This window comes from Aurantiacibacter flavus, from assembly GCF_039710615.1.
In the GTDB taxonomy this organism is placed as follows: Bacteria; Pseudomonadota; Alphaproteobacteria; order Sphingomonadales; family Sphingomonadaceae; genus Alteraurantiacibacter; species Alteraurantiacibacter flavus.
Window position 1 is genome coordinate 169,502 of sequence record NZ_JBDLBR010000005.1, and the last position, 55,652, is coordinate 225,153.

Below are 55,652 nucleotides of genomic sequence, written 5' to 3' on the forward strand. Positions count from 1 at the left end.
CTCGGCGAACTTCGCGGCACTGGTATCCTCGGCATAGACCTCGGCAATGGCGCGCAGCTGCGAGTTCGAGCCGAACACGAGATCGGTACGCGTGGCGTGCCACTTTGCCGCACCGGTCGCCCGGTCCCTGCCGACGTATTCCTCGTCGCCGCTGTCATCGACGACTTCCCACTTCGTGCCCATGTCGAGCAGGTTCACGAAGAAGTCGTTGCTGAGCACGCCGGGGCGCTCGGTCAGCACGCCGACGCTGTTGCCATGCGTCGGATGAGGGGGGACCGCACCCAGCGCGCGCATCCCTGCCACCAGCACCGCCATCTCGGGCACCGACAGGCCGAGCAGCTGTGCGCGGTCGATCAGCATGTCCTCGGTCTTCACGTCGGCCTTGGTCTTCAGGTAGTTCCTGAAGCCGTCGGCGAAGGGCTCGAGTGGCTCGAAGCTTTCGGCGTCGGTCTGCTCTTCGCTCGCGTCGCCGCGCCCGGTGCTGAGCGTGACGCTGACCGCATGGCCGCCATCCTTAGCCGCCTTCTCGACCGCCGCTGCGCCTGCCAGCACGATGGCATCGGCCATCGACAGGCTGCCGCGGAGTTCGTCGAGCTTGGCAAGGACCTTGGCCAGCTCTTCCGGCTCGTTCACCGCCCAGTCCTTCTGCGGAGCAAGGCGGACATGCGCGCCATTGGCACCGCCGCGGTTGTCTGACTGGCGGAACGTCGAAGCCGAGGCCCAGGCCGCCTTGACCAGTTCGCTCACCGAGAGTCCCGAGCCGAGCACCTTCTCCTTGAACTCGGCAACATCGGCCTCGCTGGCGGGCGTTCCGGCGGGGACCGGGTCCTGCCAGAGCAGGTCTTCTGCGGGCACGTCCGGCCCGAGGTAGCGGACCTTGGGCCCCATGTCGCGGTGGGTCAGCTTGAACCAGGCGCGGGCGAAAGCGTCGTCGAGCGCGGCCTGATCGTCGCGGAAGCGTTCGGAAATCTTGCGATAGTCCGGGTCCATCTTCAGCGCCATGTCGGCCGTGGTCATCATCGTCGGTACCTTCTTCGAAGGATCGCGCGCATCGGGCGCCATGTCCTCTTCCGACTGGCCGATCGGCTGCCACTGCTTGGCTCCGGCTGGGCTCGTCACCAGCTCGTAGTCATATTTGAACAATAGGCGGAAGTAGTCTCCGCCCCACTTGGTGGGGTTGTTCGACCAGGCGCCTTCGAGGCCCGAGGTGGTGATATGACCCTTGGCAATATCCTCGGCGCTGGTGCTCCAGCCGAAGCCTTGCATTTCGAGCGCACCGCCTTCTGGTGCGCCTGAAAGCTGATCGGGCGGCACCATGCCGTGGGTCTTGCCGAAAGCGTGGCCGCCTGCGGTGAGGGCAACGGTTTCCTCGTCGTTCATCGCCATGCGGGCGAAGGTCTCGCGCATGTCGCGCGCCGATTGCAGCGGATCGGGATTGCCGCCGGGGCCTTCGGGATTGACGTAAATCAGGCCCATCTGGATCGCGGCGAGCGGGTTTTCGAGCGCCTTGCCCTCATCGGGCACGATGCGCGTTTCTGCACCCTGATCGACCCACTTCTCCTCGCTGCCCCAATAGACATGCTCGGGCTCGAACACGTCCTTGCGACCGCCGCCATAGCCGAACACCGGGCCGCCCATGCTCTCGATGGCCATATTGCCGGTGAGGATGAACAGGTCGGCCCAGCTGATGTGCTTGCCGTACTTCTTCTTGATCGGCCACAGCAGGCGGCGCGCCTTGTCGAGGTTGCCGTTATCGGGCCACGAGTTGAGCGGGGCGAAGCGCTGCTGGCCGCTGGAGGAACCGCCGCGACCGTCGCCGGTGCGATAGGTGCCCGCAGCATGCCAGGCCATGCGGATGAAGAACGGGCCATAGTGGCCATAGTCGGCGGGCCACCAGTCCTGGCTGTCGGTCATCAGCGCCTTGAGATCGTTCTTAAGCGCGTTGTAGTCGAGCGCGTTGAAGGCCTCGCAATAGTCGAAGTCGGCACCCATCGGGTCGGGCGACTTGCCATCTTGCGTGAGGATTTCGAGGTCGAGCGCATCGGGCCACCAGTCCTTGTTGGTGCGGCCCAGCAGGCTGCGCATTCCTCCATTGTGCATCGGGCAACCACCCAGCGAACCGGTCTCAGCATCCATGTCAAAATCTCCTGTTGCGACTCATGGAACGAGCCGCCTCATGACAAGAGAATGCGCAAAGATGTCTCATTGGTCCAACCGATTGATTGGGCTTTAGTGATCGGATTTGTCGATTGAATCGGGATGACATGGCATGCGGGGCGCATAGCCCTTCCCTGTGGGGAAGGGTTGGGATGGGGGTTCCACACCAGCGTCGAGCCCCCACCCCCCGACCCCTCCCCGAGGGGAGGGGAGTAAGGTCGATCAGGACAATGTCATTAGACTTCAAAAAGCGATCTCGGCCTCAAACGAAAAACCCGCGCCAGTCGAGTGACAGGCGCGGGTTCATGTTAGGGCCGCCAAGGTCAGCGTCAGGCGGCCTGCGCGATCTCTTCCGGGTTCGCGTTGCGGATCAGGAAGTCGAACGCGGAGAGCGCCGCCTTGCTGCCTTCGCCCATGGCAATGACGATCTGCTTGTAGGGGACCGTGGTGCAGTCGCCCGCCGCGAAGATGCCAGGCAGGTTGGTGGCGGCATGCCCGTCGATCTCGATCTCGCCGAACTTGCTCAGGGCAATGCCTGAGTCCTTCAGCCACTCGGTGTTAGGCACGAGGCCGATCTGTACGAACACGCCTTCAAGCTCGACCTTGTGCTCCTCGCCGCTCTCGCGATCCTTGTAGACGAGGCCGTCGACCCGCTCGCCGTCGCCCGTCACCTCGGTGGTCTGGGCGTTCACGAGGATGTCGACGTTTGTCATCGAGCGCAGCTTGTCCTGCAGCACCTGGTCGGCACGCAGCTTGGTGTCGAATTCTACCAGCGTGACATGGCCGACAATACCCGCAAGGTCGATCGCCGCCTCGACGCCCGAGTTGCCGCCGCCGATCACCGCCACACGCTTGCCCTTGAACAGCGGGCCGTCGCAGTGCGGGCAATAGGCCACGCCGCGGTTGCGGTATTCGAACTCGCCCGGCACGCCGAGGTTGCGCCAGCGCGCACCGGTCGAGAGGATCAGCGTGCGCGCCTTCAGCTCGGCGCCGTTTTCCAGCTCGATGGTGTGATAGCCGCCGGTTTGCGAGGCCGGGACCAGCTTCACCGCCTTTTGCAGGTTCATCACGTCGATATCGTACTCTGCAACGTGCGCTTCGAGCTGGCGGGCGAGCTTGGGCCCTTCGGTGTAGGGCACCGAGATGAAGTTCTCGATCCCCATCGTGTCGAGCACCTGTCCGCCGAAGCGTTCGGCCGCGATGCCCGTGCTGAAGCCCTTGCGTGCGGTGTAAACTGAGGCCGCTGCGCCAGCAGGGCCGCCACCGACCACCAGCACCTCGAACGGTGCCTTGTCAGCGATCTTGGCCGCTGCGCGGTCGTTGGCACCGCTGTCGAGCTTGGCGAGGATTTCCTCGACGCTCATCTTGCCGCTGGCGAACATCTCGCCATTGAGGAAGGTGGCAGGCACGGCCATCACGCCGCGCTCGTCGACCTCGTCCTGAAACGCGCCGCCTTCGATCAGCGTGGCGGTGATCTTCGGGTTGTAGAGCGCCATCAGCGTCAGCGCCTGCACCACGTCGGGGCAGTTGTGGCACGAGAGCGAGAAATACATCTCGAAATCGTGTTCGCCCTCAAGCTCGGCGATCTGCTCGAGTACCTCGTCCTCAACCTTGGGCGGGTGGCCGCCGGCCCACAGCAGTGCGAGCACCAGCGAGGTGAACTCGTGGCCCATCGGTAGCCCGGCAAAGCGGACCCACTTGGAGGCGTCGGACGAGCGGCGGATGATGAAGCTGGGCTTGCGGGCGTCGTCGCCGTCGAAGCTTGCGCTGACCATATCGTGCAGCGCGGCAATCTCTTCGAGCAGTTCGCGTGTTTGCGCCGACTTCGGGTCATCGCCGAGCGAGGCGACCAGTTCGATCGGTTCGCGCAGATTGGCAAGATAGGTGCCGAGCTGCTGGGTCATGGTGGCGTCAAGCATGCCTGATCTCCTTCAGAGCGGGGCGATGGGAATGGGGGAAAACGCGTTGAAGGCCCGGGGCGAGGGGTAGGGGGGCAGCCCCGGGCCTTCGTGCGACCCGAGCCCCAAGGGGGCCGGGATGTGCGCGGCGGGCCTTGCGCCCGCCTGCGCCGCATTGGGTGGTCGGCTCTAGCCGACCGCCCGATAATGTCGATTGCTTAAATCTTGCCGACGAGGTCGAGCGACGGGGCCAGGGTATCCGAACCCTCTTCCCATGCCGCCGGGCAGACCTGACCGGGGTTGTTGCGGACGTACTGCGCGGCCTTGATCTTGCGGGTCAGCTCGGTGGCGTTGCGGCCCACACCCTCGCAGGTGATTTCCATGATCTGGATCACGCCATCGGGGTCGACCACGAAGGTCGCACGGTCGGCCAGGCCCATTTCCTCACGCAGGACGCCGAAGTTCTTGCTCAGCGTGTGCAGCTGGTCGCCAAGGAAGGCATACTTCAGCTTGCCGATCTTCTCCGAGGTGTCGTGCCAGGCCTTGTGGCTGAAGTGCGTGTCGGTCGAAACGCCGAACACTTCCACGCCCATCGACTGCAGTTCGTCATACTTGGCGCCGAGGTCTTCCAGCTCGGTCGGGCAGACGAAGGTGAAGTCGGCCGGGTAGAAGAAGAACACCGCCCACTTGCCCGCGATGTCGGCTTCGGTGACGTCGAAGAAATCCTTGCCGGCCTGGAAAGCGGTGGCCTTGAACGGTTTGATGGTGCTTCCGATGATACCCAAGTGTCTTCTCCTGTTTAGACTGCTGGTGTTGAACTCGTGCAGCCCAGATAGCGATGGATTGCCGCCAGAGAAGCGGGTTGTTGCGATTTGCTTGATCGAGAAACTCGATCATATACGATTTGTATGAGAGGTTGCGGCGATTTTTGCCGCGTGGGGCCTGCGAGGCTGGATTTCGTTCGCCGCTGCGCTAGACATTGGGCAGGCTTGGATCAGGGGAGAGGTCGGCCATGGCATCAGGTGCGCAAGAGGCGGGCAGCAGCGTCGCGCCGGGACGGCAGAGCCGGTTCCGGCCCAGCTTCCACTTCTGGCTGGTGCTGGCGATGTGCTTCTTCGTCTTCGGCGGGTTCGGGCTGCATTCCGCACTGCCAGCACTGCAAGGCCGCTTCCCGCCTGCGCCGCCGGTCGTTCATCTGCACGGGCTGGTGTTCGTCGCGTGGATGCTGCTGCTTCTGGCGCAGACGAGCCTTGTATGCGCGGGCAATTTGAAGCTGCACCGCTCGCTCGGCCTATGGGGCATTGCTCATGCCATGGCGATCCTGCTCATCGGGTTGACGATCCAGCTGGTCGCCTCGCGCGCGGGGATGGACGCGGGGCGCGACCCGGGGACGGACGGGCTCTATCTCGGGATGCTGGCGGTGATCGCCTTCGGCATCCTGTTCACCGCCGCGACCCGCAACCGTAAGCGGCCCATGGTCCACCGGCAGGCGATATGTTTTGCGATGCTGCCGATTCTGCCACCGGGGGTGAACCGCTTCTGGTTCAATGTGCTGGCGCTCGACGATCCGATCCCGACCTTCTGGCTATACCTCACCTTGTGGAGCATGGCGGGCGCGCTGCTGATCTACGAGTGGCGTAGCAGCGGGAGGATCAACGGCTGGTCGCTATTCGGCGCGGGCTGGATTTTCGTGCAGGGCATGGTGCACGAAGCGGTGGTGGGCACCGCTTGGTTCAGCGAGTTCTCGCGTGCGCTGCTGGAACTGTCGCGCTATCGGTGAGCCGATTGGTGCGCAATAGCAGGCTAGGGTAACCTCAGCCCACCTGCCCCCGGTGCAGCAACTTCTGGTCTGCCAGCACCAGCGCCATCATTGCCTCGACCACCGGCGCGCCGCGAATGCCGACGCAGGGGTCATGGCGGCCCTTGGTGCGCACCTCGGTCGCCGCGCCATCGCTGGTGATGCTTTGGCGCGGGGTGAGGATCGAGCTGGTCGGCTTGAACGCCACCCGGCAGACCACCGGCTGGCCGGTCGAAATGCCGCCCGCGATGCCGCCAGCGTGGTTGGCGAGGAACTCCGGGCCATTATCGCCCCCGTTCTTACCAGGACGCATTTCGTCTGCGTTCTCCTCGCCGGTGAGGCGCGCTGCCGCGAATCCGTCGCCGATCTCGACCGCTTTCACTGCATTGATGCTCATCATCGCGGCGGCCAGTTCGCTGTCGAGCTTGGCATAGAGCGGCGCGCCCCAGCCTGCCGGAACGCCCAAGGCCACGCACTCGACCACCGCGCCAAGCGACGAGCCGGCCTTGCGCGCATCGTCGACCAGCGCCTCCCAGCGTTTGGCGGCCTCAGCGTCGGGACAGAAAAACGGGTTATTGCCGATCTCATCGAAGTCGATGTTCGCCCGGTCAATCGCGTCGCCACCGATCTCGCAGACGTAGGCGACGATCCGCACTTCGGGTACCACCAGCCGCGCAACCGCGCCCGCCGCCACCCGCGCCGCCGTCTCGCGCGCGGACGAACGCCCGCCGCCGCGATAGTCGCGCAAGCCATACTTCGCGTCATAGGCATAGTCGGCGTGACCGGGGCGATAGGCCTTGGCGATCTCGCCATAGTCCTTGCTGCGTTGATCGGTGTTCTCGATCATCAGGCTGATCGGCGTGCCGGTGGTCTTGCCTTCGAACTCGCCGCTGAGGATCTTGACCTGATCGGGCTCCTGCCGCTGGGTGGTGAAGCGGCTCTGGCCCGGACGGCGCGCGTCGAGGAACGGCTGGATCGCCTCGGCGGAAAGGTCCAACCCCGGCGGGCACCCGTCGACCACGGCGCCCAGCGCCGGGCCATGGCTTTCGCCCCAGGTGGTGAAGCGGAACAGGCGGCCAAAAGTGTTGAAGCTCATAGGCGGCAGCCTATTGGACCAAATCGCGCAAATGTCCACTTTCCTACACAGGCAGGAGCGGGGCATGGTGGCGGCGCAATGCTGCGCTACTCTCGCTCAACCCTTTCGATTTCCGTCCTGTTCCGCGGGACTGTCAACTTTGCGCGCATGGCCCAAGTCTATGGTTTACAAAGTGAAATAGGCCGTTTGAAAAGGCGGGGAAGTGTCAACTTCGTAAACCTGGCGCGGCCGATGGCGGCGACGTCAGGCTTTCTCTGGTCAAAGCGCCGCCTTGGCGATAGGAACAAATCATGATCGCGAAACTGACAGGGCGGCTGGACGAAACCGGCGAGGATTGGGCGGTGATCGACGTGAACGGCGTCGGCTACCTCGTGTTCTGTTCGGCGCGCACCTTGTCGTCGCTCGGCAATGTGGGGGATACTGCCCGCGTATTTACGCAGATGCAGGTGAGCGAGAACGACATGCGCCTGCTCGGTTTTGCGGCAGGGGAGGAGCGCGACTGGTTCCGCCTGCTCACCGGGGTGCAGGGTGTGGGCAGCAAGGTAGCGCTGGCGATACTTTCTGCCCTGTCGACCGCCGAGCTGCGCGAAGCCTGCGCGCGGGTCGATGCGGCGAGTGTTGCGCGGGCGAACGGCGTCGGGCCGAAACTCGCGGGCCGGATCGTCAACGAGCTGAAGGATAAAGCAGGCGCGATGCCGGGCACGGCGGGTGCCGCTGCCAGCAGCGGGGCTGCCGCGCCTGTGGCCGGGGCGAGCGCCGATGCGGTGTCGGCCTTGGAAAATCTTGGGTTCAGGCCGGGTGTGGCAGCGCAGGCTGTGGCCCGCGCGCTTGACGAATTGGGCGAAGGCGCGGGCGAGGGCGAACTTATTCGCGTGGCGCTGAAGAAGGCGTCTGGATAGGAGACGGACTATGCGTAATCCCCTTATTGTTCTTGCGGCGGCGCTGATGCTGGTGGCCGCCCCTGCCATGGCGAAGGATGACCTCGAGCTGCGATATGGCCCCGTGTTCATCGAGTTTGGTGCCTGGCGACAGGTCGGAACCGGTCAGCAGCTTGACCCGTCGCAGCAGTTCAGGGCGATTTTCGATACTGTGCGCGGTGGTGCTGCTGGCGAGCCGAACGCCCGCTTCGAGAGCGCGGCGCGCTATATGAATCTGCTCGTCGCCAATGGCGTGCCGCGCCAGAATGTGCATGTTGCGGTGGTTGTTCACGGACCCGCTATCTGGGACGTGACCAACGACGAGGCCTACCACCGCAAGTCGCACGGCGAGGGCAACCCGAGCCGCGAGATCGTGCGGGCGATGCTGGCGCAGGGCGTGCAGTTCATCGTTTGCGGACAGTCGGCGCTGGGGCAGGACATTGGGAGCGAAGACCTGATGCCGGGCGTGACCATGGCGCTCTCACAGACGGTGGCGACCAGCGTGCTCCACCAGCAGGGCTTTACGAACATCCCGTGAGCGACCCTGCGATCCCCCAGTTCGACGAGAAGGAGGCCGTGCCGGCTATCACCCACGGGCGCGATCTGGTGGTGACCGAGTTCGGCTGGGAGCAGGACTACAACTTCCTCGACTACGACTTTGCGCCGCACCCGTTCTGGGCGAGGCACTATCTCGATGAGGACGGCGTGGTGATCCTCCATGCCCACGAGGAGGACGATGGCGCGCTAGACCGGGTGCCGGAGGCTGTGCTGGCCTATTTGAAGTACCGGTTCGAGCGGATCGACACGCTGGGTGCGACAACGGCGCGAACACGGCTATGGGAGCGGCCAGAGGCAACATGACCGACAACTCTCCTATCCATTCCCCTGAGCGCCAGCCCGAAGACCCGGACGCGGCGCTGCGCCCCAAGTCGCTCGGCGAGTTTGTCGGGCAGGCGGCCGCGCGCGAAAACCTGCGCGTGTTCATCGAGGCCGCCAAGGGCCGCGGCGAGGCGATGGATCATGTGTTGTTCTTCGGCCCGCCCGGCCTCGGCAAGACCACGCTCGCGCAGATCGTCGCCAAGGAACTGGGCGTGGGATTTCGCTCCACCAGCGGCCCGGTCATCGCCAAGGCGGGTGACCTCGCCGCGCTGCTGACCAATCTCGAACCCCACGATGTCCTGTTCATCGACGAGATCCACCGGCTCAATCCGGTGGTGGAGGAAGTGCTCTATCCGGCGATGGAAGACCGCGCGCTTGACATCATCATTGGCGAGGGGCCTTCGGCGCGTTCGGTGCGGATCGATCTGCCGCCGTTCACGCTCGTTGGCGCGACGACCCGGCAAGGCTTGCTCACCACGCCCTTGCGCGACCGCTTCGGCATCCCTGTCCGCCTGATCTTCTACACCGAGGACGAGCTGCTCAGCGTGGTCGCGCGCGGGGCTCGGCTGCTCGGCATGGAGATTGACGAATCGGGCGCACGCGAGATCGCCCGGCGCAGCCGTGGCACGCCGCGTGTGGCGGGGCGGCTGATGCGCCGCGTGCGCGACTTTGCTCAGGTGAAGGGCGCGGGCACCGTCAGTGCTGCGGTTGCTGATGAAGCGCTGACCCGGCTGGAGATCGACAGGCTCGGGCTCGATGCCATGGACCGGCGCTATCTCACCATGATCGCAACAACCTACAAGGGCGGTCCCGTCGGCGTCGAAACGCTCGCGGCGGGCCTTGCCGAGCCGCGCGACACTGTCGAGGAGGTGGTCGAGCCCTACCTGATCCAGCTCGGCCTGATCGCCCGCACAGCACGCGGGCGCTGCCTCAACGATGGCGGTTGGCAGCACTTGGGAATCACCCCTCCGGCACCATTCCAAGGCGGTTCACAGGCGGCGCTGTTCGACGACGACAAATGACCGTTGCGCGCCATTTGCCTTAAGGCCTGCGGTGGTAAGCGTTTCATATCGGGACAAACCGGGTTGGCAGGCCACATTAGCGCCAGAAAAATGCTTCTGATGCGGCGGAAATTTGGTTAATTCAATTGCCGGTAAACATTTGTGCGTCTCTGTGGAAGCGACCGGAAGATGCGACGACCGCAATCGTGCGCGGCAGCCGCTCCCAACACGCAGGAAGAGATTGTTCATGTCGGTACGTTTGGCCATTGCAAAGCTCACCGCGGCAGCCGCAGGCGGCGCGGTTATTGCCGGGGGCGCGGTGCATGTCGCCGAGCCGCAGTCGGCCCAGGTGGACTACAAGTCGAAGGGCGGCGAGCCTCAACTGATCGACGTGAAAGAGCGTCATGTGGCGCGCCGCGAATTGCCGCGTCGGCCCGAACGTACGCAGCGCCGCCTGCGTCGTACGATCGAGCGCGTGTGCGACGTGGGCGAGATGGGGCCTGACGGCTACTGCCACGAAACGCAGATCGCGATGGCGGCGGTGCCGATGCCCCTGCCGCAATTGCCGAGCGCGCCCATGAGCGGCGGTGGCGGTGGCCAGTCAGTGATCGTCGGCGGATCGGGCGGCTATGGCGGCGGTTTCGGTGGCGGTTTCTTCGGAGGCTTCTTCGGCGGTAGTAGCGGCGGATCCTCGGGCGTGAGCACCACCACCACGACCACCGGCGGGAATACCACCACCACCGGTGGAGCGACGACCACTACCACCACCGGCGGGGTGACCACATCGACGGGTGCCGTGAGCACCAGCACCGGCGCAGTGAGCACCAGTACCGGCTCTGTGAGCACGTCGACCGGCTCGGTGTCGACGAGTACGGGCTCGTCCAGCTCCAGCTCGAGCTCAAGTTCCTCAAGTTCCTCCAGTTCGTCGTCGTCCTCGTCTTCTTCGTCTTCCAGCGGCGGTGACGATGGCTCGACCTCGTCATCGGGCTCTTCCGGCAGTTCATCGTCGACCAGCTCCTCGTCGAGCAGTTCGTCTTCATCGAGCAGTTCATCGTCGACCAGCTCTTCGTCCGGCAGCACATCCACCAGCACATCTTCGGGCACTGAAGTGCCGGAGCCAGGCATGCTGGTGCTGTTCGGTGCGGGCGCGGGCGCGCTCTTCATGAGCCGCCGTCGCAAGGGAAAGCGCAAGGCTCTCGCCGCGGCCTGATCGCCAGCTGGCAGCAATTTAAGGGGGGGAGGGGCGGCTGTAACGGCCGCCCTTTTTCGTTGCCCGTTCGCGGGGCTCGGCGCAGATCAGCTCAGGTGGAGCGTCCAGGGGTCCTGTCGATACCACTGGGTGATGACATATTTCACGCCCTTCACCACCGGGGTTCCGGCGTGCAGCGTGTTGCGGTTGGGCGTGCCGTCGCGCGCCATGTTGTTCCATGCCAGCAAGGCGCCTGCCTCCGGCTTTACCGAGAGGCCCAGCTCGGGCCAGTCTGTCTCTCCACCTTCCTCGACATCGTTGAGGAACAGCATGGCGGTCCAGGTGCGCTGTCCGCCGCGGCGCCGCTCCTGCTGCCAGTAGGGCTCGCTGGCGAAGAAATAGTCGTAGTGGTGTTTGAACTGCTGGCCAGCCTCGTAGCGCTGGCCTTGTGTCGTCTCGGCGTGCTGGTGGGGGATGCCGGTGGCGGCGTCGATGCGCTTTTCCAGCTCGCGGGTGGCCGGATCGCCTGCGTCGAAGTGGTGCGTGGAGGAGGTGCGGAAGCCGTCGCGCTGGGTGCCCTCGAACAGCGTCGAGGGGCCGATCTTCTTGTCGATGATCCTGACCAGCCGCACGCATTCGTCAGCGGTGAAGAAGTCGCGCAGCAGGAACATGTCGGCCTTGTCGCCGCCCAGATCTTCCGCGCGAGTGTCAGCGCGGAGGCGGGCCCGCACCTGTGCTCCGATCAGCGCCAGCTTGGCCGGATCTTCCTTCGGGTCGGCAGGGGTGCCGCCGAAACGGGTCGAGATAACGAAACCGTTCATGCGTGCATCCCCTGCCGGGCCTGGACCCTACGAAGCGAGCTTGCGCAGCACGTAGTGCAGGATGCCGCCGTTGTTGTAGTACTCGATCTCGTTGGCGGTATCGATGCGGCACAGCGCGGTGAAGGTGAAGCTGGTGCCATCGGCACGGGTCACTTCGACCTCCACATCCTGCGAGGGCTTCAGATCGGCGAGGCCCAGAATCGTGAAGCTGTCGTCGGGCTTGAGGCCCAGCGTCTCGCGGGTGTCGCCGTCCTTGAACTGCAGCGGGAGCACGCCCATGCCGACGAGGTTCGAGCGGTGGATACGCTCGAAGCTCTCGACGATCACGGCGCGCACGCCGAGCAGGATCGTGCCCTTGGCCGCCCAGTCGCGGCTGGAGCCAGTGCCGTATTCCTTGCCTGCGATCACCACCAGCGGGGTGTCGTCGGCCTGGTGCTTCATCGCCGCGTCGTAAACGGCCATCTGCTCGCCCTTGTAGAGCGTTTCGCCGCCTTCGACGCCGGGGACCATTTCGTTGCGGATGCGGATGTTGGCGAAGGTGCCGCGCATCATCACTTCGTGGTTGCCGCGACGCGAGCCGTAGGAGTTGAAGTCCTTCTTCGGCACCTGGTGATCGAGCAGGTAACGCCCGCCGGGCGAATCTTCCTTGATCGAACCGGCCGGCGAGATGTGGTCGGTGGTGACCGAATCGCCGAGGATCAGCAGCGGCTTGGCCGAGATCACGTCGGTGACCGGGGCCGGGTCCATGCTCATGCCCTCGAAATAGGGCGGGTTGGCGACATAGGTGCTGCTGGGGTTCCAACTGTAGGTGTCCGAGGCGTCGACCTTGATCGCCTGCCAGTGCTCGTCGCCCTTGTAGACATCGGCATAGCGGCTTTCGAACATCGTGCGGTCGATGGCGCCGGCGCGGATTTCGGCCACTTCGGCGTTGCTCGGCCAGATGTCGGCCAGCATCACGTCGTTGCCGTCCTGGTCCTGCCCGATCGGGGTGGTGGTGATGTCTTCGGTGACGGTGCCCTTCAGCGCATAGGCCACCACCAGCGGCGGCGAGGCGAGGAAGTTGGCGCGCACGTCGGGCGAGACGCGGCCCTCGAAGTTGCGGTTGCCCGAGAGGACCGAGGCGGCGACGATGTCGTTGCCATTGATCGCCTGGCTGATCGGCTCGGCCAGCGGGCCGGAGTTGCCGATGCAGGTGGTGCAGCCATAGCCGACAAGGTCGAAGCCGATGGCGTCGAGGTGTTCCTGCAGGCCGGCCTTGTTCAGATAGTCGGTGACGACCTGCGAACCGGGCGCGAGGCTGGTCTTGACCCAGGGCTTTGGCTTCAGGCCTTTCTCGTTGGCCTTCTTCGCCACCAGACCTGCGGCGACGAGCACGTCGGGGTTCGAGGTGTTGGTGCACGAGGTGATTGCGGCGATTACCACGTCGCCGTCGCCGACATCGTGGCTGGCCCCTTCAACCGGCACGCGGGCGGCTTCGCTCTTGCCGTAAACCTTGGAGAGATCTCCGTTGAACAGTTCGTCGACCAGCGGCAGTGCGACCTTGTCCTGCGGGCGCTTGGGACCGGCGAGCGAGGGCACCACGGCGCCCATGTCGAGTTCCAGCGTGGAAGAGAAGATCGGCTCGTTGTTCGGATCGAACCACATGCCCTGCGCCTTCGAATAGGCTTCGACCAGCGCGATGGTCTCCTCGCTGCGGCCGGTGAGGCGCAGGTATTCGATCGTCTTCTCGTCGATGCCGAAGAAGCCGCAGGTGGCACCGTATTCGGGGGCCATGTTGGCGATGGTGGCACGGTCGGCCAGCGACAGCGTGGCAACGCCGGGGCCGTAGAACTCGACGAACTTGCCGACCACCACATGTTCGCGCAGCATCTGCACGCAGGTCAGAACGAGGTCGGTGGCGGTGATGCCTTCGGCCATTTCGCCGGTCAGCTTGAAGCCGACCACTTCGGGGATCAGCATCGAGATCGGCTGGCCGAGCATCGCGGCTTCGGCCTCGATCCCGCCCACGCCCCAGCCGAGCACGCCCAGGCCGTTGATCATGGTGGTGTGGCTGTCGGTGCCGACGCAGGTGTCAGGATAGGCGACCAGTTCGCCGTTCTGGTCTTCGCTCGACCACACGCCCTTGGCGATGTTCTCGAGGTTCACCTGGTGGCAGATGCCGGTGCCCGGCGGCACGGCGTAGAAGTTCTTGAGGCTCTTGGCACCCCACTTGAGGAAGTCGTAACGCTCGGCATTGCGCTCGTATTCGAGTTCCATGTTCTTTTCGAAGGCCTTGGGGTGGCCGAACTCGTCGACCATCACCGAGTGGTCGATCACGAGGTTCACCGGAACCAGCGGGTTGATCTTGGCGGTATCGCCGCCGAGCGATCGAATCGCGTCGCGCATGGCGGCAAGGTCGACCACGCAGGGCACGCCGGTGAAATCCTGCAGCAGCACGCGGGCCGGGCGATACTGGATTTCCTCGCCGGTCTTCGGATTCTTCTGCCAGTCGACGATGGCCTGCGCGTGGTTCTGGCCGACGGTGAAGCCTTCGTCTTCAAAGCGCAGCATGTTCTCCAGCAGAACCTTGAGGCTGAAGGGCAGGCGGCTGATATCGCCCAGTTTTTCTGCGGCCTTGGCGAGCGAATAATAGGCGTACTTGGTGCCGTTAACGTCGAGGGAGGCGCGGGTTTCGAGCGAGTTGGAGCCGACCTGAGTCATGGATGATGGGGTCCCTTTGCTGTTGCTTGCGTGAGCGTGCTCGTGCGAGAAGCCCGCTGTTCGGGTGCGAACTGCGCGTTTGTGCGGGATTGGTCAAGGCCTCGCGCATTCGGACAGGTTATGAGGCATGCAAATCGAATGGGGGCAACTCGGCTCATGGTGCTGGTCAAGCCGTCGCACGGCGATAGGTCGCTCGGGGCGATCTGGATCGCGCTGGCGCTGGCAGTCGCGGCCTTCCTCGGCGCAGCGCTCGGCATGGTGTGGCAGAGCTCGGATCTGGGCTCTGTGCAGCCGGAAGAGGAGACGGGGGCTGATGACAAGCCTGTTGAAGCACCCAAATCGGCCCGCGCGCACTAGGTCGCAGTGACTGTACGCCTTGGCCGGGCTATCCAGCTTGCCGCTAAGATCATAGCCATGCCGATGAACGTGGCGAGCGTGACGGCCTCGCCGAACCATTGCCACCCGATCCAGGCCGCCCAGACGAAGCCAGTGTATTCGAGCGGGACCAGCGCCTGCGCCTCGGCCCGCGCATAGGCCCAGGCCACGGCCATGGCGCCGAGCACGGTGAGCGCTCCGGCGATGCCGATTGCTCCGAGCACCGGCGGCGAGGGCATGGTGAAGGCAAAGGGCGCGGCCAACAGCAGGACCAGCCCGCCGATTCCCGAATGAAAGGTCGCCACCTCGATTGGGCCGGCAAGCTGCGACTGGCGGCGGATCACGATGAAGCTGTAGGCATAGCACAGGGCCGAGCAGGCCATGGAGGCAAGGCCCAGCACCAGATCGCTGGTCAGGCCGGCTGCGCCGATGCGCCCGGCCACGATCACCAGCGTGCCAGCGAAGCCCAGGAGCGAGGCGAGGATTGCTCGGCGACTGATCGTCTCAGACAGGAAAAGGCGCGCAAAATAGAGCGTTATCAGCGGGGCGACGAAACTGATCGCCAGCGCCTCGGCGAGCGGTAGGCGGGTGAGCGCGAAGAACCAGGTGAGCGACATCGCCGCCGTGACCACCCCGCGCTCGACATGGAGCCTGAGCAGGTGGCCGCGCGGCCAGCGTGGACGGCGTGCAAGCCACAGCGGCGCGATGAGCACGGCGCCGATCAGGCTGCGCAGCAGCGTCGCGGTGTAAGCCCCCGTCATCAGCGCGGCGTGCTTCATGAACCCGTCCATCACCGCGAACAGGCCAATCCCGCTCGCCGCCAGCAAATAGGGGAGGACAGGATGGCGCGCGGGCATGGCGCAGTATCTTGCGTGCTTGTATCGTGTGGTGCAACCGGTTCATGCGCGCGTCATCGACGGTGCGCGATAGGAGGCAGGCTCAAGGTGCGCCTGCCCCGCGCGTTTGTGCTAGGAAGAGTTCTATGAATCGTACCCGTGCCCTCCTTGGTTCGAGCCTCGCGCTCGGAACGCTTGCCAGTCTGCCTGCGCCTTCGGTGGCGCAGACCTTGCGGGCGCAGGGCGTGCTGCAGGAAGATGCGGCCGAGGCGACCGCATCGACTACGCGTTCCGCCTTCGAACAGGCCTTTACATCGGAAGAGGTGGTGCAGGCCGATCCGCGCCACTTCGAGGCGATGGACTGGACCACCGCGCAGGCGCAAGACCTGCTCCGGGTGATCCGCACGATCGATGCCGAAGGTCTTGTCCCGGCAGACTACCTGCCCGACGAACTCGCCGCAGCGCTGAGCGCGAACGATGCGCAGCAAATCGACGAACTGGCCAGCACCGCGTTTGCCTGGCTGGCGGAAGACCTGCGCGACGGGCGCACGCCGATGGCGAACCGGCGCCAGTGGTTCGTGGTCGACCCCGATGCCGAGCGCAATCCCACTTCGACCGTGATGGCCAATGCGCTGGAAACTGGCGATATTGCGGGCGCGCTCGAGGCGCTGAAGCCGACTCATCCCGACTATGCCGCGCTGCGCGACAAGCTGGCCGAGACGCCGGCCAGCGCCACCGAGCAGCGCCGCCTGATCCGCGCCAACATGGACCGCTGGCGCTGGCTCGCGCGGGATCTGGGCGGGCAGTATCTCATCACAAATGTGCCCGAGTTCCAGCTGCGGCTGACGGTCAACAACGAGATCATCCGCACCTATCGCACCGTGGTCGGCAAGCCGGGTCGCACCGCCACCCCGCAACTGGCTGAAACGGTCGAAGGCGTGGTGTTCAACCCGACCTGGACCGTGCCGCAGTCGATCGTGCGCGGCGAGGGGCTGGGCGAGCGGGTGCTCAACAACCCGAGCTGGGCTGCCCGGCAGGGCTACCGCGCCACGCGCGGGGCCAATGGCTATATCTCGGTGGTTCAGCAGCCGGGTCCGGGCAATGCGCTGGGCGTGATGAAACTCGACATGCCCAATCCGCATGCGATCTTCTTCCACGATACGCCGAGCCGCCAGATGTTCAATCAGGACGACCGCGCGCTCAGCCACGGCTGCATCCGCACCGAGCGGGCGCTCGAACTGGCGATGACCGTCGCCATTCTCGGGCAGGGCGCGACGCGTGACGAGGTGGTCGAGATCTCCACCAGCGGCGAATATACCCGCGTGCCGGTGAAGAAGACGATGCCCGCCTACATCACCTATTTTACGATGGGCGTGGATATCGACGGCAACCTGCGCGAATTCGACGACATTTATGGCCGCGACGAGCCGGTGTTCGCCTCGCTCGATGCGCCGCGCGTCCGTGACCGGGCACGGGTGTCGAGCGAGGAAGTAATCAGGATCGTCGACGATCCGCGCGACACACTCTGATATCTTGCTAATCCGTTCGTGGTGAGGAGGGGCCGAGGTCGCAGACCTAGGCTCCGTCTCGAACCACCAGCGCCGGTCCTTCGAGACGGACACTCAGCCTGCGGCTTCAAGCCCTCCTCAGGACGAACGGAAACATGCTCTATTCTAGTTGGATACCTGCTCGGCGGGATCGGCGATGTCGGGCGATACGGGCGCCAGCTCGGGACCGTTGGCGGCGGCCATGGCGGCGAAGTCCGGCGTCTGCTGCGGCGGAGGGATCACGTCTTCTCCATTGGCCCCTATCCCCAGCGCATCGGCATAGAGCAGCCGCCCGCCCATCAGCCGCGTAAGCGCCTGCGGGAACACTTCCGGGCCGAAGGCGAAGCAGCCGTTGGACCGGCCCAGCCGGCCCCAGCGGGCAACGTGCTCGGGCGTGGCATAGCTTGCCGGGTGCATCACGATGGCGCGCGGAAAGGCGTTCGAGTTCTCCGGATCGAGCCCGCCAAGGCGGACCGAGGTGCCATAGCGGCCCTTGTACCATTCCCAGGTGATATAGGCCCCCCGGCTGCTAGCCCAGCTATCGGGAAGGTTGGAAAAGCCGTTCAGCCAGCCATCGTGCTCGGGATCGGACCCGGCGCCGTGGGTGACCAGCACCGAATCGACCTTGCCCGCCACCAGATCGACGAAATGGAAGCGCGGCTCGGCGGAATGGAGGCCGTAGTCGGCAATCCCGACCACGTCGCTATGCCAAAGATTGGCGCTGGCCCGCTCCGTCTGCTCCCGTGCCACGTCGAGCAAGCGCCGGGTACGCAGATCGGGTCCGGCCTGCGCGAACAGCCTTGTCGGCAGAGCCGTGACGGCGGCGGCAGCCGCAGAGCGGGTGAGGAAGCAACGGCGATCCATGCTGATGCTTATAGACCCAGGCACCTGAACCTTGTCCATACCGTCATCGGCTGCGCAGGGCCTCAATGGCGATCTGACTGGCTTGGGCATAGTGTTCACCGGCATGACGGTCGCCGCCGCTGAAGTGCAGGAAGCTCGTACCGTCGTTCCAGCCTGTTGCGCCGCCGTGGCGGTAGCGCTCTTGGGGGAGGAGTACGGTGCGGCTCTCGCTGGCGAGGAGGAGGCTGGCCGCTACTTGTGCGGCCTCCGGTCCGTTCACGTCATCCGCGCCGATCAGCTCTTCGAGCTCCGCCCGACAGGCTGCGGCGAAGCGTATGCCCGGGCCGCCAGCGGCGAAGCCCATGAGACCCGCATCACTTTGAACATAGCGCCAGCCGGGTCGGTCGATCCTCGCCAGACGGCTTTCGAGCCGGGCCATGACTTCGCCGGAAACCGGGCCATCCGGGAAGGCGGCGCGGGCGAAGTCGCTCAGCGGCTCTGGATGATTGGCTGATCCTTCCAGGGGCAGGAGAAAGCTGGCGTTGATAGCGATGGCCTGCTCTATCTCGGGCACCGGGCCGATCGTGACGCTGTCGCCGGAGAGCCAGAGCCAATATGCGCTGCCGCGCCGTTTGAGCAGGGTTTCCAATGCGCGCCACCCTGGCCCGGTGTCGGCCGGAGCGATGATTTCGGGATCGCCGCAATGATGGGCGAGCACTGCGCGGTCCGCGCCGGTCAGCGTCCCGTCGTCAAGCAAGGCCACCCGGCCACGGCCAAGCTGTGCGTGCAGGCTCTTGATGGCCACGAGGCAGCGCAGAAGCTGCGCGTTGCCGATCTCGGTGAACAGCACGAGGCTTTCACCGTGCGGGGCGATCGGCGGGGTTTCCAGGATTGCCGGGTTCGCCGCGGCATGGCGCGCGGTCTCGTCATTGCTGCGCCCCCGAGGGGTGGAATTACCGCTCACTGGCTCAGCACCATCGCATCGTCCTCGATGGCGACCTTGTTGACATGGGTGAGGAACGACTGACCGAGCAGCGACACTGGCAATCCCTCGGGAACGACCACGCCGGCGACATCGTGCGCCTCGATCCCGCCGAGCGAAACGTGTGGAAGGGTGACGAATACACCGCGCACCGGGCCGGAGGCGCCGCGCGCAACGGTCGCGAGATCGGCATCGTCCCAGTAGAGCCCAGCGGCGAGGGCATCCTCTTCGGTGAGTGCAATCATTGTCGCGCCGGTATCTATCAGCATCCGTGTGGGGGCCGTGTCGAGCTGGACTTCGGCATAGAAGTGTCCGTCGCCAGCGCGGGGCAGGATGACGTCGTCGTTCCAGATGCTCTTCGATGCTACGTTGCCGGGCTCCGCAGGAGCCAGCTGGTCGGGCGCAGGTTCGCCCTGATCCATCGGAATGCCGAAGCCGATGGCAAGGCCGACCAGACATGTCGCAGCGAGTGGTGGCCCCAGGTTCATGGGGCATAATTCTAGTGCTGGTTGCTTATCGCAGGGTAAACGAGAGCGTCTGTTGGGCCGTTATTCGGCGGCGACTGTCGCATTTCCGGCATCACTCATCGCATCTTCGATCTCGGCTGCCTTGGCCTCCACCAGACGGACGATGTGATCGAGCATGTCGGCGCTTTCGATGTGGTGGTCCTTAACCCCTGAAAGATAGACCATATGCTTGCCGTTGCCGCCACCGGTAAGGCCGATGTCGGTCTCGCGCGCCTCGCCGGGGCCGTTGACCACGCAGCCGAGCACCGAGAGGCTCATCGGCGTCTTGATGTGTTCGAGCCGCGCTTCGAGCGCTTCAACCGTGCGGATCACGTCGAAGCCCTGCCGCGAACACGAGGGGCATGATACCACCCGCACCCCGCGGGTGCGCAGGCCCAATGCCTTGAGCATCTCGAACCCGACCTTCACCTCGCGTTCGGGCTCTGCCGAAAGCGAGACGCGGATGGTGTCGCCGATGCCCGCCCACAGCAGGTTGCCGATGCCGATGGACGACTTCACCGTCCCGCCGATCAGCCCGCCCGCCTCGGTGATGCCAAGGTGCAGCGGACAGTCGACCGCTTCGGCAAGGCCCATGTAGGCGGCGACAGCCAGGAACACGTCGGAGGCCTTCACCGCCACCTTGAATTCGTGGAAGTCATGGTCCTGCAACAGCTTGATGTGGTCGAGCGCGCTTTCGATAAGCGCCTCGGGGCATGGCTCGCCGTACTTCTCGAGCAGGTCGCGCTCAAGCGACCCGGCATTCACGCCGATGCGGATCGAGCAGCCGTTGGCCTTGGCCGCGCGGACCACTTCGGCCACGCGATCCGACGAGCCGATGTTGCCGGGGTTGATGCGCAGGCAGGCCGCGCCCTTGTCGGCGGCTTCGAGCGCGCGCTTGTAGTGGAAGTGGATGTCGGCGACGATCGGCACATTGGCCGCGCGCGTGATCTGGTCGAAGCTGGCGGTCGCTTCCTCGGTGGGGCAGGAGACGCGCACGATATCGGCGCCCGCATCCTCGCAGCGGCGGATCTGGTCGATCGTGGCGGCCACGTCCTCGGTCGGCGTGTTGGTCATGGTCTGCACGCTGATCGGCGCGCCGCCGCCGACCGGCACCTTGCCGACCATGATCTGGCGCGATTGCCGCCGTTCGATCATGCGCCAGGGGCGGATGGCGGAGATGCTGTCGGAACTCATGTCTCTTCCTTAGCCTGGCCCCAAGGTGTGACAGGTGTGACAGTGTCCTGGGGCAAAAATCCGTGGCGGCGCAAGCGCGGCCTGCAAAGGGGGCATATGGCCACAATATTGCAGGATTGCGAGGGGCTGCGTCATCGGCTTGCATCCTAGCAGGCGCGACCCCTGTAGGAAATATCGCTGGAGCAGGATCAAAGCCCTTCCCCTGTGGGGAAGGGTTGGGATGGGGGGTCCACGCCAGCGTCGAGCCCCCCCCCCAGCCCCTGCCCAGGAGGAGGGGAGCAAGGCGGGTCAGGCGAGGTGACTTGCTAGGCAAGCGGCCTCGCTTGCGGCATGGTTGCGGCCATGAATTTCGACCAGAACAAGGAACCAGAAGGGCCGCTGCTGTTCGCGCGGGTCCTCGATGGCAAGGGGGCCGGGCGGGCGATCGACTGGCAGGCGGCACGAGGCTGGGCGCCGGAGCGGCCCGGCGAGGTGATATGGCTGCACCTGTGCCGAAACTGCGAGGGTGTGACCGACTATCTCGAAGGCCTCGGCATTCCGGAGCCGACGGTCGAACTGCTGGTCTCCGACCGCACCCGCCCGCGTGCTTTTCGCGAGGGTAACGCGCTGGTGGTGACGCTGCGCGGCATCAACTTCAATCCCGGTGCGGAGCCGGAAGACATGGTCTCGATGCAGATGTGGTGCGACGGCACGCGGCTGATCACCCTGCGCAAGCAGCCGTTGCAGACCCCGCGTGAAGTGCTGGCCATGATCGACGGGCGCGATCACGGCCCGACCGACTGCGGCGCGCTGATCACCGAATTGACCGAGGCGATGATCAACCGGATGAGCCACGCAATCATCGACATGAACGAACACATCGACTTGCTCGAAGAGCGTGATATCGAGGATGACGATACCGACGAGGTGCTTGGCCAGATCTCGGTCATCCGCCGCAACTGCCTCGGCCTCAAGCGTCACATGGGGCCGCAGCACGAAGCGCTGGAGACGATCTCGCGGCAGGCTCCGGCCTGGTTCGAGGATCATGACCGGCGGGAAATCTCCGAAAGTATCGATCGGCTGCGGCGCTATCTCGACGATCTCGACATCTCGAAGGAAAGCGCGGTGGTGTTGCAGGACGAAATCCGCGCACGGTCGGTGGCGGGCAGCGAACGGGCGACCTATATGCTCACCATCGTGGCGGGAATATTCCTGCCGCTCGGATTTCTGACAGGGCTACTCGGGGTGAACGTGGGCGGAATGCCCGGCATGAACAGTGCCGACGCGTTCTGGATCGTTACCGGGCTGTGCGGCGCGATTGTCGCCGTGCAACTGCTGTTGTTCTGGAAGTGGCGCTGGTTCTAGGAGACGGTTGATGGAAGGTCACGAAACGGGGTTCGTGCTGCAGGACGGCGCGCTCATGCTGGCCTTTGCGCTGGTGGCCGTGATCGCATTCCGTCGCGCCGGGCTGGGCGCCACCTTGGGCTATCTCGTCGCTGGCGTTCTGATCGGGCCGCAGGTGCTGGGCCTCGTCGGCAATGCCGAGCAGATGGCCGAGATCGCCGAGCTGGGCATCGTGATGCTGCTGTTCGTGGTCGGGCTGGAGCTTAGCCCCGAACGGCTGTGGCGGCTGCGCAAGGCGATTTTCGGGCTGGGGACGGCGCAGGTGGCGATCTGCGGCGTGGCGGTCAGCCTGCTGGTGGCTGTGCTCACCAACTATTCGCTTGCGGCCGCCTTTGCCATCGGTCTGCCGCTGGGCCTGTCGTCGACCGCGCAGGTGCTGCCAATGCTGCAATCGGCGGGCCGTTTGCGCACGCCGTTTGGCGAAAAGGCTTTCGCGATCCTGCTGTTTCAGGATCTCTCGATCATCCCGCTCATCACCATCGTAACCGCGATGAGCCGCAACCCGGCCGATGCCGATGCGCCTTCGGGCCTCGTGCTGGTGGGGCTGTCGCTGGCGGCGATCGCGGGCCTGATCGTGGCCAATCGGCTGGTGGTGAAGCCGATGTTCCGCCTCATCAGCCGCCTGGGCGAGCGCGAGCTGTTCGTGATGGCGGCGCTGTTCACCGTCTTTGCCAGCGCGGCGGTGATGGAGTTGCTCGGCCTGTCGGCAGCGCTGGGCGCGTTCATCGCGGGCGTGATGCTGGCCGACACCCGTTATCGCCACGAGCTGGAGGCCGACATCGAGCCGTTCCGCTCGATCCTGCTCGGCATGTTCTTCCTCGCCGTGGGCATGATGCTCGACCTTTCGGCCATCGCTTCGCAGCCATGGACCGTGATCGGGTTTGCCGCGCTGCTGATCGTGGTGAAAACCGCCGTGATCGCCGGGCTGGGCCTTGCCATGAAGATGGCTTGGCGTTCGGCGCTGGCGCTGGGCCTGCTGCTGTCGCAGGGCGGCGAGTTCGCCTTCGTGCTTTACACCCAGGCCGAGGGCGCGCTGCTGCTGGCCGAGCAATCGGTGAGCGTGTTCTCCGCCGTGGTGACGCTGTCGATGGCGACCACGCCATTCCTGATGATGCTCAACAAGCGTATCCGCTCGCCCCGGGTGGACAAGGAAGAGCGCGAGGGCCCGCGCAATGATGGTGCCAACGCGGTGATCGTCGGCTTCGGGCGCTTCGGCCAGACGGTGGCGCAAACGCTGATGGCGGGCGGTGTCTCGGTTACCATCATCGACAAAGAGGTAGAGCAGATCGACGTGGCGGAGGAGTTCGGCTCGAAGGTCTATTTCGGTGATGGCACGCGGATCGACATGCTCCGGCAGGCCGGTGCAGCGGACGCCCAGCTGATCCTGTTCTGCCACGACGAGATGCCCGATGCGGCACTGATCGAGTCGGTCAACGAGGCTTTTCCGCAGGCGTCGATCTATGTTCGCGCTTTTGATCGCCGGGTGCTGCTCGATCTGGCCGATGCGCCTGCTGCCGGCGTGGTGCGTGAGGTGTTCGCCGGGGCGATCCGCATGGCAAGGCTGGCGCTGGCCGGGATCGGCGTATCGGAAGAGAGCGTGGATCGGGCCGAGGCGACCTATCGCCGGATCGACAAGGAGCGGCTGAAACTGCAGCTGGAAGGCGGCGACATCTATGCCGCGCGCGAACTCTCGCGTCAGCAGCAGCGCGAGCTGCGCAAGTTCGGCGAGACCCGCGAAGTCGATTAGGTCAGGCGACGATCCCGGCCAGATGCTGGGCCGCGGCGACCATCGGCATGGGGCGCGCGAACAGATAGCCCTGTCCGTAGGTCACGCCGAGCGACTGCATCGCCTCGGCCTGGGCGCTTTCCTCGATACCCTCGGCGATCACCGCACCATCCCATTCGCTTACCAGCGCGACCACGGCTGAGACCAGCGCGCGGGCGGCGGGATCGGTAGCGACGTTGCGGGCGAGCGCCATGTCGAGCTTCACGAAGTCGGGCTTCACCAGCGCGGCCAGCTGCATCGAGGCATAGCTGGTGCCGACCATGTCGATGGCCACGCGCGCCGTGGGGCGGATCGCCTCGAGCGCCTGTACCAGCGCCAGCTTGTCATCGGCGGCGGCATATTGGGTGAGGGTGACGACCACGTCGGCGGCAGGCTCGGCCTCGAGTGCCGCCCGCACCGCGCCGCTGACTACGCAACGGGCGGGCGCCTTGAGCGCGGCGAAGAAGCCCTCTGGAACGCTGGCGAAAGTCTCGATTGCCCCGCGCACGGCGGTCATCTCCAGCTCTTCGCCGAGCCCCGTGCTTTCGGCATCGCCGAACCATGCGCCGGGGCTGCGTTTGTTCACATCGGGGAAGCGGGCGAGGCATTCGACGCCGGCGGGCTGGCCATCCGCAAGCAGATGGATCGGCTGCTGGAAAATGGTGACTGCATCGCCCTCGAACATCTCTTCGATGCGCTGGCGCGTCTGTTCCCGCCGTGCCGCGTCGCCGATCAGCGTGTCGATCCGCTCGGCAGCCATGGCTGCGAAACTCTCGAAAATGGCGAGGTCGCGACCGGTGAGGGTGGGGTCGGGCGTCCGGCCTATGGCGCAAAAGCTGCCCCACACGGTGCCATCGGACAGGCGCAAGGGAACCGAGAAGTGTGCGCCCACCGGCAGAGCTTCAGTGATGTGCAGGGCCTGCGCTGCCGGGAAGGCTGCGGCGTCGGCGATCATTTCGGGCAGGTCGCCGGTTAGCACATGCCAGCAATAGGTCTCTTCGCGGTGCTGGCGGAGGCCCGGCGCCAGCGGGAGGTCGAGCATGCTGTCGACATGGGTGATTTCGCGCAGGTCATCCTCGACCCAGCGGCCGATGAGCCCGATCTCCAGCCCGAGATGCTCGCGCGCCGAATGCAGGAAACCCGCGATTTGCGAATCGCTCGCCAGTTCGTCGTCGAGCGGTTGTGCAGGTGCCTCGAGTGCGGGCAGGATAAAGGTCATGTCCCCCATGGCAGGAAGCCCTGCCACAAAGTGCCTAAATCGGCGTTAACCCGCTGACCTTGCGGTCGGAGTGTCGAGCCGCAATTCGTACAGGAATTCCTCGTCGCGCTGGTCGCCCACGTCGAAATAGATGTCAGCGATCTTGGCAAAGCCATAGCGGGCATAGAACCGCTGCGCGCCGTAGTTCTCGCTATAGACCGACAGCTGCACCGCATCGTGGCCACCGGCGCGCGCCTCGTCCATGGCCCAGTCCATCATTGTCGCGCCGATCCCCATGCCAGTGTAGTCAGAGTCGGTGTAAAGCTGGCACAGCGCCATCGGATTCGCCGCGTCGGAGTACTCAGAATAGTAGCTCGGCACGCGGATCTTCACATAGCCCAGCAGCGCCCCGCTGGCCGGATCGACCGCGAGGCGGTGGCGATGCACATCGTCGCTCACCTCTTCGGCCACGGCGGCGGGGGCATAGCATTGTTCGAGGAAAGCGTTGAGGTCTTCGGGCCGGTAGAGGTGGGCAAAGGCCGCGCAGAAGCTGTCGCGCCCCAGCTTCGAGAGGTTTTCAACATCGTCGAGCGTGGCGGGGCGCAGCACCACTTGCGTCATGAAAACTTGTCCTTCTTGCGTTTGCCGAAGCGCATGCCGCTTTCGAGATGGGCGCGCAAGGCGGCGTAAAAGCTGGTCAGGAACTCGCGTTCGTCGCCGCGGCCCATGTCCCACCCGATCTTGCGGCAGATCGCCTGAGCGACCTCGTGCATGGCTGCCTCGTCTCCATTGCGCAGCACGCTTTCGAGCACCTGCAACTCGTGCTCGCCATAGACTGACAGCTCGGCCTCGCCGAAGCGGTAGGTCTGGCTGTGGTCGGGCGCGAGCGACATGGCGTCCTGCAGCTTGGCGCGTGGGGCCTCGACCACGAAGGTGCCCGCGACCAGATCGCCCGCCCGCAGCGCATCGCGGTTGCAGAACGGGAACAACACGAAGACCGCCAGCCACACGAAGGCCGCAGCGCCGCTGAGCCCGGCGTCGAAGCCGTTGCCCATCAGGAAGAAGGCCGGGATGAACACCTCGACATCGCGCATCAGGTTGCGCGCGATCACCATCTCGGTGGTGAGCCGCTGCCCACCTCTCGCCGCCACGCGCATACCGAGCAGCCGCTTTCCGGGCGTGGCACCGCGCGCGCCCAGCTCGAACCAGAGGAAGTAGCCGTAGCGCGAGAAGAATAGCGCGAGAATGAAGACGATGCCGACCAGCTCAAGCGCCGGGCTTTGCGTGTTGCCGCCAATCAAATTGATGTTGAGCCCGATGAAGCCCAACATCGTGAAGAACACAACAAAGCCGACGAACAGGAAGAACAGATCGAGCAGCAGCGCCAGCGCACGCGAGCCCCGGCTGGCGATGCGCAGCGGCAGCGCGAGGCCCTCGGGCGTAATCAGTTCGCGCTCGCGCCTGGCATTGGCCGTAGAGATGGCGGTCTGCAGCTTGGTCATACCGCCCGATCCTGTCGCCTGCGCATTCCGGCGAAATAGAGGCACCAGAACGCCAGCATCGCTCCGCCGATGGCAAGCCGCGCCGACGGTTCGCCGACCAGCTGGCGCACGAAGCCTTCGAGCAGGCCCGCCACCACCAGCATGATCGTGGCTCCGGCCATTACCTGCGCAGCTCGCACCCCGGCTCCTTGCGCGGCGGCGAGCACCGAGCGCTGGCCGGGAAAGGCCATCGACCGTCCCACATGAATGCCCGCCGCGCCCGCCAGCAGGATCGCGCCCAGTTCGGTGGTGCCGTGAACCGAGAGCCAGGCGACGAATTCGTAACCCAGCCCCGCCTCGGCGAAAACGAACAGCAACGCCCCGAGCAGCGTCATATTCGAGATCAGCAACAGCAGCGTTGGAATGCCGAAAGCGAAGCCCAGCGCAAAGGCGAGAATGGCAACGCCGGTGTTGTTAGAAAACAGGTAGGTGGCAAAGATCGAAAGCCCGTCGGCATTGGCGGTCGGTTCGAGCGACTGGCGCAACACTTCCGGGTCGGCGCCGGGCTCGCGTCCGCCCGACATCGCGCCGGGCACGAGGGCGTAGAACCAATCGGGCTCGCGGCTGACCAGCAGCCAGCCGACCACGGTACCCGCGACCATGAAGAACAGCGCAATGCAGATATCGAGCCAGATTGCGCGCACGGCTCGGCTCCAGCCGCCGCCGAGGAAGCCGCGCAGCCAGCCGGTGAGCGTCTCGCGCGGGCCGTAGATCTGGAACCAGGCGCGCCGCACCAGCGCATCGAGATAGGCGATGGCGGCGGCATCGAGGCTGGTTTCGCGGGCCACGGCAAGGCTCGATGCGGCCTTGCGATAAAGCACGGGCAGATCGAGCAGGTCATCGTCGGTAATGCGCTTCGGGCGGCCTTTCTCCAGCGCGGTGACGATCCGTTCGAGCCGTTGCCAGTCGACCTCGCGTTCGAGCCTGAACCGGTCGGAGCGCAGCGAGGCGGCTTCGATATCGTCCGGGGCTACGATTTCGGCCTGCCGGAACCACGGGATCTTGCGGAGATAGTCGAGCGCCATCAGCCGATCGCCTCATGCCGTTTTGCCGAAAGGTATGCATCGATCAGGCGGTAGCCGATTGCATCGTGTTTGGCCTCGATCACGTCGACGCCCAGCCGCCGCAGCCGCGACAGCACCAGCGCGCGCTGGCGGGCGAGCGCATCGGCTCCCACTGCGACCGCGATATCGCCAAGGTTTTCGGGTTCGGCATCGGTCAGCTCAGCCAGTTCTTCATCGACCATGGTGACGAAGATCACCAGATGATGGCGCACCAGCCGCTCGACGCTTTCGACCATCAGTTCGGCGCTGGTGGGGTCGCTGAAATCGGAAAACAGCACCACCAGCGAGCGGCGTTTGAGCCGCCCGGTGAGGGTGGAGAGCGCGAGCGTGAAGTTGGGTTCGCGCGTGGTGTAGTCGAGTTCGGCGGCGGCACTTTGCAGGCGGTAGAAGGCGCGGGTGTCGGTGGCGAAGGGCGTCATCAGCTGCGGCTGGTCGGCAAAGCCGAACAGGGCCACCCGGTCGCCGCCCTTCAGCGCGACATAGGAGGCGACCAGCGCGGCCGAGACGGCGTGGTCGATCCGGGGCAGGCCGTCGATGGGTTCGCACATCGACTGGCCGCAGTCGAAGGTGAAGACGATCTGGTTATCGCGCTCGGTCTCGTTCTCGCGGGCGAACAGGCGGGTGTGGCGGGCCGAGGCCTTCCAGTCGATCCGGCGGCGGTCCATGCCCGGTTCGTATTCGCTCAGCGCCTCGAACTGCGTGCCTTCGCCCCGGATGCGGCGGGCGACGAGGCCGAATTGCGAGTCGCGGAAGAAGGTCTGCAACACCGGCGAACGCACTGGCGAGAGATCGGGCCAGACCCGCACTTGGCTGTCGAGCGCGCGATAGACCTGCCGTGCCGCCAGCCCCAGCGGACCGCGCCAGCGTAGCCACAGGCCGGTCAGCTCGCCGGTGCCCCGGCGTTGCGGGACAAGATCGCCGCTGCCCGCGAACTGGCCGTCTTCGCCCGTGGGAGTGAGCGCAAAGTGCAGCGCGCCGTTGGGGCCGAGGCGCGGGTCGAAGCCGATGGCAGCTTCGGGCGGTGAGGCTCCGGCATTGCGCCGAAGCGCGGCGGTGACGTGCAGCGGCGAAGGCTGACCGACTTCGCAGTCAGCCGGGGCGGATAGGTCGAGCGCGTCAAGGCCGCCCGCCAGAACTCCGTCGAGTACGACCACCAGCACCAGCGCCAATCCCGCAGCGGGGGCGATGGCCCAGGCGCCCGGCGTGGTCGCGGCCAGCACCACCGCGAGCGGCGCAAGCAGGCCGAGCAGCACCAGCGCGCGCGGCGTCGGCACGAACGGCAGGCCGGGAAGCCGGGGAAGTTTGGGCAAGCGCATCGTGAGCTTAGCGCGGAGCCTCGGTCTGCTCGATCAGCTGCGCGACCAGATCCTCGACCTTTCGCCCTTCAATCTCGGCGGCAGGGCTCAGCAGCAGGCGGTGGCGCAATGTGGCGGTGGCGAGCGCCTTCACATCGTCGGGCACCACGTAGTTGCGGCCCTCCAACGCGGCGCGCGCCCGCGCAGCATTGGCGAGCAGCACGGCAGCGCGCGGCGAAGCTCCGCTGGCGATATCGGCATGATCGCGCGTGGCGCGGATCAGCGCGACGGTGTAGCCGACGATCTCGTCCGACAGTGTGACCGTCTTTGCCGCTTCCTGTGCCGCCGTGATTGCCTCGGCCCCGGCGACCATGGCGATGCCGTAGTCGTCCGCCTTGGGCGCACCGCTGCGCGCGCCGAAGCGGGCGACGATCTTCGCCTCTTCCTCAGGCGTCGGGTAGGGCACCAGCAGCTTGAAGGCGAAACGGTCGAGCTGGGCCTCGGGCAGCGGATAGACGCCCTGGCTCTCGATCGGGTTTTGCGTCGCCACCACCATGAAGTTGGGGCTGAGCGGGTGCGCCTCGCCGTCGAGCGTCACTATCCGCTCCTGCATGGCTTCGAGCAGCGCGGCCTGTGTCTTGGGCGGGGTGCGGTTGATCTCGTCGGCCAGCAGCAGTTCGCAGAAGATCGGGCCGCGCGTGAGGGTGAAGCTCGACGTCTGGAAGTTGAACAGGTTGGAGCCCAGAATATCACCCGGCAGCAGATCGGGCGTGAACTGGATACGTCCGAAGTCGAGCCCGCTCGCGCGCGCGAAGCACTGGGCGAGGAAGGTCTTGGCGGTGCCCGGCGGGCCTTCGAGCAGGACGTGGCCCTGCGCGATCAGGCCGATCAGCAGGTGATCGACCGCCTCGTCCATCCCGACCACGGCTTTCGCCACCTCGGCGCGGATCGCGCCTGCCAGCTCGGCAGTCTGTTCCAGCGTCATGCTCATGGGGTCAGCGTCCTTTCGATTGATCGTAGTGCGCGGCTGGCGCGAAGGATGTCGGCGGGCTTGCGCGCCTGCCGCAGCAGGTTTGCCCAGTGGCCAAAGCTCTCGCCCTGATAGTCGGTGCGGGTGAGCGCGTTGTCGATGGCACGCTCGCGTGCTTCGCCTTCCGGCTCGCGCAGTGACAGGCGGCTGGCGATGCGCCGGGCCACCAGCGTCGCATAGGGCGTGCCCAGCAGGTGCCAGCGCTTGAGCCGGGCGAGCAGCGCCGCGCCGTTCATGGCGAGCTGGCGCTTGCCTTGCGCCATGGCCGGAGCCTCGGCAAAGGGCGGGCCGAAGCGCTGGAACGCGCGCCATGCCACCAGCAGCGCGGCCAGGATCAGGCACAAGGTGGCGGCCAGGAAGGGCGGGGTGAAGGCAAGGGTGAGCAGGTTCTCGGTCTTGGCGAGGCCCGGCAGGGTCATGTCGAAGGTGAGGTCGAGATCCTCGTCCTCGGACGCCTTGTGGATAAGCGCATCGGCCAGCCGCGCGCGGGTCTCGTTGGCCATGCCCCAGTTGTTGACCAGATCGGGTTCGAACACGATCACTAGCGGCCAGGCATCGCCATCGGCATAGTACAGGCCGGCGAGCATATCGTCCTCGCGGTCGACCACCAGCGGCTCGATGGGGCTTTCGCCGGTTTCGACCAGCGCCATGGTGTTGGTGCCATCGGGCAGCGTGCCTTCGTAGCCGAGCCCGGAGAAACCGCCCGTCGTGCCGATGGCCAGCTCCGCCCCTTCGCCGATGTCGAGTGCGTCGAACCACGGCGGGGCCATGGCGTTCGCCAGCAAGACCCAGCCCGGCTCCGCCTCGACTGGCACCGAATCGGGGATCGGCATCGCGATCCACTTGGGCAGCACCAGCATGGTCGGCCCGGTATAGCGACGCTGCTCGATAATCTCCGCCAGTTCCTCGCCATCGGTATCGAAGCGCGGGGTGAGGACGAGCAGGCCGTAATCGTCGAGATTACCTTCCGAGTAGCTCAGCGACACCGTATGCCCGCTGTTCTCGATCAGGCTGACAAATCCGGCATAGCCGTCGAGCCCCGGCGATTTCGCGTGCGCCCTGCCGTCGCGCTCGCTCGAACCGTCAAGCCCGTGGGCCATGGCGTAAAGCAACAGCAGGAACGAGGCCGCACCAACCAGCAGCACCAGCGCCACCGCGCCGGGGTGGAACGGGCTTTTCGCGCGGCTCACAGGGTGTTGCCTGACAAGCGGACGAGGGCGAATTCGGCATAGGCGTCGCGCGCGGCCTGCCAGTCGTCCTGCCCAAGGTGCTGCAAGGCGAACAGGCTGCGTTCGACTCGCTGGGCGATCACGCCAAAGGCCTTGCGCGCGCCATCTGGCAGCGCCGGTTCGGCGGCAAGTTCGCGCGCGGTGCTCGATGGGTCGACAAGGTCGGGGCGTGCGGTGGCGATCTGGCCGACCGATCGTTGCAGCAGCAGGTGGGTCGCCTCGTCGAAGCGGCCTTCGGCGGCGAGCCGGTCTGCATCCTCGAGCAGCATCAACGCAGCCTTGCTGTCGGGCACCCAGTCAGTTTGTTCGGAGTCCTTGCGCGAGCGTCGGGTGAACAGGTCTGGACTGACCAGTCGCCACAGAAGGAAAGCCAGTAATAGCACGCCCAGCGCGATCAGCAGCCATTTGATGACCGGCCACCCCTCGACCAGACCGCTCGCAAGCGGTTTGAACAGGTCGCCCAGCCATTCGAACAGTTCGGCCAGCCAGTCGGGTGGGGGCGCCCTTTCGGGCATGTCTACCGGTGCGAACTGCGTTTGCTGGTCGGCTCGCATCTGCGCATAGGCTTGGGCCAGCTCATCGCCTTGCGCCGCCAGCGCCTCGCTTCCCGGTCCCGTGCTCACGCCTTGGACCTCTGGCACGGTACCCGGCGTGAGGCAATGACCAGGCGGTTGCGTAGCGGCCAGCCATGGCGCAAGTACCCGTGCATGACTCGGATATCCCCTACCGAATACCTTCCCGCGCGCCCCCAGGATGAACGCATCCGATCGGTGTTGGTCGTTGGTGGCGGCTCCTCCGGCTGGATGGCAGCGACAATGTTGCGGACGGTCCTGGCCAAGGACATTTCCGTCACGCTGGTGGAAAGCGAGGCCATCGGTATTGTCGGCGTGGGCGAGGCGACGATCCCGCCGATGCAACAGTTCCAGCGCTTCCTCGGTATCGATGAGGCGGACTTCATCGCCGCCACGCAGGGCACGTTCAAGCTGGGGATCGAATTTCACAACTGGGTTCGGGAAGGCGATGCCTATCTGCACCAGTTCGGCCCGGTCGGTCGGGAGATGGACGCGCTCGTCAGGCTTCATCACTGGTGGCAGCTCGGGCGGCTGGCCGACGACGGCACTGACTATCCCGAATGGCAGGACCTGCACGTGGCCTTTCACGCGGCCAAGGCCAACCGCTTTGCGCCTGCCGGGCCACGTTCGGGTGAGCTTGCGGGCCGATACACCCACGCTTACCACTTCGATGCGCAGCGCTATGCCGCCTTCCTGCGCCGGATCGCCGAATTGCGCGGAGTGCGGCGGGTCGAGGGGCGCATCATCAGCGTCAACCGCGCGAGCGAGAGTGGATTCGTGTCAGCGGTGCAGATGGAGGATGGGCGCAGCCTCGAAGCGGACCTGTTCATCGACTGCTCGGGTTTTGCCAGCCTGCTGGTGGGCAAGGAGTTGGCCGAGCCCTTCACAGACTGGTCACACTGGATTCCGTCCGATCGCGCGCTGGCCGTGCCCACATCGCGGCCCGCCGGGGGCATCCGGCCCTATACGCAAGGGATCGCGCATAGCACTGGCTGGCAGTGGCGCATTCCGCTCCAGCATCGCACCGGCAACGGCCACGTTTTCGCCAGTGCCTTTTGTTCGGAGGACGAGGCGGCGGCGCGGCTTATGGCCAACCTCGAGGGCGAGGCGCTGGCCGAGCCACGGCTCGTTAAGTTCACCACCGGTCGACGGGCGCGGGCGTGGGTAGGCAATGTTGTCGCAGTTGGCCTCTCCTCAGGCTTCCTCGAACCGCTCGAATCGACCTCCATCCACTTCGTGCAGTCGACATTGGAGCGGCTTGTCGAACTGTTCCCCACGCGCGCGATGGACCCCGCCTTGCGCGACCAGTTCAATGCCCGCACGGCGAAGGAGTGGGAGCAGGTGCGCGACTTCATCATCGCCCACTACCATCTGACCGAACGCGACGATTCGGAGTTCTGGCGCTACACGCGCAACATGGCGATTCCCGATAGCCTCGCGGAGATTATCGAGACCTGGCGTGTGCGTGGGCATCTGGCGATTGACGGGGGGCACCTGTTCCAGCTCGGCAGCTGGGCGGCGCTGATGATCGGCCAGCGCTGCATTCCGCACGGCGTTCATGCACTCGCCGACCGGGCCGATCCGGCCTATGCCGCGCGCGAGGTCCGCAAGATTGCAGCCGAATGTCGCGCTTCTGGCGAACGGCTGCCCGACCACGCCGAGTTCATCTCCCGGTTCGCACAGGCCGCAGATAGCTAAGCGCGCTCAGCCTCTGACGCGGGCCTGGCGGTAGGTGCCGAACATCCGCACGTTCTTGGCGTGGAAGTCCAGCTCCTCTAGCGCCCGATCGACCGCCGCATCGCCAGGGGAGCCCACGATATCGGCGTAAAACTTGGTTGCCGCGAAGCTCGCGCCCTCGTGGTAGCTTTCAAGCTTCGTCATGTTGACGCCATTGGTCGCAAAGCAGCCCAGCGCCTTGTAAAGCGCGGCAGGCACGTTCTTGACCTCGAAGACGAAGGTCGTGATCGCGTCTTGCCCAACGAGAGTCACCGGATCGAGCGGTTCCTTCGCCAGCACCACGAAGCGGGTGGTGTTGTCGTCGGCATCCTCGACGCGGGTATCGACGATGGAAAGCCCGTAGAGATCGGCCGCGATGGCCGGTGCGATGGCAGCGACCGAGCGGTCGCCCAGTTCGGCCACATGGGCCGCTGCCCCCGCAGTATCGGCATGGGCCAGCGGCACCATGTTGTGCTCCATCAGGTAGCGGCGGCTCTGGCTTAAGGCGTGCGTGTGTGAAAAGGCAGCATTGAAGGGACCGAAGCTGCCGTCCGCCTGCGGCAGCGCCATCAGCGCGTGATGAATCGGCAAGAAATATTCGCCGACGATGAAAAGCCCGCTTTCCGGCAGCAGGAAATGGATATCGGCCACACGGCCTGCCTGCGAGTTTTCAATGGGAATCATCGCGCAGCCGGCGCGGCCTTCGGACACGGCGTCGAGCGCGGCTGCAAAGCTGAAGCAGGGCAGCGGCAGGCACTCGGGCGCGTATTCCATCGCCGCGCGATGCGAATTGGCGCCCGGCGCGCCCTGAAACGAGATCGCGCGCGCAGGGTTCTCGGTGGCGGCGGCATGCATCTTTTCGACCAGACGCAGGGCGGGAGCGGGGAAGGAATCCATAGCGCCAGAGCCGGTAGCCGGGCCGAGCGACGCTGCCAAGCGCCTAGAAGCGCCTTTCGGGTCTTGCGCAAGGGGCAACCAGCCCCTAGAGCGCCTACGAAATCGGGCAACACAAGCAGAAACGCGACCGGACATATGGGCGATCGTCTCAACACTATCTTTGGCTGGGTTCTCTTCTCCGGCGTCATCGCACTCGGGCTGTCTTCGATCAGCTCGCGCATTTTCCATGCCGACAATGTAGAAGCGCCGGAAAATCCGGGCTATGTCATCGTCGCTGACGAGGGCGAAGGCGAGGCCGATGCCGGTCCGTCGCTGGCGACGCTGCTCGCCACCGGCGATGCGGCCAAGGGCGAGGCGGTGTTTGCCAAGTGCATGGCCTGCCACACCATCGCGCAGGGCGGTGCCGATGGCATCGGGCCGAATCTCTATGGTGTACTCGGCCAGCCGATTGGCCAGCACGTTGCCGGCTTCGCCTATTCGAGCGCTCTTTCGGGCCATGGCGGCGAGTGGACCTACGAAAACATGGATCACTGGCTGCAGAGCCCGCGCGGCTTTGCCGATGGCACCAAGATGAGCTTTGCCGGCCTTTCCTCGGGCGAAGACCGCGCCAACGTCATGCTCTATTTGCTGGCCAATGGCGGCGGCCCCGAGCTGCCTGAACCCGAAGCCGAAGAGCCCGCCGAAGGCGAGGAAGCTGCGGCCGAAGGTGATCTCGCCGCTGAGGAAGCAGTCGCTGAAGAAGGCGCCGAAGCCGAGCAGGTTGCGGCTGACGAACCGGTCTGATCCGTAGGACACAGTTTCAGATAAGCAAAAGGGCCGGGATTTCCCGGCCCTTTTTCGTTGCGCCTGTTCGGAGTGGTCAGCCTGCGCTGTCTTCGCTTTCGCCGCGCCCCTTGAAGCCCTGCGCCACGACAAACCATTCCGAGCTGCCCTTGCGGCTGGCAGGCGGCTTGGCATGCTTCACCGTCTTGAAATGCCGCTTGAGCAGCGCGAGCAATTCGGCGTCGGTCCCCCCCGCGAAGCCCTTGGCCACGAAGCTGCCGCCCTCGGCCAGCACCTCGACGGCGAAGTGCGCTGCCGTCTCCACCAGCGCCATTGTGCGCAGATGGTCGGTCTGCTTGTGGCCCACGGTGTTGGCGGCCATGTCCGAGATCACCAGATCGGGCGGGCCGTCAAGCGTGTCGGTCAGCAGACCCGGCGCTTCGTCGGTCATGAAGTCGAGCTGGAAGATCGTTACGCCCTCGATGGGCTCGACTTCGAGCAGGTCGATGCCGACCACCGCCGCGCCCGGCGCTCGCTTCCTGACCACCTGGCTCCAACCGCCGGGTGCGCAGCCAAGGTCGACCACGCGCTTGGCGCCTTTTACCAGCCTGAAGCGGTCGTCGAGTTCGATCAGCTTGAAGGCGGCTCGGCTGCGCCAGCCCTGCTCCTTGGCAAGTTTGACGTAGGGATCGTTCAATTGCCGCGTGAGCCAGCTGTTCGAACTGGCCTTGCGCTTCTTGTTCGACTTCAGCCTCCGTACCGAATCCTGTCCTGCCCGTGCCATCAGTGGCTTTCCTTCTGGCGCAATAGATGGAGCGCCTGTTGTGCCGCTTGCCCTTCGGCATCGGCGGCCATCAGCGAACGGAGAATACCTTCGCGGATGCCGCGGTCGGCCACACCCAGTCGATCAGCCGGCCAGATGTCGAGTATAGCTTCGAGAATCGCGCAGCCTGCCACCACCAGTTCGGCGCGCTCGGTGCCGATGCAGCCGAGCTGGCCGCGTTCGGCAGGTGACATGGCGGCAAGGCCCGAGGAGATGGCGCGCATGTCCATGGCCGGCACGATGAGGCCGTCCACGGCCTTTCGGTCGTATTGTGGCAGCTTGAGATGCACGCTGGCAAGCGTGGTCACCGTGCCGCTGGTGCCGAGCAGGCGCAGTTCGTCGGTGCGGTGGGCCTCGATGCGCTCGGCGAATTCGCTGAAGCTGTCGCGCACCAGCTGGCGCATATCGGCGTAGCGGGCGACGCGACCATCCTTGTCGTGCGGCTCCTGCCCGACCGTTTCGGACAGTGAGACGACCCCCCAAGGGACGGACTGCCAATCGAGAATGCGCGGCACGGGGCCGCCCGATTCGATCAGCACCAGTTCGGTCGAGCCGCCGCCGATGTCGAAGATTACCGCCGGGCCGCGGCCGTCTTCGAGCAGGATATGGCAGCCGAGCACGGCTAGCCGGGCTTCTTCCTCGGCAGTGATGACATTGAGCGCGATACCGGTCTCGCGACGCACGCGCTCGATAAATTCGTCACCGTTGCTGGCCCGGCGGCAGGCTTCGGTGGCGACCGAGCGGGCAAGGTAGACCTTCCGCTTGCGCAGCTTGTCGGCACAGACGCGCAGCGCGCCAAGGGCGCGGTCCATGGCTTCGTCGCTAAGACGGCCTGTCTGGGCCAGCCCTTCGCCGAGCCGGACCACGCGGCTGAAGGCGTCGATCACAGTGAAATTTTCGTCCTCGGGACGGGCGATCAACAGGCGGCAATTGTTGGTGCCCAAATCGATTGCGGCATAGGCCTGTTTGGTGGTTTGCTGGCTGCCCGGCTGCGGTTGTGCCGACTGATTGTTTTCAGGGGGCCGTTGGGCTGGTGCTTTTGCCTCGGAGGCTTTGCGTGGTGTTATGCCGGACTTGCGAGAAGACGCTCTCCCTCGATGAGGACGCCGACGTCGCCTCCCTGAGGCGGGGCGTGAAGCGGTGTCGCGCTTGTCCGGCGGGCCTGTCTCCGCCATCGCTTGATACTTTCCAAAACTTCATAACCCGCAGCAACTAAGCTGCGGAACCTGAAGTCAGGCTAGACCAGACCGCCAGCTTGCACAAGTCGGACGGGATGCATGCCCTGTCAGGGAAGCTCGCGGAGTGCGGGCGGAGCGACAAATGGTGCCTTGAGCGCGGGCAGCAGGTGGATGTCGCGCTCGGCCAACGGATCGTCGACCCCGATCGAAATTGCATCGGCGGGCACGTCGTCGCGGAAAGTGCGATGCAGGTGGTCCCACCAGGCGATGCCCGAGGACCAGTTGGAGTCCATCTCGCACGGTTTCTGGCTGTGGTGGATGCCGTGCATGCGCGGAGTGGTGATGTGCTTGCTCAGCGCTTCATCAAGTCCCCAAGGCAAACGCCAGTTGGAATGGTGGAACAGCACCGAGAACAGGAAGAACTTGCGCCAAGCGGCCAGCCCGCGCGGGCCGATCCCGGAGGCGCGCACCTGCACCAGCCGCCATGGCAAAGAGACAAACATGTCGATGAAGTGGAAGCGGATTGCGGTCGAGGCGTCCATGTCGGGATCGACATGGTGGACGCGGTGAAATCGCCAGAGGAACGGCACCTTGTGGGTTGCCACGTGCCAGAGGTAGAATCCGTAGTCCATCGCAAGGAAGGCCGCAACGCCGCCCGGAACGCCGCCGCCGAACAGGCCCGACAGCCCGCGTTTGCGCACGGCATTGCGGGTGGCGATGCGCTCGGTCAGCGGAACCTCGGCGGCCATGATTGCGGCCTGGCAGGCCGCGCCCATCGTCACATTGCGGGCAATGCGCGGGGCGGCCTTGCGCATCTGCTTGCGCAAGGGGTGGGCGCGCTCGGCATAGAGCAGTGCGCCAACGGCCCCGGCCCCGAGCGCCATTCCGGCAAGTTTGACGAGTCGCGAGGCCATCGCGCGACGATGAGCCTTCGCCTAACGCGCGACAAGCCGCTAAGGGCTGGCTGATGGATGTGTTGCGCCCAACCGTGGCCATGTTCGCCAAGTATCCGCGCGCCGGAGAGGTCAAGACGCGGCTGATCCCCGCGTTGGGCGAGGAGGGCGCGGCACAGTTGCACCGGCGGCTGGTCGCGCGGACCTTAGCCACGGTACGCGAAAGTGGATTGGACTTGGTGCTCTATGCAAGCGGCGCGCCGCTTGGCGATTTCACCGCGTGGCTTGGCGACGACGTGAAACTGGCAGAACAGGGCGAGGGTGATCTTGGCGCGCGGCTGGCACGGGTGCCTGCGCCCGCGATTCTGCTGGGGGCGGATATTCCCGATCTCGCGGATAAGCACCTGCACGCCGCCGCCGCGGCGCTGGCCGAAGTGCCGGTGGCCATCGGCCCGGCGGAAGACGGCGGCTATTACCTGCTCGCTTTCCGCAAGCCGGTGCCGTTCGTGTTCGACGAGATGGTCTGGGGCATATCCACCGTGCGCGCCGAAACCGAGCGGCGGTTGTCAGAGCGCGGCGTGGCTTGGCGCAGCCTGCCGCTGTTGGCCGATTGCGACCGGCCCGAAGATCTCGCCCGCTGGCCGGATCTGTGCGCATGAGCCGGCTCACCATCGCGATCCCGATGTTCAACGAGGCAAAGGCATTGCCTGCGCTTGCCGCCAATCTGGCGAAGCTCGAGCCTCCGCCGCTTGAGGTGCTGTGCATCGACGGCGGCAGCGAGGACGAGTCCGTAGCGCTGGCCGAGGCGCAGGGCTGGCGCGTGATCTCCACGCAACGCGGGCGCGGTCGCCAGATCAATGCGGGCGTCGAGGCGGCGCAGGGCGAGCATGTGCTGATCCTCCACGCCGACACCGTTTTGCCGAGCGATGCGGTGCAGGTGGTGGAGGCGGCGCTGGCCGATCCAAAGGTTTCGCTGGCGAGCTTCACCCCGATAATTCGCGGGCCCGACAAGACCCGCTGGGGCACCACCGCGCACAACTGGGCGAAGACCTGGTACGCCCCGCTGCTGTTCTATCCTAAGCTGTTCTTTCGCGGAGCGCGGTTGCTGTTCGGCGACCACGCCATGTTCTTCCGCCGTGAGCAGTTCCTCGCCGTGGGCGGCTGCGACCCGCAGGCGATGGTGATGGAAGAGGCGGACCTGTGCATCCGCCTTGCCGCGCTGGGGCGGGTGCGGATGGTGCCGCGCGCGGTCGAAACCTCCGACCGGCGGATCGCCGAATGGGGGGCGCTCAAGGCGAACTGGATTTATTTCAAGGTCGGGCTGAGCTGGGCTCTGGGTGCGCGTGAGGGGCTGGAGCGGCATTATCCGGACGTGCGTTAGAGTCTGATGACTTTCCCTGATCCACTTGGCTCCCCTTCCCAAGGGGAGGGGCTGGGGGCTCGACGCCGCCCCCCCATCCCAACCCTTCCCCACAGGGGAAGGGCTTTACGGGTCGATGCTATGTCATCAGACTTTATTCGGTGGCGGGCTGGGCAGGTAGTCGCGGGTGAAGGCATAGGCGACCAGCCGGTCGATCCATGCGGCGTCGGCGGGCGGGCAGGTGAGGCCGGTCAGCCGCTCGATGTTCCCCGCCTCGAAGCGTGGGTCTCGGGTGAAGTAAGAGCCGTAGGTCGCCAGCATCGCCTGCGCCACGCGGGGCAGGGCCGCGATGTCGAACTGCGTCGGGTCGACCACCTCGGGATGCTGCAAATGCGGCTGTCGGCACACCGCATCGGCCAGTGCGCGGGCGGGCAGCGGGCTATCGGCGGAGAGATGGACATGGTGCCCCTGCGCCGTGTCGAAATGCTCGGCCAGCCGGGCGATCCCCTCGGCGACATGGCAGATCGGCACCAGATCGAGCGTGGCCCCCTCCAGCGCCGGGAACAGCGGCAGCCGTCCGCGCGCCATAAGGCGGAACACGTTGCACAGCGTTGGAAAGTCGCGGATCGTGCCGCTGGCATGGTCGCCCAGCACGATCGAAGGGCGGGCGATTACGAAGGACAGGCCCGACTGCTCGACCACCGCCTCGCCGCGCGCCTTGCTCGCTTCGTAATTGTTCGCGAATTGCCTGCCGGGCGGCACCGGGGCCTCGGCAATCGCGCCTTGCTCCAGCCCGCAGACATAGGCGGTGCTGACATGCAGGAACCCCGCGCCCGCCGCCTGTGCAAAGGCCAGCGCGTTGCGGGTGCCCTCGACGTTGATCGCCTCCAGCTCGGGCTCGGGCGCGTCGAACACGAGGCTGGCGGCGCAGTGGATCACCACGTCGCAGCGCAGCTCCACCGGGTTCAGCCCCATCAGCGGCAGGGTCACATCGCCGCTCACCATCCGGGCAAGCGGTACCGGCGCGCCATCGTTGCCGAGCACCTCGGCGCGGCGGCGCACCATGCCGATCACGCGATGCCCCCGAGCGGCAAGGCGCGCGCAGACCTCGCCGCCGATCAGGCCGGCCGCGCCTGTAACGAGGACGGTCAGCAACAGGCTGCTTCGGTTTTGGAGGGGTTGGCGTCGGTCTGGCCGAACGGGACTGCCGTGCCGCAGCCGGGAAACACGCCGTAATGCTTCGAGAAATCGCCGATGAAGTCGAAGTGCGGAGCAAAGCGCGTCTGTTCGAGCATCAGCCAGGTGTTGCCGCAGACGGGGAATGTCCGCCCGGCCTCGATGGCGTGGTGCGCGTCGAGGTGGAACACATCCTCCTCTCCCGCCACCGTGCCCTTGTAGCGGACAGCCTGGCCATAGTCCTCGCACTGCGGCTCCAGCCCGTCGAGCTTGAACAGCCGCCATGTGGCCGAGACGAATCCGATACCTTCGAGTTTGGCCGCCACCGCGCGGTCGTTGATCGCCAGCGGGCGGTCGGTGACAAGGCGCGGATCGGCAAAGCCCGCCTCTTTCGCCAGCCGGTCGAAGTCGCCCCAGTAAAGCGCGCCAGACAAGCATTCGCCGTGCAACACCGGGTCTTCGAGCAGATGCGCGGGCACGCGGCGGTCGGCGTAGACGTCGGAGAAATAGAGTTCGCCGCCGGGCTTGAGCAGCCGGTGCGCGGCGCGGAACACGGCGGCCTTATCGGCCACGAGGTTGATCACGCAGTTGGAGACGATCACGTCGAAGCTCTCGGGCGCAAGGTCGAGCGCTTCGAGCTTTTCGATATCGCCCTCGACGAAGCGAACATTGGCGAAACCGAACTTGTCGGCGTGCCAGTCCTTGTGGGCCTCGGCCACGGCGAGTTGTTCGGGCGTGGCGTCCACTCCCGTGACCGAACCGTTCGTGCCGACCAGTTGTGCCAGCAGATAGGCGTCCTGCCCTGCGCCCGAGCCAAGGTCGAGCACATGCGCGCCCTCGATGGCCTGCGGCACCACCAGCCCGCAGCCATAGTAACGTGCGCGGACCTCTTCGTGGACATTGGCCAAGGCGCGGCGCACCGCTTCGGACGGCATCTCGGCGGTGCAGCAGGCATCGGTGCGCAGGTCGGCCGAGCCGGACAGCACCTTGCCATAATAGTCTTGCGCGTTTTCAAGCATCGCGGGTTCCTTCGTTGGTTCCCCTGTAGCAATCCCCAATGGCGACGCTACATTCATCGCGCAATGCCCTCGCAAACCTATTCCCATGACGTAATCGTGATCGGTGCCGGCGCTTCCGGCCTGACAGCGGCTGGTGGCTGTGCGCTGTTCGGCCTCAAGGTCGCGCTGGTCGAGCATGCTGCCTTCGGCGGCGAATGCCTGAACCACGGCTGCGTGCCGTCCAAGGCGCTGATTGCGGCGGCAAAACGCGCGCACGAAGGCAAGCGCGGCGCGCGTTTCGGGGTGAGCATGGAGGGCGCAAAGGTCGACTGGGGCGGGGTGCGCGCTCATGTCGAGGCGAGCATCGCCACCATCGCTCCGCACGACGATCCCGCGCGCTTCGAAGCCATGGGTTGCGAGATATTCCGCGGCACCGCGCGGCTGACGGGGCCGCGCACGGTCGAGGTTGCGGGTCAGACGCTTGCTGCACCGCGCATCGTGCTGGCGCTCGGCTCGGAGCCTGCGGTGCCGCCGATAGAGGGGCTGGCCTCCTTGCCCTATCTGACGAATGAAAACCTCTTCCAGCTCGACCGCCTGCCTTCGCGGCTGATCGTGCTCGGCGGCGGCGCGGTGGGGATGGAGATGGCGCAGGCCTTCTGCCGCCTCGGCTCGGAGGTGACGCTAGTCGAGCGCGGCGAAATCCTTTCGCGCGATGATCGCGAATCGGCGGCATTGGCCAAGGCGGCTATGGAAGCGGACGGGGTGCGGTTCGTCAGCGGAACAGCCGTGCGCGCGATGGGCACCGCTGGCGCTATCGCGCTCACGCTGGACGATGGCGCCGTGATCGAGGGCAGCCATGTGCTTGTTGCCACCGGACGCAAGGCGCGGGGGCAGGGCATGGGCTTGGAAGAGCTGGGCATGACATTCGGCAGCAACGGGATCGCCGTCGATGCGCGCCGTCGCACCAGCTTGAAGCATATCTACGCCATCGGTGATTGCCGCGATGGGCCACGGCTGACCCATGTCGCGGGCTATGAAGGCTCTAACGTGGCGCTCGACATATCGCTCGGCGTGCCGACCAAGGTCGACTGGACCGCGCTGCCATGGTGTACCTACACCGCGCCCGAGGTGGGGCAGGTAGGCCTGACCGAGACAGAAGCCCGCAAGACCTACGGTGATAAGGTGCGGATCGTGCGCGAGCATTTCTCGGACAACGATCGCGCCGTGACCGAGGGCGCGATGGAAGGCCAGCTCAAGCTGATCATGAAAGGGCGCAAGCTGGTCGGCGCCAGCGTGTGCGGCGAGGGGGCGGGCGATATGCTGCTGCCGCTCGCCCAGACCATCACCGGCAAGGCGGGAACCTTCGCGCTGGGCTCGGCGGTCATCGCCTATCCGACGCGTGGCGAGATTTCGAAGGCGGGCGCTTTTGCCGCGTGGGAGCCGCTGGTGTTCAGCGCCCCGGTCAAGCGGATCGCCCGCGCGCTGGCGGCGCTGCGGCGGAGGTTTGGATGACCGTGCGTTCGAAAAGCCGCGCCGCGCCGCAAGGGCCATCGCCGTTCACGCTGCCCGACAAGGTGCCGCTTTCGCCCGGCAAGTTTACCGACCCGCGCATCACCGCCAAGGGCGAGACGCGCGCCGTGGTCGCGCCAGAGGCGATGCGCACGATCTGGCTTAACACCGGCACCTTGTGCAACCTCGCTTGCGCCAATTGCTATATCGAAAGCTCGCCCACCAACGACGCGTTGCAATATCTCACGTTGGCAGAGGTGGAGCGGTTTCTGGCCGAGGTTCGCGGCTCTGCCGATCCGTTGCTGGCAGACCTGCCCGAGATCGGTTTCACCGGCGGCGAGCCGTTCATGAACCCCGACATTATCGCCATGCTGAGCGCAGCGCTGGAGGCGGGGTTTGCCGTGCTGGTGCTGACCAATGCCATGGCCCCGATGCACCGCCACAAGGCTGCGTTGCAGACGCTCAGGGCGAAGCATGGCGACAGGCTCACCCTGCGCGTGAGCATCGATCACCATCTTCAGGCGGTCCACGAGGCCGAGCGCGGCCCGCGCAGCTGGGAACCGATGCTGACGGGGCTAACATGGCTGTCGGAACAGGGCTTTGCGCTGGCCGTGGCGGGCAGGCACCTTGCCGGGGAGAGCGAGGCCGATGCCCGGCGGGGTTATGCGGCGCTGTTCGCAGAGCATGGCGTGACGGTCGATGCGGCGGACCCGGCGGCCCTGGTCCTCTTTCCCGAGATGGATGAGGAGGCAGACGTGCCCGAAATCACCGAGGCCTGCTGGGGCATTCTCGGGCAGTCTCCCTCGGCGATGATGTGCGCGACCAGCCGCATGGTGGTTCACCGCAAGGGTGAGGCCGAGGCGCGCGTGGTCGCCTGCACGCTGCTGCCGCACGATCCGCAGTTCGATCTCGGGCCGACGCTCGAAGCCGCGTTGCGACCGGTCCCGCTCAACCATCCCCATTGCGCGCGCTTTTGCGTGCTGGGCGGGGCGAGCTGTTCGCAATGATCAGGCAAGGTTCATTCTCGCGAGTGCTTCTTGCAAGAATGACGGTCAGGAAACTCGCGCTTCTCGCACCTTTCGTCTTCGCGTTCGCAGCCTCGCCAGCGTTGGCTGCCGACGCAATCGACGGTGTCTATGTGGATTCAGGTGGCTATGTCGAAGTGACCGTGGCCCCGTGCGGGCAGGCGCGCTGCGGCAAGATAACCCGCATCATCCGACGCAAACCCGGCGAATCGGACCGCGATGCGCACAACGACGATCCGGCGCTGCGCGACCGGCCGATCCTCGGCCTGACACTGCTGAGCGGCCTGCAATGGCGCGACGGAGCCTGGCGCGGCGAGGTCTACAACCCGGAAGATGGCAACACCTATCGCTCGGTGGTGCGGGCCGGAACGAACGGGGCGCTGGAGGTGGAGGGATGTCTCGGCCCGTTCTGCCGTAAGCGCATCTGGCCCGCCAAATCGCGTTGATGCAAATTCGCTGCGCAAACCCTCTTGATTAAGCCGTGCGCCCGCGATAGAGGCGCGCCCCTGCGTTGCCCCGTCCTCTAACGGTAAGAGAGCGGACTCTGACTCCGTCAATCAAGGTTCGAATCCTTGCGGGGCATCCAGCTTTTCCTTCCACCATCTGATTACCACCGGTCCTTGGCCCGGCTTATCGAGCTGTGGTCGGCGTCTTTCGCGCGCCGATCACCCGCCTCGGCCCTTGACGATGCCGGTGTTTGGCTTAAGCTACCCATCAGATAACAAACAAAGTTCGCAGGAATCTCGTCGCATTGCGCTGCCTATCGGCGTGCACTGATTGGAGATTCTCTATGCCTAAGAGTTTTCGTGATGATTTCCGGCTTTGCAAGTTCGCTTTCAGCGGCCTGGTGAAGATATCCTGCGTGGCACTGCTTTCTGCCGGTGCCTTCGTTGCTTCCCCTGCCGCGGCCAATGACGGACCGACAACGCGACTCGTGACCTGCGGCGAGCAGACCTGCCTGCGGATCGAGGGGCGCCGGGACAGTGTCGGCACGGTGGTTGCCATCAATGGCCAGCCGATGGCGGTCGACGGCGGCGAGAGCTGGCGCGTCACCTTGCCGATGCAGACGGTCCGACAGATCGCCGAGCACGGAGATCGCAGGCTGGAGGTGACGCTGCTTCATCCGAGCGCCAATCGCGAAAGCCGCAACTATGCCCGGCTGCCCATCGGATTGCTCGGCGAGACCACAGATCTTGAGGCGATCCGGGTCACCGCTTCCTGACCAGAGCGAACTTCCTGCCACTTCTTGCATGCCATCGTACAAAGTCCTAGATGACCGCCAAGCCGACACAGAACGGCACTATTCGGACACAGGAGATTACGATGATGAAGGCAAGCCTTATGGCCTTGGCCGCAGTCGCCCTGGCGACGCCGGCTCTGGCAAATACCACTTCCGACACCACGAACGCCGACCCGTTCACTACTTCGTCGGCCACGTTGCGGCTCGACGGTCTGAACCTTGCCACGGTCGACGGCCAGAACCGCCTCGCGATCCGTATGGACGCGGCGGCGCGCGCTGTCTGCGGCGAGGGCCTCGACACCGTGCACCTGCAGGCGGCTGCCAACGCGCGCGAATGCCGCACCCGCGTCCACGCCCAGATCCGCGACCAGATCGAGACCCGTCTCGCTGCCGCGCGTTCGGAAGATGCCGCTCCGGTTCAGCTGGCGCTGAACCACTGAGTGCCAAGGGCCTCTGTGCCCGCCTCTTGAGGGGGCGGGCCAGAGGCGGCATGAGGCTCGCATGAGCCTCGAATCCAAAGCCAGACGAGCCCTGCAACAGGGCGATTTCGCGACTGCTTCATCAGCGGCAAAAGAGCTGGTACTTCAAGATCAGAGCAAGCCGACCGGCTACTTTCTGCTGGGAATTGTCGCGGCAGAAATCGGCGACATGGCAAATGCGCTGGCCTTGCTGGAGGCCGCCGTCCAGCGCGGCCCCGAGGCCGAGCATCTGGCGCAACTGGCGCGGGTGCTCAGCCTGCTCCATCGCGAAGGCGATGCCGCAAGGGCGGCGCGCGCGGCCTATGATCTCAGGCCGCAGGAGGCGATGACGCTCGATACCATCGGCTGCGTCTTCACCCGGCTTGGCGACCACGAGGGATCGCTTGCGCCCTTCCGCGCGGCCGTCGCCAAGGCCCCCGACAATCACGATTATCGCTTCAATCTGGCGGCGGCCTGCGGTTTTACCGGTAAGGTCGATGAGGCGCGGGCGCTGTACGAGGCAATCCTTGGCGAAGAGCCGGGAAATGCGCGGGTGCACTATGCGCTGGCGCTGTTGTCGCGGCATTCAGCGGAAAATAATCACGTGGCCCGACTGGAGACTGCGCTCGACCAGGCGGACAACACCGATGATCGGTTGCGCATTCGCTATGCTCTGGCCAAGGAACTTGAAGACATTGGCGATACGGCCGCCTTCAATCACCTGAAGGCCGCCAACGACGAGCACAAGCAAACCATTGGTTACGACTTCGCGCAGGACGAAGCGGTGTTCGATGCGCTTGAGCAGCTGTTCCGCAGCGGGGAAGGGGCCTTGTTCACCAGCCAGGGCGACCACACGCAGGCGCCGATCTTCGTGATCGGCATGCCGCGCACGGGTACCACGCTGGTCGACCGGATCCTGTCCTCGCACCCCGATGTGGGTTCGGCGGGGGAATTGCAGGCGATGCCGGTGGCGGTGAAGCGCCTCGCGAAGGCGCGCTCGCGCAAAGTGATAGATGCCGAAACCGTGGCGGCGAGTGCGGCTATCGATGCGGAGGCCATTGGCAAGGCCTATCTCGCGCATGCAGCGCACCAGCGTCCGCAAGATGCGGTCCGGTTCATCGACAAGCTGCCCGCGAATTTCCTCTATGCTGGCTACATAGCGCGGGCCTTGCCCGAGGCGCGGATTGTTTGCCTGCGGCGGCAGCCGATGGATACGATCTGGAGCAACTACAAGAACCTCTTCGCCAGCCAGTCGGCGTACTACGCCTATTCCTATGACCTGCTCGACACCGCCCGCTACTATGCCCGGTTCGACCGGTTGATGCGCCTGTGGGAAGATCTGATGCCGGGCCGCGTCCTGCAACTGGGCTACGAGGAACTGGTGGCCGATCAGGAGGGGCAGACGCGCCGCTTGCTCGCACATTGCGGGCTTGAGTGGGATCCGGCTTGCCTCGCCTTCCATGAGAACCGCGCGGCGGTGGCCACGCCGAGCGCGGCGCAGGTGCGCCGTCCGCTCAATGCCGATGCCATCGGCAAGTGGCGGACCCATGCCGATGCGCTGGAACCCGCGCGCGCGTGGCTGGCGGCGCAGGGGATCGACCCCGAAGCGGCCTGGAAAGCCTAGCATCTGATAGATTGCCCTGATCCACTTTGCTCCCCTCCCCATGGGGAGGGGCCGGGGGTGGGGGCTCGACGCTGGCGTAGAACCCCCATCCCACCCCTTCCCCATGGGGAAGGGCTTTGCGCGTCTATGCTATGTCATCCCGTTATAGCCTCAACGCAAGCGGGGCGCCTGTCACTGATGACAGACGCCCCGCCCGCGAGGAAATTTAAACTACAATCAGAACTTCATGCGGGCCTCGATCCCGACCGTGCGCGGATTGAGCACGGCCTGGCGATAGTAGCGCAGCTGGACGCCGCTGTTGTAGCCTGTCCGCGACAGGTCGTTGGCAACCGAGACGACCGCGTACTTGTCGAAGATGTTGTTGGCATAGAGCGTGAACGTGACGTCCGCCATTTCGTACGAGACCGAGGCGCGGTGCACGGTATAGCTCGGAATGAGCGTGCCGTAAGCGCGATCCCAACCCAGCCGCGAGACGACGTTGCCGCGATAGGTGGCAGTCCAGTTGAGGACCAGGTCGTCGCTGCCGACTGGCAAGGTGTAGGTCGCGCCCAGCGAGCCGGAGTGCTTGGCCGAGCCAGGCAAACGATCACCCGAAAGTGCGTCCAGTTTGGCCAGCGAGGTGGGGTACTGGCCGGGAGGGTCGTTGACCAGGATGATGTCTTCCACGTCCTCGGTCAGGTGCGCATCGACGTAGGAGAAGCTGCCTCGGATGCTCAATTGAGGGATCGGACGCGCCTGGAAGCTCGCTTCGAAACCTTCTGATAATGCCGACCCGCCATTGATGGTGATCCCGGTCACGCCGTAAGTCGATGACGAGGCAACCTGGATGCCGTCCCAGTCGATGTGGAAATACGCCAGGTTTAGGTTCAGGCGGCGATCAAACAGTTCCAGACGCGTGCCGATTTCGAGGTTCTTGGTCTGATCCGGACCGTACTGAACTTCGTTCGGCAGAGCGCAAACGCCTTGGTTGTTGCCAGGAACGGGAACGGTCGGGGTGCCTTCGGGGCAGGGTACCAGCCGGTTGGGGCCGCCGATACGATAGCCCTTGGAGTAGGTGCCGTAGATCATCAGTTCGTCAGAGATGTCCAACGAGGTGTTGAACTTCCACACCCAGCCATCCTGTCCGCCCGTGCCACCACTCGGATCAACGTCGTAAGGGCTCAGGGGGCCGTCATACATCGGCAAGGTGACCGCACCGGATATCTCGGAGGTGTAATCGAAGTAGCGCGCACCGGCGGTGACCTGCCACTGCGGGATGATCTGCAGAGTGGCCTCGCCGAAAACCGCCTTTTCCTCGACCTTCGAGCTGGTGTAGTTCACGTATTCGAGGGATTCAGGATTATTCTGAATCGAATCGCTCCAGGGGTGGTTGGGCAACATCTCCGCGTAGTCGCTTTGATAGTCGTCCTTGTTGAAGAACCCGCCAAGCACCCAACTGACCGGGCCGCCGTGGGTAGAGACGAAGCGGACCTCGACATTGTGCTGCTTGCGTACGCGCTCGGAATCGGTGAACCCGGCAAAGGCCGGATAGTTCTCGTAACCGTAATCGAGATCGAGCAGCAGATCGGTCACGTCGGCCGAATCCTTGAACACGCTCACGGTATAGGCGGCGGTTGCTACCAGATCGACGACGTCGGCGATGTTGGCGTTGACCTCGAGGCTCGCCAGGTGCGCGTAGCGATCAACCGGCTCCGCAAAGCGACTGGCGTTTTCGTAAAGCCCGGTGCCCATTACACCGGCGCTGTTGCTCGACGAACCTTCGGTCTTGGTCTGCTGGAACGCGTAGGTGAAGTTGAAGCTGAGATCGTCGTTCGGTGCGACCAGCAGCTGGTTACGCGTGGTAATGGTACGCTCATAGTTGAGGTTGTCGCGGCGGTAGAGGTTCGCATCGTACTGTTCAGGCGAATAATTGGGGTTGTTCGGGCCGCCGGGTTGCGGGATCGAGATGCCAGGCTCCTGCACCAGCAGCGGATAGTCGATGAAGCCTGGGTCGTAGGTGTAGCCGGTCGCCGAGCGGAACGCGATGTGGTCGCGCATGATCGGAATGTTGATCACGCCATCGGCCTCGAAGCCGACATCGTCGGCGTGGGCCTTCATCGAGAGACCGCCGTGCACTTCGCCTTCGAACTGGTCGAGGTTGGGCCGCTTGGGAATGTAGCGGATGGCGCCTGCCAGCGTACCGAGGCCGTAAAGCGTGCCCTGCGGGCCGAGCAGCGTTTCGACGCGATCGATGTCGAGGAACTTGAAGTCGTAGTACATCGGCACTTCGCCGAGGTAGATGCCCATCGCGTTATCGAAGATCGAGCCGCCATCGCCGACGTCTGAGGCGCGCAGACCGCGCAGTACGATCGTGCCGGTCGAACCCGGCCCGGTATCCGAGATGGTCATCCCGGGGGTGAAATCGGCGATGTCGCGGATGTCGGCGACCTGCTGGCGCTCAAGCTCTTCGCTGGACAGCGCGGTAATGTTGATTGGGGTGTCCATCAGCGTTGTCGCGCGGCGGGTGGCGGTGACGACGATTGCGTCACTGGTCGTCGTCGTCGCGACTTCCTGCGCGACAGCTGGCGTGGCAACGGCTGCGGTGCCGGTAATGGCGGTTGCCACCATCAGCTTCAGCCTGACTTTGGAGCATTTTTTCATTGTGCAATCCCTCATGCTTTTGGTTGTGTTTGTCCGGGCTCCGGAGCGCGCCGAAACCTGAGAATTTCAAATTGAAGAGCAGTTGAACTGGCCTGTGGTTCTACCTTGCCGGAACCTTGATGGCCGCTGCTTGCCGGTGTTTGTGTGCGGTTCCCGTGGTCTGGTGGCCTTTTGCTCCCTTGCCGTGCTGGATTAGCCGTCTGCGTCGGCGGTTTTCGCCCGCGCAGCGCTGGCCTTGTCGAGCAGCGGCTGGAACGGGAACATGAATTGCTCGTAGATGCTCAGCCGCCGCCGGTCGTCCTGTCCGACGATGGCGGATTCGCCATCGCGGTAGGTGCCGAAGATGCGGTCGAACACGATCACCGAATTGCCGTAGTTGCAGCGTGTGTCCTCATAGCTGAGGGCAGTGTGGTGCAGGCTGTGGTTACGGATGGTGGTGAAGAGGAAGCCATAGGCCAGCGGCGGATCCGAGCGGACGTTGGCGTGGGCGAAGGTCGAGATCACCGTCATCATCGACAGGCCGCAGAAGATCGCGACGATGTCGAAATCGAACAGGGCGATCACCGAGAGGCTGATCAGGAACAGTTCGATCGGATTGCCGACCGCGCCCTTCATCGCGTTGAGCTGGGTCACGTGGTGATGTGGCGCATGGGTGAGCCAGAGCGGCAGCCAGTTGTGCATCCAGCGGTGCATCCAATACTGGCCGAACTCGATCAGGAACACGACCATCAACGCCTGCACCACGAGCGGCAGCGTGAGGATCCACGGGGTCGACAGCCCAAGCTTGTCCTTGGCTGCACCAAGCGGACCGTCGGCGAAGGACTCGACCAGCCAGCCGATCACGGTTGCCATCAGGATCACGTAGAACAGATCGGTCAGAAATTCCTTCCAGGTCAGCCGCCAGCCCGAATGACGCTCGATTACGAACTCCAGACCGAGGATGAAGAAGGTGATTGCGCTGGTAACGATGACCAGGCTCCATTCACTCGTCGTGAAGGAGCGCGGTGCCAGCAGCCAGAAGGCGACCACCGCCAGCAGCGTTGCGAGCGGCACGGCGTTGATCAGCGCGAGCTTGATGTTGCCGGCGAATGTTGCGGGAGCCGCCTGGGCGTCGGTGTCGAGCGTAGCGGCTGCCGAGGTGACTTTGTCACCAGCCTTACTGTTCGTCGCTCGATCCATAGACAATCTCCAGGAATGGTAGCCCATCGGCCTCCAGTTGCAGATCCTCCGCTCCGAACTTCCCCGCAGTTCTATGCTGCGATGCGATACAGGCTATAGATATTACGTAACCGGTCAAGAGTATTAATGCTGCTATGCAACATGGGTTGGAATTCCGGCGTAATCGACGGAAAATCGCGTGATTTGAGATACTAGTCTCGGTATTTCATAGGTATTCCTGCCCGAATTTTTCAGGATTGTGCGTGAAGTGTAATCGAGATGCCACAGGTCGGGCCTAGCTGTGCGCGAATCGGCGCTTGCCACGGGCGGAACGCCCACCCGGCCACCACCATATCGCCCGTCCAAACAAAGCGGCGATGAGCAACCCCCGCGCGCAGGAGGGCCGCCCATCGCCTTGGCTTTGCAGACGATTGGAAGTGTGAGCTCAGTTGGCGGTGGAGGTCCACCAGGTGAGCGAGTGGACATCGTGGGCGCTGGTCCAGATGCCCTCGGGCGTATAGCGCAAGGCGCCGCTGCCCTCGGCCCGTCCGACCCGCGCGACCACCTCGGCGGTGGCTGCATCGATCACCACGAAGGTTTGATCGTCGGTGGTGCGCAGGAAGACCTTGCCTTCGCCCACGTCGATATCGCCCCACTTGAGGTTGTCGCCGACCTTGGTGCGACCAGCCACTTCACGCGTTTCAGGGTCGATCCGGGCCAGCGTTCCGTCGCCTTGCTCCTGAATCCACACCATGCCTTCGCCCGCGACGAGGAAGCCCGGGGTGTCGCCCAGTTCGATCGTGTCGGTGACGGAGTTGGTCTCCGGGTCGATCCGCTGCATGGTGCCGCCTTCGCCGCTCGCGGCCCACAGCGCGTCGAAGCCGAAGGCGAGATAGGTCGTGCCCGGTGCGACGGGGATGGTGGCGACGACCGTGTTCGTCTCAGGGTCGATGCGCGAGATCGTGCCATCGGCCTGGTTCGGCGCCCAGACCGAGCCCGCGCCCGCCACCACGTTCTGCTCCCCGCTCGGGCCGATGCCGGCGGGGACCTTCTCGAGCACCTCGGCGGTGCGCGGATCGATCCGGTAAAGCTCGCCGCCGTCGCAATTTCCGACCCATAGTGACTCCGCCGCCATCGCCATGGTGCCGCAGGGGCGCGGCACCTCGACCGAGGTCACCTTGCCCATGGTCGACCACTGCTCGATCCGGCCCTGGTTGGTGGCCCAGACGGTGTTGCCGTCCACCAGCAGGAAGTCGGCGAAGTCGGGAACTTCGATCACCTCTTCGACGTAGCCGGCGTTGGTTGCTTCGTTGTCGGCCGGATCAGCGTCGGCAGCGGAACAGGCGCCCAGCACGAGGGCGGCAAGAGCGATGGACTTCTTCATTGATAAGCTCCTCAAACGAACCGCGCCGGGTTCAGCTGTAGCGATAGGGGTTCACGTCGATGGTGGTGGTTCCGCGCGTCTGGTTGCACAGGAACACGGTGCCGGTGAAATAGATGCCCGGTTCGGTGATGGTCTTGGCGAATTCGTATGTTTCGCGCAGTTGCTCGACTGTCATCTGCACGGGCGCTTCGTTCGGTTGCCAGGTCACGCCGTAAGGATAGTCCTCGCCGTCCTTGCTGATTTCCACGTGGCAGCCCATCACGTGGGTCACCCGATGGGTGTCCACGAAATCGATCAACCGGCCCATGCTTGCGAACCACGGTTCCCAGAAGCTGATGTAGCAGCGGCCACGGTAGAACATGTCGCCGGTGTAAAGGATCTGCGTGTAGCTGTCGTAGTAGGCGAACTCGGAGATCACATGGCCGGGCGAGCCCCAGATCAGGATATCGCGCCCGCCCAGATCGAGCGTGACCTGCTCTTCGGGGAAGTTGGTCATGCCCCAGAAGCCGACCATTTCCTCGTGCGTCAGCCCCATATACCGAGTCTTGGGCCGGTCGGCGAACTGGTTCACGGCGGCATAATGATCGGCGTGCAGATGGCTGAAGGCGACCAGCAGTTCCATATCGGCCGGATCGCGCCCGTTGCGCGCGCACCATTCGTTGATGCATTCATCCACAGCGCCGCGCAGATCCCAGTCGTTGCGCCAGGTGGTAAAGCCCTCGTCCAGCAGCAGCACCCGGTCATTGCCGAAATAGAGCGGGGCGAACGGCGCCTCGTAGCTGTAGGCCTTATTCTGCCGCAGGATCGCGGTATGGGCATTGTACCAGTGGACGTGAACCGGCGGATCGGTGTTGTCCATCAGCGATTCCGAACCGCAGATCCACTTGTCCGGAAAACCGCCCGGCGCGGGCAGGTTGCTCGTGAAGTCGATCGGTTCGGGGCTGGTGGCGGCCTTTGCCGCGCTGCTGAAGGTGGTGAGCGCCGTCGGCACGGCGACCGCGGCGGCATTGTATGACAGGAAGGTGCGACGATCCATCTGTTTGGGTCTCCTGCGACTATCTTAGTAGGGCCGGGGCGGGGTGATGTTCGGCACGCCCTCTGGCCATTCGCCCGCGCGGGCATCGGGGCTGACCCCGTTGAACAGGACGAAATCGGGCCGGATGAACTTGACCTCGCGGCCTTGCACTTCGCGGGCGCTGGCCAGCGCATCGTCGATGATGGCAGGCGTCATTTCGAGCACCCGCTCATAGGGCTTGTAGGTGGCAAAGCGGGGGTAGTGCTTGCCCGGAACGAACATCATGTCGATGTGTCCGCCAAGGATCCATTCCACCGGATTGGCCGCCGCAAAGCTCTGCAAGCGTTCCAGCGAGGTGATGAAATCGCCCTCGTTGCTGATGTTTATGCAGCCCGGAAACAATAGGTCGCCGGTGAACAGGATGTCGCAATAGGGATCGTAGAAGCTGACCCCGTCCTTATGCGTGCCCGGCGTGGGGATGACGGTGATCACACGGGCGCCGAGGTCGATGGTGCCGGTGCCGTCGGGCCAGCTCGATGACAGGTCATAGTGTTGCTTCATCACGCCCAGCGGCTTGGGCACGATAGTGGTGTCTGGCCTGTCCATGAACTGCACCAGTCCTTGGTTCTGGGCTATGTCCTCGCCGCTGGTCATGGCGATCGTCAGCGGTACGGTCTTGCGCCCGCGCGCATCGGCCCAGCGCCCGATCACCGCATCAACGGTTTCGCGCAAAGGGTAATAGTCGGAATTGGCGGTTGCCCCGGTGTCGATCAGCAGCGCGCCGTCGTTGCCGAACAGAAGGTGGGTGAATGGGGCCTGCCAGTCGATGCAGACGTTCTGGCGCATAACGAAGGTATCCTCGTTATATTGCACCACCTGCACGCGCGGATCGCGGTTCTTGGCGGCGACGTTGCTGCCGTAGGTCCAGCGGAAACCCAGCCGCCCGGCCGCAGGGCCTTCGGCATCGTAATTGTGCATGACCGGCTCTGCGGGATGGAGCGGAAGCGCCGAATCCGTGTTGCGCACACCAGGCGGGTTATAGCTCGCATCCGGGTTGCCGTTTGGATAGCTTCGCAAGGTCGCCGATTGCGGATTTCCTGACAGGGCGGGATTGTAGGTCGGCTCGGACTGCGGCGTTTGCGGCATCGAAAACTCCTGGTTGGGCCGCTGCTCTTGCGACCAGGCCTGTGCCTTCGATGCATGCCTCACCTTGCGGATGGCTCGTGCGCCCTCTCGTCTGATTGGCTGCGAGCATATGGATATTACACAAGATGACAATAGTAATAAATTGCGCTGGACATGCCTTGCGTTTGCGGCAATGCTGCGATTGCGAAAAAGGAGTTGTGCTGATGATGAGTGCTGTACGCCGCCTTGGTTCGATCGCCGTGCTGGCTTGTGCCCTGGCGCTGGCCTCGTGTTCTTCCGGAGGTGAGGAAGCTGCCGAGCCGAAGACCTCGTTCAAGATCGGCTGGTCGATTTACGCCGGGTGGATGCCCTGGCCCTATGCCGATCAGGCCGGGATCGTCAAAAAGTGGGCCGACAAGTACGGCATTGAGATCGAGATCGTGCAGGTCAACGACTATGTCGAATCGGTCACCCAGTATGCCGCCGGCCAGCTTGATGGCGTGACCGTGGCCAATATGGACGCGCTCACCATTCCTGCCGCGCAGGGGCATGACACGACCGCGATCATCGTGGGTGACTACTCCAACGGCAACGACGGCGTGCTGCTCAAGGGCAGTGATTCGCTGGCGGCGATCAAGGGGCGGCAGGTCAATCTGGTCGAGCTTTCGGTGTCGCATTATCTGCTCGCCCGCGCGTTGGAGAAGGAAGGCCTTGCGATGACCGACGTGCGGACCATCAACACCGCCGATGCCGATATTGCCAGCGCCTTCACCTCGCCCGAAGTGACTGCGGCCGTGGCCTGGAACCCGCAGCTCACAACCATGATGCAGGAACCTGACGCGAACCTCGTATTCA

Annotated in this window: 53 protein-coding genes and 1 tRNA gene (2 of these 54 running past the window's edge); 22 read left to right on the forward strand and 32 right to left on the reverse strand. The window is 65.0% G+C overall.

Annotated elements, in window-relative coordinates:
- From katG to ahpC, 3 genes are all read right to left on the reverse strand, one after another.
- A protein-coding gene (katG, locus tag ABDJ38_RS14470) for a catalase/peroxidase HPI (protein WP_346785838.1) crosses the window boundary here: on the reverse strand, positions 1-2,136 show its 5' portion. Its footprint begins 75 nt before the window's first position; 2,136 of the gene's 2,211 nt are visible here — the first part of the coding sequence; the start codon lies at positions 2,134-2,136; its stop codon lies off the left edge, out of view.
- A 350-nt stretch (positions 2,137-2,486) separates the two neighbouring features.
- Positions 2,487-4,076: an alkyl hydroperoxide reductase subunit F gene (ahpF, locus tag ABDJ38_RS14475; protein ID WP_346785839.1), complete on the reverse strand. Its 1,590-nt coding sequence runs from the start codon at positions 4,074-4,076 to the stop codon at positions 2,487-2,489.
- Between the two features lie 197 nt (positions 4,077-4,273).
- Entirely contained in the window at positions 4,274-4,840 is a 567-nt protein-coding gene (ahpC, locus tag ABDJ38_RS14480; RefSeq protein ID WP_346785840.1) for an alkyl hydroperoxide reductase subunit C, read from the reverse strand.
- Between the two features lie 227 nt (positions 4,841-5,067).
- Between ahpC and ABDJ38_RS14485 the strand changes: the two genes are divergently transcribed.
- A complete protein-coding gene (locus ABDJ38_RS14485; RefSeq protein WP_346785841.1) occupies positions 5,068-5,835 on the forward strand; it encodes a hypothetical protein in 768 nt (255 codons plus the stop codon).
- A gap of 34 nt (positions 5,836-5,869) precedes the next feature.
- On the opposite strand, the gene aroC is transcribed toward ABDJ38_RS14485, so the two are convergent.
- Positions 5,870-6,949: a chorismate synthase gene (aroC, locus tag ABDJ38_RS14490; RefSeq protein ID WP_346785842.1), complete on the reverse strand. Its 1,080-nt coding sequence runs from the start codon at positions 6,947-6,949 to the stop codon at positions 5,870-5,872.
- Between the two features lie 290 nt (positions 6,950-7,239).
- Between aroC and ruvA the strand changes: the two genes are divergently transcribed.
- From ruvA to ruvB, 4 genes are read left to right on the forward strand one after another with little or no spacing between them, the layout of a single operon-like run.
- The gene (gene ruvA, locus ABDJ38_RS14495; RefSeq protein ID WP_346785843.1) at positions 7,240-7,848 is read left to right on the forward strand and encodes a Holliday junction branch migration protein RuvA; all 609 of its coding nucleotides are present in this window, start codon (positions 7,240-7,242) and stop codon (positions 7,846-7,848) included.
- A gap of 10 nt (positions 7,849-7,858) precedes the next feature.
- Positions 7,859-8,404 (forward strand): DsrE family protein, encoded by a 546-nt coding sequence (locus tag ABDJ38_RS14500; RefSeq protein WP_346785844.1) that lies wholly within the window; start codon positions 7,859-7,861, stop codon positions 8,402-8,404.
- Complete coding sequence (locus ABDJ38_RS14505; RefSeq protein ID WP_346785845.1) at positions 8,401-8,727, forward strand: hypothetical protein; 327 nt, start codon at positions 8,401-8,403, stop codon at positions 8,725-8,727. Before ABDJ38_RS14500 ends, ABDJ38_RS14505 begins: the two co-directional genes overlap by 4 nt.
- Positions 8,724-9,767, forward strand: coding sequence for a Holliday junction branch migration DNA helicase RuvB (gene ruvB, locus ABDJ38_RS14510; protein WP_346785846.1), 1,044 nt, complete (start codon positions 8,724-8,726; stop codon positions 9,765-9,767). Before ABDJ38_RS14505 ends, ruvB begins: the two co-directional genes overlap by 4 nt.
- Here ruvB and ABDJ38_RS14515 read toward each other — a convergent pair.
- Positions 9,735-10,013 carry a hypothetical protein gene (locus ABDJ38_RS14515; RefSeq protein ID WP_346785847.1) on the reverse strand — a complete coding sequence of 93 codons (279 nt, stop codon included), beginning with the start codon at positions 10,011-10,013 and terminating at the stop codon, positions 9,735-9,737. The two genes, ruvB and ABDJ38_RS14515, sit on opposite strands and share 33 nt — an antisense overlap.
- 360 nt (positions 10,014-10,373) lie before the next feature.
- Positions 10,374-10,910 carry a hypothetical protein gene (locus ABDJ38_RS14520; RefSeq protein WP_346785956.1) on the reverse strand — a complete coding sequence of 179 codons (537 nt, stop codon included), beginning with the start codon at positions 10,908-10,910 and terminating at the stop codon, positions 10,374-10,376.
- Here ABDJ38_RS14520 and ABDJ38_RS14525 point away from each other — a divergent pair.
- Complete coding sequence (locus tag ABDJ38_RS14525; protein WP_346785950.1) at positions 10,870-10,956, forward strand: hypothetical protein; 87 nt, start codon at positions 10,870-10,872, stop codon at positions 10,954-10,956. The genes ABDJ38_RS14520 and ABDJ38_RS14525 overlap by 41 nt on opposite strands.
- Before the next feature lie 86 nt (positions 10,957-11,042).
- On the opposite strand, the gene ABDJ38_RS14530 is transcribed toward ABDJ38_RS14525, so the two are convergent.
- Entirely contained in the window at positions 11,043-11,756 is a 714-nt protein-coding gene (locus ABDJ38_RS14530) for a 2OG-Fe(II) oxygenase (protein ID WP_346785848.1), read from the reverse strand.
- 27 nt (positions 11,757-11,783) lie between these two features.
- Entirely contained in the window at positions 11,784-14,456 is a 2,673-nt protein-coding gene (gene acnA / locus ABDJ38_RS14535) for an aconitate hydratase AcnA (protein ID WP_346785849.1), read from the reverse strand.
- 156 nt (positions 14,457-14,612) lie between these two features.
- On the opposite strand from acnA, the gene ABDJ38_RS14540 reads away from it, so the two are divergent.
- Positions 14,613-14,813 carry a hypothetical protein gene (locus tag ABDJ38_RS14540; protein ID WP_346785850.1) on the forward strand — a complete coding sequence of 67 codons (201 nt, stop codon included), beginning with the start codon at positions 14,613-14,615 and terminating at the stop codon, positions 14,811-14,813.
- On the opposite strand, the gene ABDJ38_RS14545 is transcribed toward ABDJ38_RS14540, so the two are convergent.
- Complete coding sequence (locus tag ABDJ38_RS14545) at positions 14,810-15,688, reverse strand: DMT family transporter (RefSeq protein ID WP_346785851.1); 879 nt, start codon at positions 15,686-15,688, stop codon at positions 14,810-14,812. The two genes, ABDJ38_RS14540 and ABDJ38_RS14545, sit on opposite strands and share 4 nt — an antisense overlap.
- A 125-nt stretch (positions 15,689-15,813) precedes the next feature.
- On the opposite strand from ABDJ38_RS14545, the gene ABDJ38_RS14550 reads away from it, so the two are divergent.
- Positions 15,814-17,196, forward strand: a complete 1,383-nt coding sequence (locus tag ABDJ38_RS14550) for a L,D-transpeptidase family protein (RefSeq protein ID WP_346785852.1) — start codon at positions 15,814-15,816, stop codon at positions 17,194-17,196.
- A 144-nt stretch (positions 17,197-17,340) separates the two neighbouring features.
- Here the strand turns inward: ABDJ38_RS14550 and ABDJ38_RS14555 are convergent, their stop codons facing one another.
- Genes ABDJ38_RS14555 through ispG form a run of 4 tightly spaced genes read right to left on the reverse strand, consistent with a single transcriptional unit; the run spans position 17,341 to position 20,724 of the window.
- A complete protein-coding gene (locus ABDJ38_RS14555) occupies positions 17,341-18,078 on the reverse strand; it encodes a murein L,D-transpeptidase catalytic domain-containing protein (RefSeq protein WP_346785853.1) in 738 nt (245 codons plus the stop codon).
- 43 nt (positions 18,079-18,121) lie between these two features.
- The gene (locus tag ABDJ38_RS14560; RefSeq protein ID WP_346785854.1) at positions 18,122-19,021 is read right to left on the reverse strand and encodes a hypothetical protein; all 900 of its coding nucleotides are present in this window, start codon (positions 19,019-19,021) and stop codon (positions 18,122-18,124) included.
- A complete protein-coding gene (locus ABDJ38_RS14565) occupies positions 19,018-19,527 on the reverse strand; it encodes a retropepsin-like aspartic protease family protein (RefSeq protein ID WP_346785855.1) in 510 nt (169 codons plus the stop codon). Before ABDJ38_RS14565 ends, ABDJ38_RS14560 begins: the two co-directional genes overlap by 4 nt.
- Positions 19,528-19,587: 60 nt before the next feature.
- On the reverse strand, positions 19,588-20,724 hold the full coding sequence (gene ispG / locus ABDJ38_RS14570; RefSeq protein ID WP_346785951.1) for a flavodoxin-dependent (E)-4-hydroxy-3-methylbut-2-enyl-diphosphate synthase: 1,137 nt from the start codon (positions 20,722-20,724) through the stop codon (positions 19,588-19,590).
- A 357-nt stretch (positions 20,725-21,081) separates the two neighbouring features.
- Between ispG and ABDJ38_RS14575 the strand changes: the two genes are divergently transcribed.
- Positions 21,082-22,083: a zinc transporter ZntB gene (locus ABDJ38_RS14575; protein WP_346785856.1), complete on the forward strand. Its 1,002-nt coding sequence runs from the start codon at positions 21,082-21,084 to the stop codon at positions 22,081-22,083.
- A gap of 10 nt (positions 22,084-22,093) precedes the next feature.
- Entirely contained in the window at positions 22,094-23,869 is a 1,776-nt protein-coding gene (locus tag ABDJ38_RS14580) for a monovalent cation:proton antiporter-2 (CPA2) family protein (protein ID WP_346785857.1), read from the forward strand.
- Position 23,870: 1 nt separating this feature from the next.
- Here the strand turns inward: ABDJ38_RS14580 and ABDJ38_RS14585 are convergent, their stop codons facing one another.
- Genes ABDJ38_RS14585 through ABDJ38_RS14620 form a run of 8 tightly spaced genes read right to left on the reverse strand, consistent with a single transcriptional unit; the run spans position 23,871 to position 31,867 of the window.
- Entirely contained in the window at positions 23,871-25,106 is a 1,236-nt protein-coding gene (locus ABDJ38_RS14585) for a sensor domain-containing phosphodiesterase (RefSeq protein WP_346785858.1), read from the reverse strand.
- Positions 25,107-25,151: 45 nt separating this feature from the next.
- Positions 25,152-25,706, reverse strand: a complete 555-nt coding sequence (locus ABDJ38_RS14590; RefSeq protein ID WP_346785859.1) for a GNAT family N-acetyltransferase — start codon at positions 25,704-25,706, stop codon at positions 25,152-25,154.
- Positions 25,703-26,587: an RDD family protein gene (locus ABDJ38_RS14595; protein ID WP_346785860.1), complete on the reverse strand. Its 885-nt coding sequence runs from the start codon at positions 26,585-26,587 to the stop codon at positions 25,703-25,705. Before ABDJ38_RS14595 ends, ABDJ38_RS14590 begins: the two co-directional genes overlap by 4 nt.
- On the reverse strand, positions 26,584-27,651 hold the full coding sequence (locus ABDJ38_RS14600) for a stage II sporulation protein M (RefSeq protein WP_346785861.1): 1,068 nt from the start codon (positions 27,649-27,651) through the stop codon (positions 26,584-26,586). Before ABDJ38_RS14600 ends, ABDJ38_RS14595 begins: the two co-directional genes overlap by 4 nt.
- On the reverse strand, positions 27,651-29,000 hold the full coding sequence (locus tag ABDJ38_RS14605) for a DUF58 domain-containing protein (RefSeq protein ID WP_346785862.1): 1,350 nt from the start codon (positions 28,998-29,000) through the stop codon (positions 27,651-27,653). The genes ABDJ38_RS14600 and ABDJ38_RS14605 overlap by 1 nt, the downstream gene beginning before the upstream one ends.
- Positions 29,001-29,013: 13 nt before the next feature.
- Positions 29,014-29,970 carry an AAA family ATPase gene (locus tag ABDJ38_RS14610; RefSeq protein ID WP_346785952.1) on the reverse strand — a complete coding sequence of 319 codons (957 nt, stop codon included), beginning with the start codon at positions 29,968-29,970 and terminating at the stop codon, positions 29,014-29,016.
- 2 nt (positions 29,971-29,972) lie between these two features.
- On the reverse strand, positions 29,973-31,205 hold the full coding sequence (locus ABDJ38_RS14615) for a DUF4350 domain-containing protein (RefSeq protein ID WP_346785863.1): 1,233 nt from the start codon (positions 31,203-31,205) through the stop codon (positions 29,973-29,975).
- The gene (locus tag ABDJ38_RS14620; protein WP_346785864.1) at positions 31,202-31,867 is read right to left on the reverse strand and encodes a hypothetical protein; all 666 of its coding nucleotides are present in this window, start codon (positions 31,865-31,867) and stop codon (positions 31,202-31,204) included. The genes ABDJ38_RS14615 and ABDJ38_RS14620 overlap by 4 nt, the downstream gene beginning before the upstream one ends.
- A gap of 84 nt (positions 31,868-31,951) precedes the next feature.
- Between ABDJ38_RS14620 and ABDJ38_RS14625 the strand changes: the two genes are divergently transcribed.
- Positions 31,952-33,514, forward strand: coding sequence for a tryptophan halogenase family protein (locus ABDJ38_RS14625; protein ID WP_429771119.1), 1,563 nt, complete (start codon positions 31,952-31,954; stop codon positions 33,512-33,514).
- A gap of 6 nt (positions 33,515-33,520) precedes the next feature.
- Here the strand turns inward: ABDJ38_RS14625 and ABDJ38_RS14630 are convergent, their stop codons facing one another.
- On the reverse strand, positions 33,521-34,429 hold the full coding sequence (locus ABDJ38_RS14630; RefSeq protein ID WP_346785954.1) for a prephenate dehydratase: 909 nt from the start codon (positions 34,427-34,429) through the stop codon (positions 33,521-33,523).
- Between the two features lie 135 nt (positions 34,430-34,564).
- On the opposite strand from ABDJ38_RS14630, the gene ABDJ38_RS14635 reads away from it, so the two are divergent.
- The gene (locus ABDJ38_RS14635) at positions 34,565-35,212 is read left to right on the forward strand and encodes a c-type cytochrome (RefSeq protein ID WP_346785865.1); all 648 of its coding nucleotides are present in this window, start codon (positions 34,565-34,567) and stop codon (positions 35,210-35,212) included.
- A 76-nt stretch (positions 35,213-35,288) separates the two neighbouring features.
- Here the strand turns inward: ABDJ38_RS14635 and ABDJ38_RS14640 are convergent, their stop codons facing one another.
- From ABDJ38_RS14640 to ABDJ38_RS14650, 3 genes are all read right to left on the reverse strand, one after another.
- Entirely contained in the window at positions 35,289-35,975 is a 687-nt protein-coding gene (locus ABDJ38_RS14640) for an RlmE family RNA methyltransferase (protein WP_346785866.1), read from the reverse strand.
- On the reverse strand, positions 35,975-36,934 hold the full coding sequence (locus ABDJ38_RS14645) for a Ppx/GppA phosphatase family protein (protein WP_429771120.1): 960 nt from the start codon (positions 36,932-36,934) through the stop codon (positions 35,975-35,977). Before ABDJ38_RS14645 ends, ABDJ38_RS14640 begins: the two co-directional genes overlap by 1 nt.
- 365 nt (positions 36,935-37,299) lie before the next feature.
- Entirely contained in the window at positions 37,300-38,106 is an 807-nt protein-coding gene (locus ABDJ38_RS14650; RefSeq protein ID WP_346785868.1) for a sterol desaturase family protein, read from the reverse strand.
- A 53-nt stretch (positions 38,107-38,159) separates the two neighbouring features.
- Between ABDJ38_RS14650 and ABDJ38_RS14655 the strand changes: the two genes are divergently transcribed.
- Together ABDJ38_RS14655 and ABDJ38_RS14660 are read left to right on the forward strand one after the other, a co-directional pair.
- Positions 38,160-38,744 carry a TIGR04282 family arsenosugar biosynthesis glycosyltransferase gene (locus tag ABDJ38_RS14655; protein WP_346785869.1) on the forward strand — a complete coding sequence of 195 codons (585 nt, stop codon included), beginning with the start codon at positions 38,160-38,162 and terminating at the stop codon, positions 38,742-38,744.
- Positions 38,741-39,466, forward strand: a complete 726-nt coding sequence (locus ABDJ38_RS14660; RefSeq protein ID WP_346785870.1) for a glycosyltransferase — start codon at positions 38,741-38,743, stop codon at positions 39,464-39,466. The genes ABDJ38_RS14655 and ABDJ38_RS14660 overlap by 4 nt, the downstream gene beginning before the upstream one ends.
- 126 nt (positions 39,467-39,592) lie before the next feature.
- Here ABDJ38_RS14660 and ABDJ38_RS14665 read toward each other — a convergent pair whose 3' ends face one another.
- Positions 39,593-40,600, reverse strand: a complete 1,008-nt coding sequence (locus ABDJ38_RS14665; protein WP_346785871.1) for an SDR family oxidoreductase — start codon at positions 40,598-40,600, stop codon at positions 39,593-39,595.
- Positions 40,594-41,640 (reverse strand): methyltransferase domain-containing protein, encoded by a 1,047-nt coding sequence (locus tag ABDJ38_RS14670; protein ID WP_346785872.1) that lies wholly within the window; start codon positions 41,638-41,640, stop codon positions 40,594-40,596. Before ABDJ38_RS14670 ends, ABDJ38_RS14665 begins: the two co-directional genes overlap by 7 nt.
- Positions 41,641-41,703: 63 nt before the next feature.
- Between ABDJ38_RS14670 and ABDJ38_RS14675 the strand changes: the two genes are divergently transcribed.
- From ABDJ38_RS14675 to ABDJ38_RS14705, 7 genes are all read left to right on the forward strand, one after another.
- Positions 41,704-43,131 carry a dihydrolipoyl dehydrogenase family protein gene (locus ABDJ38_RS14675; RefSeq protein WP_346785873.1) on the forward strand — a complete coding sequence of 476 codons (1,428 nt, stop codon included), beginning with the start codon at positions 41,704-41,706 and terminating at the stop codon, positions 43,129-43,131.
- Complete coding sequence (locus ABDJ38_RS14680; protein ID WP_346785874.1) at positions 43,128-44,135, forward strand: radical SAM protein; 1,008 nt, start codon at positions 43,128-43,130, stop codon at positions 44,133-44,135. Before ABDJ38_RS14675 ends, ABDJ38_RS14680 begins: the two co-directional genes overlap by 4 nt.
- A 38-nt stretch (positions 44,136-44,173) precedes the next feature.
- Entirely contained in the window at positions 44,174-44,599 is a 426-nt protein-coding gene (locus ABDJ38_RS14685; RefSeq protein ID WP_346785875.1) for a DUF2147 domain-containing protein, read from the forward strand.
- A 66-nt stretch (positions 44,600-44,665) separates the two neighbouring features.
- Positions 44,666-44,739, forward strand: a tRNA-Gln gene (locus ABDJ38_RS14690).
- Positions 44,740-45,015: 276 nt separating this feature from the next.
- On the forward strand, positions 45,016-45,375 hold the full coding sequence (locus tag ABDJ38_RS14695) for a hypothetical protein (RefSeq protein WP_346785876.1): 360 nt from the start codon (positions 45,016-45,018) through the stop codon (positions 45,373-45,375).
- 101 nt (positions 45,376-45,476) lie between these two features.
- Entirely contained in the window at positions 45,477-45,833 is a 357-nt protein-coding gene (locus tag ABDJ38_RS14700; RefSeq protein ID WP_346785877.1) for a UrcA family protein, read from the forward strand.
- Positions 45,834-45,894: 61 nt separating this feature from the next.
- Positions 45,895-47,475, forward strand: coding sequence for a tetratricopeptide repeat-containing sulfotransferase family protein (locus ABDJ38_RS14705; RefSeq protein WP_346785878.1), 1,581 nt, complete (start codon positions 45,895-45,897; stop codon positions 47,473-47,475).
- Positions 47,476-47,691: 216 nt separating this feature from the next.
- Here ABDJ38_RS14705 and ABDJ38_RS14710 read toward each other — a convergent pair whose 3' ends face one another.
- From ABDJ38_RS14710 to ABDJ38_RS14730, 5 genes are all read right to left on the reverse strand, one after another.
- The gene (locus ABDJ38_RS14710; RefSeq protein WP_346785879.1) at positions 47,692-50,115 is read right to left on the reverse strand and encodes a TonB-dependent receptor; all 2,424 of its coding nucleotides are present in this window, start codon (positions 50,113-50,115) and stop codon (positions 47,692-47,694) included.
- Between the two features lie 192 nt (positions 50,116-50,307).
- Positions 50,308-51,294 (reverse strand): sterol desaturase family protein, encoded by a 987-nt coding sequence (locus ABDJ38_RS14715; RefSeq protein WP_346785880.1) that lies wholly within the window; start codon positions 51,292-51,294, stop codon positions 50,308-50,310.
- A gap of 424 nt (positions 51,295-51,718) precedes the next feature.
- Positions 51,719-52,657 (reverse strand): Vgb family protein, encoded by a 939-nt coding sequence (locus ABDJ38_RS14720; RefSeq protein ID WP_346785881.1) that lies wholly within the window; start codon positions 52,655-52,657, stop codon positions 51,719-51,721.
- Between the two features lie 31 nt (positions 52,658-52,688).
- The gene (locus ABDJ38_RS14725) at positions 52,689-53,693 is read right to left on the reverse strand and encodes an MBL fold metallo-hydrolase (protein ID WP_346785882.1); all 1,005 of its coding nucleotides are present in this window, start codon (positions 53,691-53,693) and stop codon (positions 52,689-52,691) included.
- A 24-nt stretch (positions 53,694-53,717) separates the two neighbouring features.
- Positions 53,718-54,818, reverse strand: coding sequence for an MBL fold metallo-hydrolase (locus ABDJ38_RS14730; protein ID WP_346785883.1), 1,101 nt, complete (start codon positions 54,816-54,818; stop codon positions 53,718-53,720).
- Positions 54,819-55,021: 203 nt separating this feature from the next.
- Between ABDJ38_RS14730 and ABDJ38_RS14735 the strand changes: the two genes are divergently transcribed.
- Positions 55,022-55,652: the 5' portion of a putative urea ABC transporter substrate-binding protein gene (locus ABDJ38_RS14735; protein WP_346785884.1), read on the forward strand. Its footprint extends 455 nt past the window's final position; the window shows 631 of its 1,086 coding nt (coding positions 1-631); it begins with the start codon at positions 55,022-55,024; its stop codon lies beyond the right edge, outside the window.

Coding starts and splice junctions, on each gene's coding strand:
- ABDJ38_RS14680 (WP_346785874.1), top strand. CDS start 43,128: ATGACCGTGCGTTCGAAAAGCCGCGCCGCGCCGCAAGGGCCATCGCCG.
- ABDJ38_RS14710 (WP_346785879.1), bottom strand. CDS start 50,115: ATGAAAAAATGCTCCAAAGTCAGGCTGAAGCTGATGGTGGCAACCGCC.
- ABDJ38_RS14600 (WP_346785861.1), bottom strand. CDS start 27,651: ATGGCGCTCGACTATCTCCGCAAGATCCCGTGGTTCCGGCAGGCCGAA.
- ABDJ38_RS14640 (WP_346785866.1), bottom strand. CDS start 35,975: ATGGCACGGGCAGGACAGGATTCGGTACGGAGGCTGAAGTCGAACAAG.
- ABDJ38_RS14540 (WP_346785850.1), top strand. CDS start 14,613: ATGGTGCTGGTCAAGCCGTCGCACGGCGATAGGTCGCTCGGGGCGATC.
- ABDJ38_RS14585 (WP_346785858.1), bottom strand. CDS start 25,106: ATGACCTTTATCCTGCCCGCACTCGAGGCACCTGCACAACCGCTCGAC.
- ABDJ38_RS14715 (WP_346785880.1), bottom strand. CDS start 51,294: ATGGATCGAGCGACGAACAGTAAGGCTGGTGACAAAGTCACCTCGGCA.
- ABDJ38_RS14500 (WP_346785844.1), top strand. CDS start 7,859: ATGCGTAATCCCCTTATTGTTCTTGCGGCGGCGCTGATGCTGGTGGCC.
- ABDJ38_RS14595 (WP_346785860.1), bottom strand. CDS start 26,587: ATGACCAAGCTGCAGACCGCCATCTCTACGGCCAATGCCAGGCGCGAG.
- ABDJ38_RS14545 (WP_346785851.1), bottom strand. CDS start 15,688: ATGCCCGCGCGCCATCCTGTCCTCCCCTATTTGCTGGCGGCGAGCGGG.
- ABDJ38_RS14655 (WP_346785869.1), top strand. CDS start 38,160: ATGGATGTGTTGCGCCCAACCGTGGCCATGTTCGCCAAGTATCCGCGC.
- ABDJ38_RS14550 (WP_346785852.1), top strand. CDS start 15,814: ATGAATCGTACCCGTGCCCTCCTTGGTTCGAGCCTCGCGCTCGGAACG.
- ABDJ38_RS14705 (WP_346785878.1), top strand. CDS start 45,895: ATGAGCCTCGAATCCAAAGCCAGACGAGCCCTGCAACAGGGCGATTTC.
- ABDJ38_RS14730 (WP_346785883.1), bottom strand. CDS start 54,818: ATGCCGCAAACGCCGCAGTCCGAGCCGACCTACAATCCCGCCCTGTCA.
- ABDJ38_RS14625 (WP_429771119.1), top strand. CDS start 31,952: ATGACTCGGATATCCCCTACCGAATACCTTCCCGCGCGCCCCCAGGAT.
- ABDJ38_RS14515 (WP_346785847.1), bottom strand. CDS start 10,013: ATGGCCAAACGTACCGACATGAACAATCTCTTCCTGCGTGTTGGGAGC.
- ABDJ38_RS14685 (WP_346785875.1), top strand. CDS start 44,174: ATGACGGTCAGGAAACTCGCGCTTCTCGCACCTTTCGTCTTCGCGTTC.
- ruvA (WP_346785843.1), top strand. CDS start 7,240: ATGATCGCGAAACTGACAGGGCGGCTGGACGAAACCGGCGAGGATTGG.
- ABDJ38_RS14700 (WP_346785877.1), top strand. CDS start 45,477: ATGATGAAGGCAAGCCTTATGGCCTTGGCCGCAGTCGCCCTGGCGACG.
- acnA (WP_346785849.1), bottom strand. CDS start 14,456: ATGACTCAGGTCGGCTCCAACTCGCTCGAAACCCGCGCCTCCCTCGAC.
- ABDJ38_RS14675 (WP_346785873.1), top strand. CDS start 41,704: ATGCCCTCGCAAACCTATTCCCATGACGTAATCGTGATCGGTGCCGGC.
- ABDJ38_RS14590 (WP_346785859.1), bottom strand. CDS start 25,706: ATGACGCAAGTGGTGCTGCGCCCCGCCACGCTCGACGATGTTGAAAAC.
- ABDJ38_RS14660 (WP_346785870.1), top strand. CDS start 38,741: ATGAGCCGGCTCACCATCGCGATCCCGATGTTCAACGAGGCAAAGGCA.
- ABDJ38_RS14635 (WP_346785865.1), top strand. CDS start 34,565: ATGGGCGATCGTCTCAACACTATCTTTGGCTGGGTTCTCTTCTCCGGC.
- ABDJ38_RS14565 (WP_346785855.1), bottom strand. CDS start 19,527: ATGAACCTGGGGCCACCACTCGCTGCGACATGTCTGGTCGGCCTTGCC.
- ABDJ38_RS14630 (WP_346785954.1), bottom strand. CDS start 34,429: ATGGATTCCTTCCCCGCTCCCGCCCTGCGTCTGGTCGAAAAGATGCAT.
- ABDJ38_RS14580 (WP_346785857.1), top strand. CDS start 22,094: ATGGAAGGTCACGAAACGGGGTTCGTGCTGCAGGACGGCGCGCTCATG.
- ABDJ38_RS14650 (WP_346785868.1), bottom strand. CDS start 38,106: ATGGCCTCGCGACTCGTCAAACTTGCCGGAATGGCGCTCGGGGCCGGG.
- ABDJ38_RS14525 (WP_346785950.1), top strand. CDS start 10,870: ATGCTGGTGCTGTTCGGTGCGGGCGCGGGCGCGCTCTTCATGAGCCGC.
- ABDJ38_RS14485 (WP_346785841.1), top strand. CDS start 5,068: ATGGCATCAGGTGCGCAAGAGGCGGGCAGCAGCGTCGCGCCGGGACGG.
- ABDJ38_RS14520 (WP_346785956.1), bottom strand. CDS start 10,910: ATGAAGAGCGCGCCCGCGCCCGCACCGAACAGCACCAGCATGCCTGGC.
- aroC (WP_346785842.1), bottom strand. CDS start 6,949: ATGAGCTTCAACACTTTTGGCCGCCTGTTCCGCTTCACCACCTGGGGC.
- ABDJ38_RS14555 (WP_346785853.1), bottom strand. CDS start 18,078: ATGGATCGCCGTTGCTTCCTCACCCGCTCTGCGGCTGCCGCCGCCGTC.
- ruvB (WP_346785846.1), top strand. CDS start 8,724: ATGACCGACAACTCTCCTATCCATTCCCCTGAGCGCCAGCCCGAAGAC.
- ABDJ38_RS14720 (WP_346785881.1), bottom strand. CDS start 52,657: ATGAAGAAGTCCATCGCTCTTGCCGCCCTCGTGCTGGGCGCCTGTTCC.
- ABDJ38_RS14610 (WP_346785952.1), bottom strand. CDS start 29,970: ATGACGCTGGAACAGACTGCCGAGCTGGCAGGCGCGATCCGCGCCGAG.
- ahpF (WP_346785839.1), bottom strand. CDS start 4,076: ATGCTTGACGCCACCATGACCCAGCAGCTCGGCACCTATCTTGCCAAT.
- ABDJ38_RS14575 (WP_346785856.1), top strand. CDS start 21,082: ATGAATTTCGACCAGAACAAGGAACCAGAAGGGCCGCTGCTGTTCGCG.
- ABDJ38_RS14725 (WP_346785882.1), bottom strand. CDS start 53,693: ATGGATCGTCGCACCTTCCTGTCATACAATGCCGCCGCGGTCGCCGTG.
- ABDJ38_RS14670 (WP_346785872.1), bottom strand. CDS start 41,640: ATGCTTGAAAACGCGCAAGACTATTATGGCAAGGTGCTGTCCGGCTCG.
- ABDJ38_RS14530 (WP_346785848.1), bottom strand. CDS start 11,756: ATGAACGGTTTCGTTATCTCGACCCGTTTCGGCGGCACCCCTGCCGAC.